Annotated in this window: 56 protein-coding genes (1 of these 56 cut by a window edge); 32 read left to right on the top strand and 24 right to left on the bottom strand. The window is 52.3% G+C overall.

Features of this window, described 5'->3' with window-relative positions; genetic code table 11:
- The 3 genes in view from PsAD26_RS11860 to PsAD26_RS11870 are tightly spaced (at most 51 nt apart) and all read left to right on the top strand, a layout consistent with a single transcriptional unit that may run on beyond the window.
- A protein-coding gene (locus tag PsAD26_RS11860; RefSeq protein ID WP_063296063.1) for a peroxidase-related enzyme crosses the window boundary here: on the top strand, window positions 1-333 show its 3' portion. Its footprint begins 213 nt before the window's first position; only the last 333 of its 546 coding nucleotides appear in the window; its start codon lies beyond the left edge, outside the window; the stop codon is at window positions 331-333.
- 51 nt (window positions 334-384) lie between these two features.
- Entirely contained in the window at window positions 385-849 is a 465-nt protein-coding gene (locus PsAD26_RS11865) for a nuclear transport factor 2 family protein (protein WP_063287618.1), read from the top strand.
- A 14-nt stretch (window positions 850-863) separates the two neighbouring features.
- Complete coding sequence (locus PsAD26_RS11870) at window positions 864-1481, top strand: pyridoxamine 5'-phosphate oxidase family protein (RefSeq protein ID WP_063310590.1); 618 nt, start codon at window positions 864-866, stop codon at window positions 1479-1481.
- Between the two features lie 95 nt (window positions 1482-1576).
- Here PsAD26_RS11870 and PsAD26_RS11875 read toward each other — a convergent pair whose 3' ends face one another.
- Window positions 1577-2518 carry a LysR substrate-binding domain-containing protein gene (locus PsAD26_RS11875; protein WP_063310591.1) on the bottom strand — a complete coding sequence of 314 codons (942 nt, stop codon included), beginning with the start codon at window positions 2516-2518 and terminating at the stop codon, window positions 1577-1579.
- A 143-nt stretch (window positions 2519-2661) separates the two neighbouring features.
- On the opposite strand from PsAD26_RS11875, the gene PsAD26_RS11880 reads away from it, so the two are divergent.
- The 7 genes from PsAD26_RS11880 (at window position 2662) to PsAD26_RS11910 (ending at window position 8959) form a co-directional block, all read left to right on the top strand.
- A complete protein-coding gene (locus PsAD26_RS11880; protein WP_063310592.1) occupies window positions 2662-3177 on the top strand; it encodes a TRAP transporter small permease subunit in 516 nt (171 codons plus the stop codon).
- Window position 3178: 1 nt separating this feature from the next.
- Window positions 3179-4477, top strand: coding sequence for a TRAP transporter large permease (locus PsAD26_RS11885; protein WP_057461316.1), 1299 nt, complete (start codon window positions 3179-3181; stop codon window positions 4475-4477).
- Window positions 4478-4572: 95 nt separating this feature from the next.
- Window positions 4573-5577 (top strand): TRAP transporter substrate-binding protein DctP, encoded by a 1005-nt coding sequence (gene dctP / locus PsAD26_RS11890; RefSeq protein WP_063310593.1) that lies wholly within the window; start codon window positions 4573-4575, stop codon window positions 5575-5577.
- Between the two features lie 146 nt (window positions 5578-5723).
- Window positions 5724-6053, top strand: a complete 330-nt coding sequence (locus tag PsAD26_RS11895) for a (2Fe-2S)-binding protein (protein WP_063310594.1) — start codon at window positions 5724-5726, stop codon at window positions 6051-6053.
- The gene (locus PsAD26_RS30340; protein ID WP_063310595.1) at window positions 6046-7461 is read left to right on the top strand and encodes an NAD(P)/FAD-dependent oxidoreductase; all 1416 of its coding nucleotides are present in this window, start codon (window positions 6046-6048) and stop codon (window positions 7459-7461) included. Before PsAD26_RS11895 ends, PsAD26_RS30340 begins: the two co-directional genes overlap by 8 nt.
- Window positions 7458-8573, top strand: coding sequence for an FAD-binding oxidoreductase (locus tag PsAD26_RS11905; protein WP_063310596.1), 1116 nt, complete (start codon window positions 7458-7460; stop codon window positions 8571-8573). The genes PsAD26_RS30340 and PsAD26_RS11905 overlap by 4 nt, the downstream gene beginning before the upstream one ends.
- Window positions 8574-8608: 35 nt before the next feature.
- A complete protein-coding gene (locus PsAD26_RS11910; RefSeq protein ID WP_063287611.1) occupies window positions 8609-8959 on the top strand; it encodes a RidA family protein in 351 nt (116 codons plus the stop codon).
- A 44-nt stretch (window positions 8960-9003) separates the two neighbouring features.
- On the opposite strand, the gene PsAD26_RS11915 is transcribed toward PsAD26_RS11910, so the two are convergent.
- Window positions 9004-9612, bottom strand: coding sequence for a TetR/AcrR family transcriptional regulator (locus PsAD26_RS11915; protein WP_063310597.1), 609 nt, complete (start codon window positions 9610-9612; stop codon window positions 9004-9006).
- A gap of 415 nt (window positions 9613-10027) precedes the next feature.
- Between PsAD26_RS11915 and PsAD26_RS11920 the strand changes: the two genes are divergently transcribed.
- On the top strand, window positions 10028-10672 hold the full coding sequence (locus tag PsAD26_RS11920) for a DJ-1/PfpI family protein (protein WP_063310598.1): 645 nt from the start codon (window positions 10028-10030) through the stop codon (window positions 10670-10672).
- A 48-nt stretch (window positions 10673-10720) separates the two neighbouring features.
- Here PsAD26_RS11920 and PsAD26_RS11925 read toward each other — a convergent pair whose 3' ends face one another.
- The 3 genes from PsAD26_RS11925 to PsAD26_RS11935 all read right to left on the bottom strand — a co-directional run bounded on the left by PsAD26_RS11925 (window position 10721) and on the right by PsAD26_RS11935 (window position 14964).
- Window positions 10721-12712 (bottom strand): tyramine oxidase, encoded by a 1992-nt coding sequence (locus tag PsAD26_RS11925; RefSeq protein ID WP_063310599.1) that lies wholly within the window; start codon window positions 12710-12712, stop codon window positions 10721-10723.
- Window positions 12713-12828: 116 nt separating this feature from the next.
- Complete coding sequence (locus PsAD26_RS11930; RefSeq protein ID WP_063310600.1) at window positions 12829-13797, bottom strand: helix-turn-helix domain-containing protein; 969 nt, start codon at window positions 13795-13797, stop codon at window positions 12829-12831.
- A 273-nt stretch (window positions 13798-14070) separates the two neighbouring features.
- A complete protein-coding gene (locus PsAD26_RS11935; RefSeq protein WP_063310601.1) occupies window positions 14071-14964 on the bottom strand; it encodes a LysR substrate-binding domain-containing protein in 894 nt (297 codons plus the stop codon).
- Between the two features lie 155 nt (window positions 14965-15119).
- Here PsAD26_RS11935 and PsAD26_RS11940 point away from each other — a divergent pair, with 155 nt between their 5' ends.
- The gene (locus PsAD26_RS11940; RefSeq protein ID WP_063310602.1) at window positions 15120-16097 is read left to right on the top strand and encodes a TDT family transporter; all 978 of its coding nucleotides are present in this window, start codon (window positions 15120-15122) and stop codon (window positions 16095-16097) included.
- On the opposite strand, the gene PsAD26_RS11945 is transcribed toward PsAD26_RS11940, so the two are convergent.
- On the bottom strand, window positions 16094-16969 hold the full coding sequence (locus PsAD26_RS11945) for a MurR/RpiR family transcriptional regulator (protein ID WP_206600005.1): 876 nt from the start codon (window positions 16967-16969) through the stop codon (window positions 16094-16096). The genes PsAD26_RS11940 and PsAD26_RS11945 overlap by 4 nt on opposite strands.
- 162 nt (window positions 16970-17131) lie before the next feature.
- On the opposite strand from PsAD26_RS11945, the gene PsAD26_RS11950 reads away from it, so the two are divergent.
- From PsAD26_RS11950 to PsAD26_RS11980, 7 genes are all read left to right on the top strand, one after another.
- Entirely contained in the window at window positions 17132-17962 is an 831-nt protein-coding gene (locus PsAD26_RS11950; RefSeq protein WP_063310701.1) for an N-formylglutamate amidohydrolase, read from the top strand.
- A complete protein-coding gene (locus PsAD26_RS11955; RefSeq protein ID WP_063287600.1) occupies window positions 17962-18471 on the top strand; it encodes a TRAP transporter small permease subunit in 510 nt (169 codons plus the stop codon). The genes PsAD26_RS11950 and PsAD26_RS11955 overlap by 1 nt, the downstream gene beginning before the upstream one ends.
- Window positions 18468-19793, top strand: coding sequence for a TRAP transporter large permease subunit (locus tag PsAD26_RS11960; RefSeq protein WP_057461333.1), 1326 nt, complete (start codon window positions 18468-18470; stop codon window positions 19791-19793). Before PsAD26_RS11955 ends, PsAD26_RS11960 begins: the two co-directional genes overlap by 4 nt.
- 139 nt (window positions 19794-19932) lie before the next feature.
- Window positions 19933-20988: a TRAP transporter substrate-binding protein gene (locus PsAD26_RS11965; RefSeq protein ID WP_057461334.1), complete on the top strand. Its 1056-nt coding sequence runs from the start codon at window positions 19933-19935 to the stop codon at window positions 20986-20988.
- 132 nt (window positions 20989-21120) lie between these two features.
- Window positions 21121-22518, top strand: a complete 1398-nt coding sequence (locus tag PsAD26_RS11970) for a glutamine synthetase family protein (RefSeq protein WP_063310604.1) — start codon at window positions 21121-21123, stop codon at window positions 22516-22518.
- A gap of 35 nt (window positions 22519-22553) precedes the next feature.
- On the top strand, window positions 22554-23936 hold the full coding sequence (locus PsAD26_RS11975) for an aldehyde dehydrogenase family protein (RefSeq protein ID WP_063310702.1): 1383 nt from the start codon (window positions 22554-22556) through the stop codon (window positions 23934-23936).
- A gap of 5 nt (window positions 23937-23941) precedes the next feature.
- Window positions 23942-25105 (top strand): iron-containing alcohol dehydrogenase, encoded by a 1164-nt coding sequence (locus PsAD26_RS11980; RefSeq protein ID WP_063310605.1) that lies wholly within the window; start codon window positions 23942-23944, stop codon window positions 25103-25105.
- Between the two features lie 72 nt (window positions 25106-25177).
- Here PsAD26_RS11980 and PsAD26_RS11985 read toward each other — a convergent pair whose 3' ends face one another.
- The 8 genes from PsAD26_RS11985 to PsAD26_RS12020 form a co-directional block, all read right to left on the bottom strand.
- Window positions 25178-26983 carry a M24B family metallopeptidase gene (locus tag PsAD26_RS11985; protein ID WP_063310606.1) on the bottom strand — a complete coding sequence of 602 codons (1806 nt, stop codon included), beginning with the start codon at window positions 26981-26983 and terminating at the stop codon, window positions 25178-25180.
- Window positions 26984-27009: 26 nt separating this feature from the next.
- Window positions 27010-28011, bottom strand: coding sequence for an oligopeptide/dipeptide ABC transporter ATP-binding protein (locus PsAD26_RS11990; RefSeq protein WP_063302933.1), 1002 nt, complete (start codon window positions 28009-28011; stop codon window positions 27010-27012).
- A complete protein-coding gene (locus PsAD26_RS11995) occupies window positions 28008-29003 on the bottom strand; it encodes an ABC transporter ATP-binding protein (protein ID WP_063310607.1) in 996 nt (331 codons plus the stop codon). Before PsAD26_RS11995 ends, PsAD26_RS11990 begins: the two co-directional genes overlap by 4 nt.
- Entirely contained in the window at window positions 29003-29878 is an 876-nt protein-coding gene (locus PsAD26_RS12000; RefSeq protein ID WP_063310608.1) for an ABC transporter permease, read from the bottom strand. Before PsAD26_RS12000 ends, PsAD26_RS11995 begins: the two co-directional genes overlap by 1 nt.
- Entirely contained in the window at window positions 29875-30816 is a 942-nt protein-coding gene (locus PsAD26_RS12005) for an ABC transporter permease (protein WP_063310609.1), read from the bottom strand. The genes PsAD26_RS12000 and PsAD26_RS12005 overlap by 4 nt, the downstream gene beginning before the upstream one ends.
- Window positions 30817-31003: 187 nt before the next feature.
- Complete coding sequence (locus PsAD26_RS12010) at window positions 31004-32581, bottom strand: ABC transporter substrate-binding protein (protein WP_063310610.1); 1578 nt, start codon at window positions 32579-32581, stop codon at window positions 31004-31006.
- A gap of 413 nt (window positions 32582-32994) precedes the next feature.
- Window positions 32995-33630: a maleylacetoacetate isomerase gene (gene maiA / locus PsAD26_RS12015; RefSeq protein WP_063310611.1), complete on the bottom strand. Its 636-nt coding sequence runs from the start codon at window positions 33628-33630 to the stop codon at window positions 32995-32997.
- An 87-nt stretch (window positions 33631-33717) separates the two neighbouring features.
- Window positions 33718-34257, bottom strand: coding sequence for a MarR family transcriptional regulator (locus PsAD26_RS12020; protein WP_208985649.1), 540 nt, complete (start codon window positions 34255-34257; stop codon window positions 33718-33720).
- A gap of 281 nt (window positions 34258-34538) precedes the next feature.
- On the opposite strand from PsAD26_RS12020, the gene fahA reads away from it, so the two are divergent.
- The 11 genes from fahA (at window position 34539) to map (ending at window position 45052) form a co-directional block, all read left to right on the top strand.
- Window positions 34539-35807 carry a fumarylacetoacetase gene (fahA, locus tag PsAD26_RS12025; RefSeq protein WP_063310613.1) on the top strand — a complete coding sequence of 423 codons (1269 nt, stop codon included), beginning with the start codon at window positions 34539-34541 and terminating at the stop codon, window positions 35805-35807.
- Window positions 35808-35822: 15 nt separating this feature from the next.
- Window positions 35823-36773, top strand: a complete 951-nt coding sequence (locus PsAD26_RS12030) for an MBL fold metallo-hydrolase (protein ID WP_063297136.1) — start codon at window positions 35823-35825, stop codon at window positions 36771-36773.
- Between the two features lie 426 nt (window positions 36774-37199).
- The gene (locus PsAD26_RS12040) at window positions 37200-38822 is read left to right on the top strand and encodes an FAD-dependent oxidoreductase (RefSeq protein ID WP_063310615.1); all 1623 of its coding nucleotides are present in this window, start codon (window positions 37200-37202) and stop codon (window positions 38820-38822) included.
- Window positions 38819-39028, top strand: coding sequence for a DUF2783 domain-containing protein (locus tag PsAD26_RS12045; RefSeq protein WP_063310616.1), 210 nt, complete (start codon window positions 38819-38821; stop codon window positions 39026-39028). The genes PsAD26_RS12040 and PsAD26_RS12045 overlap by 4 nt, the downstream gene beginning before the upstream one ends.
- A 19-nt stretch (window positions 39029-39047) precedes the next feature.
- Window positions 39048-39590, top strand: coding sequence for a VOC family protein (locus tag PsAD26_RS12050; protein ID WP_057461348.1), 543 nt, complete (start codon window positions 39048-39050; stop codon window positions 39588-39590).
- Between the two features lie 88 nt (window positions 39591-39678).
- Complete coding sequence (locus tag PsAD26_RS12055) at window positions 39679-40728, top strand: TRAP transporter substrate-binding protein (protein WP_063310617.1); 1050 nt, start codon at window positions 39679-39681, stop codon at window positions 40726-40728.
- The gene (locus PsAD26_RS12060) at window positions 40725-41237 is read left to right on the top strand and encodes a TRAP transporter small permease (RefSeq protein ID WP_208985650.1); all 513 of its coding nucleotides are present in this window, start codon (window positions 40725-40727) and stop codon (window positions 41235-41237) included. The genes PsAD26_RS12055 and PsAD26_RS12060 overlap by 4 nt, the downstream gene beginning before the upstream one ends.
- Window positions 41238-41241: 4 nt before the next feature.
- Window positions 41242-42558 (top strand): TRAP transporter large permease, encoded by a 1317-nt coding sequence (locus PsAD26_RS12065; protein WP_063310619.1) that lies wholly within the window; start codon window positions 41242-41244, stop codon window positions 42556-42558.
- 156 nt (window positions 42559-42714) lie between these two features.
- Entirely contained in the window at window positions 42715-43965 is a 1251-nt protein-coding gene (locus PsAD26_RS12070) for an NAD(P)-binding domain-containing protein (RefSeq protein ID WP_063310620.1), read from the top strand.
- 104 nt (window positions 43966-44069) lie between these two features.
- Window positions 44070-44276: a ParD-like family protein gene (locus PsAD26_RS12075; RefSeq protein ID WP_063310621.1), complete on the top strand. Its 207-nt coding sequence runs from the start codon at window positions 44070-44072 to the stop codon at window positions 44274-44276.
- A complete protein-coding gene (map, locus tag PsAD26_RS12080) occupies window positions 44273-45052 on the top strand; it encodes a type I methionyl aminopeptidase (protein WP_063310622.1) in 780 nt (259 codons plus the stop codon). The genes PsAD26_RS12075 and map overlap by 4 nt, the downstream gene beginning before the upstream one ends.
- Before the next feature lie 60 nt (window positions 45053-45112).
- On the opposite strand, the gene PsAD26_RS12085 is transcribed toward map, so the two are convergent.
- From PsAD26_RS12085 to dctP (PsAD26_RS12105), 5 genes are all read right to left on the bottom strand, one after another.
- Window positions 45113-45865 (bottom strand): glycosyltransferase, encoded by a 753-nt coding sequence (locus tag PsAD26_RS12085; protein ID WP_153041489.1) that lies wholly within the window; start codon window positions 45863-45865, stop codon window positions 45113-45115.
- 283 nt (window positions 45866-46148) lie between these two features.
- Window positions 46149-47003: an isocitrate lyase/PEP mutase family protein gene (locus PsAD26_RS12090; protein ID WP_063310623.1), complete on the bottom strand. Its 855-nt coding sequence runs from the start codon at window positions 47001-47003 to the stop codon at window positions 46149-46151.
- A gap of 17 nt (window positions 47004-47020) precedes the next feature.
- Complete coding sequence (locus PsAD26_RS12095; RefSeq protein WP_063298874.1) at window positions 47021-48292, bottom strand: TRAP transporter large permease subunit; 1272 nt, start codon at window positions 48290-48292, stop codon at window positions 47021-47023.
- 9 nt (window positions 48293-48301) lie between these two features.
- A complete protein-coding gene (locus tag PsAD26_RS12100; protein ID WP_208985651.1) occupies window positions 48302-48865 on the bottom strand; it encodes a TRAP transporter small permease in 564 nt (187 codons plus the stop codon).
- A gap of 121 nt (window positions 48866-48986) precedes the next feature.
- Window positions 48987-49976 carry a TRAP transporter substrate-binding protein DctP gene (gene dctP, locus PsAD26_RS12105; RefSeq protein ID WP_063297125.1) on the bottom strand — a complete coding sequence of 330 codons (990 nt, stop codon included), beginning with the start codon at window positions 49974-49976 and terminating at the stop codon, window positions 48987-48989.
- A 567-nt stretch (window positions 49977-50543) separates the two neighbouring features.
- Between dctP (PsAD26_RS12105) and PsAD26_RS12110 the strand changes: the two genes are divergently transcribed.
- Both PsAD26_RS12110 and PsAD26_RS12115 read left to right on the top strand, forming a co-directional pair.
- On the top strand, window positions 50544-51689 hold the full coding sequence (locus PsAD26_RS12110; RefSeq protein ID WP_063310624.1) for an NAD-dependent epimerase/dehydratase family protein: 1146 nt from the start codon (window positions 50544-50546) through the stop codon (window positions 51687-51689).
- 18 nt (window positions 51690-51707) lie between these two features.
- Complete coding sequence (locus tag PsAD26_RS12115) at window positions 51708-52769, top strand: glycosyltransferase family 1 protein (protein WP_063310625.1); 1062 nt, start codon at window positions 51708-51710, stop codon at window positions 52767-52769.
- Here the strand turns inward: PsAD26_RS12115 and cyoD are convergent.
- From cyoD to PsAD26_RS12140, 5 genes are all read right to left on the bottom strand, one after another.
- Window positions 52738-53037, bottom strand: a complete 300-nt coding sequence (gene cyoD / locus PsAD26_RS12120) for a cytochrome o ubiquinol oxidase subunit IV (protein ID WP_063297122.1) — start codon at window positions 53035-53037, stop codon at window positions 52738-52740. The two genes, PsAD26_RS12115 and cyoD, sit on opposite strands and share 32 nt — an antisense overlap.
- Window positions 53038-53046: 9 nt before the next feature.
- Window positions 53047-53655: a cytochrome o ubiquinol oxidase subunit III gene (cyoC, locus tag PsAD26_RS12125; RefSeq protein ID WP_063310626.1), complete on the bottom strand. Its 609-nt coding sequence runs from the start codon at window positions 53653-53655 to the stop codon at window positions 53047-53049.
- Window positions 53652-55649 carry a cytochrome o ubiquinol oxidase subunit I gene (gene cyoB, locus PsAD26_RS12130; RefSeq protein ID WP_063310627.1) on the bottom strand — a complete coding sequence of 666 codons (1998 nt, stop codon included), beginning with the start codon at window positions 55647-55649 and terminating at the stop codon, window positions 53652-53654. Before cyoB ends, cyoC begins: the two co-directional genes overlap by 4 nt.
- Entirely contained in the window at window positions 55643-56569 is a 927-nt protein-coding gene (cyoA, locus tag PsAD26_RS12135; protein ID WP_208985652.1) for a ubiquinol oxidase subunit II, read from the bottom strand. The genes cyoB and cyoA overlap by 7 nt, the downstream gene beginning before the upstream one ends.
- Before the next feature lie 169 nt (window positions 56570-56738).
- Window positions 56739-57164 carry a nuclear transport factor 2 family protein gene (locus PsAD26_RS12140; protein WP_063310628.1) on the bottom strand — a complete coding sequence of 142 codons (426 nt, stop codon included), beginning with the start codon at window positions 57162-57164 and terminating at the stop codon, window positions 56739-56741.
- Window positions 57165-57440 lie beyond the last annotated feature (276 nt).

Raw genomic sequence — 57440 nt, forward strand, 5'->3', positions numbered from 1 at the left:
GTTGGCGAGCAGAATGGCTGTAACTACTGCCTCTCCGCGCATACTTACCTTGCATCCAACCTTGCCAAGCTCTCTGCTGATGAAATTGCCAAGAACCGCCGCGGCAGTTCTGAAGATGCGAAAGCAGCCGTTGCTGTCGAGTTTGCTGTCGCAATCGTCAAAAACCGCGGAAAGGTTTCTGATGCGCAGGTGCAGGCTGTACGCGACGCTGGTTATTCCGATGCTGAGCTCGTTGAGATTGTTGGCCATGTCGCTCTGAACACGCTGACCAACTACATGAACGAAGTTTTGGGAACCGAAGTGGACTTCCCTGCTGTTAAAGAACTTGCCTGACACCATGGGCGGGTGGAGCCCAATCCACCTGCCACCCTTCCGGAGATCGTCATGACCAGACCACCACTCCCTCCATTCACACGGGAAACAGCCAGCATCAAAATCCGTGCGGCGGAAGATGGCTGGAACTCTAGAGATCCGCAAAAGGTAGCTCTGGCCTATACGCCAGACTGCCAATGGCGGAACAGAGCAGAATTTGTAACTGGACGCCCTGAGATTGAGCAGCTGCTCACTCGCAAATGGACCCGAGAGCTCGATTACCGCCTTATTAAAGAGCTATGGGCCTTTGAGGGAGACCGGATCGCGGTTCGCTTTGCCTACGAGTATCATGACGACTCCGGACAGTGGTTCAGAGCCTACGGCAATGAAAACTGGGAGTTTGCAGAGGACGGCCTCATGAAGCGCCGGATTGCAAGCATCAACGAGCATCCGATCACACCAGAAGAACGCAAGTTCCATTGGCCGCTGGGTCGCCGCCCTGATGATCATGCAAGCCTGAGTGATCTGGGTCTTTAACTGGAGGAAACCCCATGTATTCCAGTGATATTGCCTTCACTCCCACAGTGAAAGCGATCCAGAGCCGCAAAGGCTCGCGACGCGGCTATGCCAGCATGGAAGAGGGCGGTGGTTGGAAGAACGAAGTAACAGAAGAACTGGCGCGGTACATCGCCGATCAGCGCAGTTTCTTTCTGGCAACGTCCAATGCTGATGGCCAACCCTATATTCAGCATCGCGGGGGCCCAACCGGGTTCCTTAAGGTGTTGGACAATCGCCACCTCGGGTTTGCGGATTTTCGCGGCAACCGTCAGTACATCAGTCAGGGAAATCTGGAGGATAATTCCAAAGCCTTCATATTTCTAATCGATTACGTGCAAAAGACGCGGATCAAGATCTGGGGCACAGCTAAGGTCATCGAGGATGACCCAGGCTTGATTGAACAGCTGATGGACTACGATCAACCCTATCGTGCAGCACCAGAGCAGGCAATTATCTTCAGTGTTGATGCATGGGATGCCAACTGCCCGCAGCACATTCCAGTGCGCATCGACGCAGATTGGATCAAATCCGCTCTGGAAGAAAAAGAACAGAAGATCGCTGAACTGCAAGAGCAAATCCATAAGCTGCAAAGCGCAGTACAAGCGAACTGATTATATCGAATAGCGGGTGAGCAAACTCTCTCGTTACTGCGTATTCCCGAAACTTATCTGGCCCTAATATCGGAAATACGCACTACCTCTCACAACTATTGTGCCCCCCCATAAAAATCACCCCATTGCTTCCTTTCAATCTCAGTGACCGCACTCAGTAGCTTTTCGCTGAACGCATCTGCCAGGACAGACGCTGGCCGCTGTGATGGCAGCAAGATTGAGATTGCCAGCACCACCTTGGGTGCAAACGGGCGGAAAACGAGAGAGCTGTGTTCCCGTGCAGTGTTCAGATACCCATCCGCTGTCATTGGGTCACAAATGCAATAGCACAAGCCATCTTCCACCAGCTTCAGTGCAGGGAGGAAGTTGCGTAACTCGAAGCGTTGATTGAACACCGCTTTCTGCTCATCAAATGCCATCCGCGTGGAAACGCAATTTGGATGCATCTCTGGCAGTGTCGCCAATGGCTTGCCCGAAAGGTCTTTCGCTTCAATAATCTCCTTGCGTGCCAATGGATCATCGCTGCGCAAAGCACAAATGCAATTGAGCAGGAAATCATGCGTGATCAGCGCACTGTTGGGAGCGGGAGTTTCTGCCAGTCCCACATCATATTGCTGAGAGGCGACCCACTCTTCAATCACGTTAGACCCGCGCATCATCAGCGAAACCTTCACCTCCGGCTTGTCATGCACAAACTCTGAGATCAGTTGCGGAATAAGCACCTGAGAGGAGGCCGGCATGAACGCCACGTTGAGCCGACCCTGCTGCAAGGAGCCAATCTCGCGCATGGTCCGTGTCGAACGGGCGAGGCGGTCCAGAATTGCTTCTGCTTCCCCCAAAAAGAACTGCGCTTCCGGTTTTCGGAGGAGTTTACCGCGCTGACGTTCAAACAGTTCGATCCCCAGTTCCTGTTCCAGATTGGAAATCAGAGAACTTACTGCAGGTTGCGTCCGACCAAGGATACGTGCCGCCTCAGAGATTGAGCCCGTTCGCATAACTTCACGAAATGCCTGCAACTGTCGAAAACTCAGGTTCATGTAACCGCCTGTTATTGTGAGGCAATTATATGCCCTATAATTTTTTTCTATACCTTAATAGATTAAATCACTTTGATTTTATAGGTCAATATCGAAATCTTCCCAGAACAGCGCTGCGGACATCTACTTAGGGAGGATTGCTGATGGATCGCTTAATGAGCCTGCTGCTGACGGGGCTGATATGCCTTGTTGCACTGGGCCAATTTGTACAGGTGATCACGCGATACCTGCTTGAAATTCCAGTTCTGGGGCTGGAAGAAAGTCTGCTTTATCCAACAATGTGGCTCTACATGGTGGGCGCGGTCAACGCATCCCGTGAAAACAGCCATATCCGCGCCAACGTTCTGGAAATCTTCCTTAAAACACCGAAGCAAGTGGCCGTGCTCGCCCTCATTGGGGAAGCATTGAGCCTCGCGATTGGTTGTTGGCTCACTTACTGGGCATGGGATTTCACCAAATATTCTATGCGTGTGTGGCGTGAAAGCCCGACCCTCTACATCCCGACTTTTTACGTGGACATATCACTGATCACCGGCCTTGTCCTGATGATGGTGTTCACCGCAATCCAGCTGGGCCGACACATCCATCAGGTTTTGACAGGGACGTTCCCTGAGCCGCTCCCAACCTCCACAGAATCCCCAAAAGAGGAGCTGGCCTGATATGGTTGAGATCGCACTTCTTTCCGTTGCAGTTCTCGTAATTTTGCTCACTCTTGGCGTACCGCTGCCTTACTGCTTTGGCGCGGGTCTGATGACCATGTACTTCGCTGGTGACGTCATCATGAAGGGCAACATGCTTTGGGGCTTCCAGCAGCTCGGCAATCCGGTTCTGCTTGCTATTCCGCTGTTTGTTCTGGCGGGCACGATTATGAGCGTCAGCGGTATCGCTGCCAGTTTGCTCAACTTCGTCAACATCTTCATCGGCCATTTACGTGGCGGTCTGGGCGTTGTGGCAACCGTCAGCTGTGCATTGATCGGTGCAATTTCCGGCTCTGGCCTGACTGGCGTGGCCGCCATTGGTCCACTCCTCATTCCTGAGATGGAAAAGCAGGGCTACCCGCGTGCCTATGCAACTGCGCTCATCGCCAACGCATCCTTGCTTGGCCTGCTGATCCCACCAAGCGTGACCATGATCGTCTACGGCTGGGTGACTGACACGTCCATCCTCGCCTGCTTCCTCGCAACGCTTGGCCCAGGCCTGCTGATCATGTCCAGTTTCTCCGTTGTAAACCTGCGCCTGGCGCGCAAGTTTGACCTGAAACTGGAAGACCGCCCACGCGGCAAAGCATTTGTGCAGGAAGCCAGCCACCGCGGGTTCAAGGCAACCCCAGCGCTTCTCATGCCAGTTATCATTCTTGGCGGCATCTACGGCGGCATCATGACCCCGACAGAAGCTGCGGCTGTTGCAGTGATTTACGCGATCCCTGTCGGTTTCCTTATCTACCGCGGACTGGATGCCAAAACATTCCTCGGGGCAGGTAAAGAGGCCGCAACCTCCGTTGGCGCGATCATGCTGATGATCCTGTTCTCCATGATCCTCTCCCAGATGTTCGTGCTGGAAAGTGTGCCGCAGGAACTGGTGGAAGCGATCTTCTCCATCACCGAGAACAAGGTACTGCTGCTAATCCTCATCAACATCCTGCTCTTCCTTGTGGGCATGGTGGTGAATGACGTGACCGCGATCATCCTGATTGCGCCGCTGCTGCTGCCGCTCATGGAAGCCATCGGCATCAGCCCGATCCAGTTTGCGGCGATCATGGGCGTCAACACAGCTATGGGCGGCGTAACCCCTCCATACGCTTCGATCCTCTATCTGGGCGCACGCATCGGCAAGGTGCCAGTCACGCAAGTGATCCGCCCGGCCATGATCCTGATCCTGTTTGGCTATCTGCCAGTGGTGTTCCTGACCTCCTTCTGGGCAGACCTGTCTCTCTTCATTCCCCGGCTCTTTGGTTACTGACCCCATCACCAGACAAGAGCCCAAAGCGAGCTGTGGGAGCAGCTCCGATAACAGCAACCTCAGTTGCGATTGAAAACAAAACACAGAGGTGAACTATGATTTTGAAGGCATTGAAAACGACCCTTGCGCTGGCAACCATCATTGGTGGTGTAAGTGCAGCATCCGTCGCACACGCCAAAACGCTGAAGATCAGCCACATCCGTCCGCAAGGCGCAACTGTTGATCTGGAAGTGAAAGACCTTGCTGAAGAGTTGAAGAAAGCAACCAATGGCGACCTGAAGATGAAGATCTTCGCAGCAAGCGCACTGGGTGACTACACCACCGTACAGGAGCGAATTTCTGTTGGTGCGATCGACATGGCCGTGCAGCCAGCAGCAACCGCTGTTGAGCGTAAAATGCAAATCAGTGCCTTCCCATATGTGGCTGAAAACTGGGAGCAGGCGCAAAAAATCTACGGTCCGGGTGGCGCAATCCATGACGCGATGAAAGAGCTTTACGCCAAGCAGGACATCACCATGCTGGCAGCTTATCCGGTGTACTTCGGCGGTATCGCGCTGAACCGTGATGCGGTGGTTCCAGGTGATCCAAACGCTGACAAAGGCATCAAAGTTCGTGTGCCTGGTATCAAAAGCTTCCAGCTGACAGCAGATGCTCTGGGTTACATCAGCTCCCCAATCCCATTCTCCGAAGCCTTCACCGCTGTTCAGACCGGTGTTGTTGATGGCGTCGTGGGCTCCGGTGCTGAAGGCTACTACGCGTCATTCCGTGATGTTGCGAAGACCTACATCCCAGTCAACACGCACTTCGAAGTCTGGTACCTGATCATTAACTCCGAACGTTTTGAAGGCCTTGATGAAAGCTCCCGCAAAGCTCTCGTAGAAGCAGCAAAAGAGTTTGAAGCAAAGCGTTGGGCTAAAGCAGAGTCCGATCAGGGTGCGTTTGAGCAGAAACTGGCAGACTACGGCGCAACCATCGTCAATCTCTCTGATGATGAGTTGGCAGCAGCGGCCAAGAAAGTACGCGCAGACGTATGGCCACAGATCCTGAACGACGTTGGTGCGGACTGGGGTCAGTCCATTCTTGAAAAAATCAAGAACTAACAGTCTACACCGATAGGTCTCCAAAGGATCAGGCAGCTTTGTTCCCTAACCGGATCCCAATCCCGGTTTCACCTGAACTGCCTGATCCGCCCGGTTTCATTGGGAAACCCACTTGTTTTAAAGCTTGCCACTAAAGGTCAGGTCCAATGTTCCGCTCACTGCGCAAACCCGAGACCCAAAGCGTCTCCATCAACATCAACGGGCAGATGGTTCAGGTTGCTGAAGGCTCCAGCCTTTGGGCAGCCATGGCGTTGCACGGTGAAACACAAACTCGCCTTGCTTCAGTCTCGGGCCAACAACGCTCCGCCTATTGCGCCATGGGCGTGTGCTTTGAGTGTCTCGTTGAGGTCAATGGTGTGCCAAACCAGCAAGCCTGTCTGACAACAGTAGAAGAGGGCATGCACGTCTGTAGCCAACACCTGACCGAACAATCCATTGCTGCACTTCATCAAAAAGAGAGTGCTGATCATGAGTGACATTTTCGATATTGCTATTATCGGTGCAGGCCCGGGCGGCATGTCCGCTGCGCTAGAGGCCGCACAGCAGGGAGCTTCGGTCGCTGTGCTTGATCGCAAAGCGACCCCCGGCGGTCAGATCTACCGGGATGTGACGCAGAGCCCGCTATTGGACCCTTCCGTGCTCGGCAGTGAATACACCGAGGGCGCAGAGCTGGTTCAAGCCTTTCTTGAGGCAGGCATTGACTACCATCAGAATGCGGATGTCTGGCATATCGGAGACAACGGCGAAGTCCTGTACTCGCAAGACAATCAGACCCGCCGACTTGTTGCGCGTGAACTCATTATCAGCCCGGGTGCAATGGAGCGTCCGTTTCCTATTGAAGGCTGGCACTTGCCGGGGGTGATGACAGCAGGCAGCGCACAGGTGATGCTCAAATCCGACGGCATGGTCAAAGATGGCGCTATCTTTGCTGGTACCGGTCCATTGCTTTACCTGATCGTAGCGCAGTATCTTCGGCTTGGCGTACCCGTCAACGCTGTGGTGGACACAACGCCCGCTGGCGGGGTTGGACGCGCGATGCAGCACGTTGGTGGTGCGCTCCGCAAACCAGCTTATCTTATCAAAGGCCTGAAGCTCCTCAATGAAATTCGCTGTGCTGGCGTTCCCGTCTTTCGCCATGCCTCCAACTTGAGCATACTCGGAGGAAGCAAGGCCGTTGGCCTGCAGTTTCAACAGGATGGCCGAACCCACTCCATCAATGCTGATCATGTATTCCTGCATCAAGGCGTCATACCTAACCTCAACATGACGCGGGCGCTCGGTATGGAGCACCATTGGGCAGAGCAGCAACTGTGCTGGACACCAGTACTGGATGACTGGGGTCAGAGCTCAATCCCGCACATTGCTGTGATTGGTGATGCAGCAGGCATTCAGGGTGCTGAAGCAGCTCGCCACGCAGGTCGCCTTGCTGCGCTCAAAGCTATGAATAAACTTGGCAAACTCAGCGAGGCAAGTCTGCAGCAACAAAGTTCTGATCATCTAAGAGCCATGAAGTCCTTCAAAGCCTTCCGCAGTTTTCTTGATGCGTATTATGCACCAACACCAGAGCATCGCATCCCCACTGCGTCCAACACGCTGGTATGCCGCTGTGAAGAGCAAACAATGGGTCAGCTGCGTGCTGGTTTTGAGCAAGGTGCGAAAGACCCGAACGCGCTTAAAGCATTGACCCGCTGCGGAATGGGCCCGTGTCAGGGCCGCCAATGCGGGCATACCGTCAGTGAATTGCTTGCTGACTGGCAGAACAAGTCTGTTTCTGACATCGGCTATTATCGCCTGCGCTCTCCGCAAAAGTTACTCAGTGTTGATGAGTTAAGTCAGTTCCAAAACATCAAACCAGCAAAAAAACCGGCTGAGGTGTCCGCATGAATTTTGATGCAATCATCATTGGCGGCGGCATTCACGGCAGCGCAACGGCTTACTATCTGTCCAAGGCTGGTATGAAGACGCTGGTGCTGGAAAAGGACTATGTTGGCCGTCATGCCTCCGGTGTCAACGCAGGTGGTGTGCGGTTGTTAGGCCGAGATTTTGCTGAGGTGCCGCTCTCCAAAGAAGCCATGTCCCGCTGGCAAACACTGGATGATGAGCTTGAGAGCGATACTGGCTTTCGCAGGCGTAGCCTGATCAACATTGCCATTGATGACGCAGACATGAGCACGATCAAGACCCGGATCACTAAGCTCACCGGATTGGGTTACGATCACGAAATACAGGTCGACCAGCAGGAACTGCGCGAGCGATTGCCTCATGTGGCGCATAACTGCGTGGGCGGCGTAGTGTCTGAACAAGACGGCTATGCTATCCCTTACAAGGCAACCAGTGCCTTTCGCCGAGCAGCTGAACGATTTGGTGCAACATTTCACGAAGGTGAAGCACTCGTAAACCTGCGCCAGATTGGTGATGCTTGGCAGGTGCGAACCGACAAAGCCAGCTATGACACAGGCCTTGTGATCAACTGCTCTGGAGCATGGGCGGACAAAACGGCCATGATGATGGGCGACAACACCCCACTCTCTCACAGCGCACCTATGTTGATGATCACCGCTCGTATGCCGCATTTTGCTGATCCTGTCGTAGGCGCCATCTCACGTCAGCTGTCGTTCAAGCAGTTCGAAAATGGCACTGTGCTCATCGGTGGCGGCGCCAAAGGTTTTGCGGATCGTGATAATAATCGGACAACGCTGGACTACAAAAAGCTGGCTCTTGCGGCTGAAACCACCAAGACTTTTTTCCCGATCATGAAGACAGCGGTTATCAACCGTATGTGGGCAGGACTGGAAGCTTACATGCCCGATAACCTACCGGTGATTGGGGCGGGGGTGAATGCCCGCAATGCCTACCATGCCTTCGGGTTTTCCGCCCATGGGTTCCAGCTCGGACCAGTCGTTGGTGATGTACTCGCGCAGTTGATCACCACAGGAAAAACCAGTTTTGACCTGAACCCGTTCCGCATCGACCGCTTTGAACGCAAGGTTCTTTAGCTCCCAAGATTTCCAAGACAACAGGAAAGTAAACCATGACAATTGAACGCGTGGATTCTAACCACCGCATGAGTAAGATCGTGAAGCACAACGGCACAATTTATCTGTGCGGACAGACGGCTGCTGATGATCCAAGCTGGGACATCACCGAACAGACAAAACGCTGTCTGGCCAAAGTTGATGCCCTGCTGGAACAAGCTGGCAGCGATCGCAACAAGATCCTGTCCACCACCATCTATGTGCGCGATATGAAAGACTTCGCTGCGATGAACGCCGTGTGGGATGCCTGGGTTGCAGAGGGTGAAAAACCAGCACGTGCCTGCGTTGAAGCACGTATGGCTCGTCCAGATATTCTGGTTGAGTTTACTGTGGTTGCAGCTCAATAAAACACAGAGAGCCTGTGGTAATCACGGGCTCTTACCAAGCCCTGCTATTTCTGTACGAGCCCTTCCACCATCACCTCCCAGGAAGCAAGGAAGCGCCGTTCCACTTCGTTGTTGGTGCCTTCCAAACGGCTGAGGATCAAGGTGCCCTCAAACAGCTCGACAATTGCTTCCACAATATGCGTTGCATTTGCCTGCCGGATAACGCCATTTTCCATTCCCTCAATAATCTGCTCACTAATACGCGTGCGAAGCAGACCAAAGAACTTCTTTAAAACCACACGCGCCACATGGTGCTTGTAAAACTCCACCCAAATCGCGGTCAGCTCAGAATGTGTACCAAGATAGATGAGGGTGGTGACACAAATGGACTGAATCCGTTCCAGAACATCTGTATCTGATGCAGTTTCTTCTTTAATTTGCTGAACGATCTCGTCGTCACACATTTGCAGATATTCCGCCAGAATCTCATCCTTACTGGCGAAAATGGATCCGATAGTTTGCTGTGAAAGCCCGGTTTCCTTGGTAATCTCTTTGAATGTGGTGTTGAAGTAACCGTTGCGTGCGAAACAACACAACGCCCCATTGAGAATGATCAAACGATCATCCTGCAGAGCAGGAGCGGCATCCTCTCTCCGTTGCTGGGGGTCGTCCATAAACGCTCTCCACACGCTGGTTTGCAGACTCTTTTAGAGCTGAAAGTCGGCATCCTTCAGGAACTCAGCGGAAAAGCTAGCATGCAATCACGGAGTTGAGGTCGCACGATGTTGAGCAAGGTTGATACGCTTTTCTCCCCTTCACTAAGCTCAAAGCTTCTATTGATTTGAGTTTGACGAATTCGCGTAAGTTTACAAACTTGTAACTTTCATGTCCGGCAGCCGAAATTACAGCTCAGGTTAAAGATAGGTTGTTTACGTTTTTAGGGTCTCTTTTCCGGATTTCCTTCCACCAATCAGCAAGCAACTCAGCACAAACTGACTTAATCACGGATCAAAACTGAGTTGATCGCCCAACAGTTTGCTCAGCGCAGCATGGCATCTTTCACACCAATTATTTTGGAAGGGTGTCCTTATGAAGCTCAAGATTCTACTGATTACCGGTGACTTTGGTGAGGACTACGAAGTCATTGTTCCGTTCATGCTGCTGAAAGCCATCGGTTATGAAGTTCATGTTGCCTGTCCTAAAAAACGGGAGGGTGAAACGGTCGCCTCATCCATTCACGATATCAATAAGGACTATCAAACAGTCACTGAATGGGAAGGACACCGGATCAACATCAACGTGTCTCTTGAGCATCTGAACCCAGCCGATTACATTGCCCTTGTACTGCCCGGAGGTCGCTCTTGCGAATACTTACGCACGTATCCGATTGTCCGTGATGTAACATCTCATTTCATCAAGGAAAACAAGCCGATCGCTTCCATTTGCCGTGGGGTGCAGATCCTGCTTGCCACGGGGCTTTTGAAGGGCAAAACCATGACGGGGAACTTCGTGTGCCAGACAGAGGTTCAGATGGCTGGCAACACCTACGAGAAGCTGGGGTACGAAGGCGTCGTGGTCGACGGAAACATCGTCTACGGCGTGGAATGGCATGGCCTTTGGACGTGGATGCAAGCCTTCATGGAAAAGCTCGAAGTAGCAATAGATATACCCCCTAAGGGTGGGCATGTGAAACCTGTTCCGGGAGAAGGGTATGCATTGAAGAACCTGAAGTAAGTTCGGTTAGAGCACCCAAAATTAGATGCTCTAACCAAGGGCTCAGCTTTAGCTGGACTCATCAGGCAACCGGATTGTGAGTGCCGGATTGCGAGGAAAGAAGTTCATCGGCTGAATATGGATGGTCTTCCATTCTGTTGACATGACTGGCCAATCTTCCAAACGTGGTACATGGTGGAAGCCTGCGGTGAACCACGTGACCACATCTTTGTTCATGAGTTCGCGGTCCTGCTTGACCCATTCTGCCAGACCATCAGACCCGTCAGACCCCATGGCAAGCGCGCCACCTGCATAACGCTCATTTGGATCATAAGCAGTATTCCAGACGCTATACTCAATGTAGCGGTTACGCACGAATGGAGCATCGTTTTCAAAGTCAAATGGGGCATAGGACACGCTACCGTGGTGGAGCATGTATGCTGGTTTGTGGCCAAGGTAGCCGTCGACATTTCCGTTCATCACCATAAAGGCTTTCGGCTTCATGGAGCTGAGGCGGAAGCGGCCTTCCATCTCACTTTTGACCGGTGTGTTCTTAACCGTCCAGAGTGAACGACGTGGAACGTTGACCGGAGGCTCGCCGCCAACAATCTCCTGCACCATCATGGTGTTGTCTGGTCCGTCCACGTCAAAGTCCAGACGGAAGTTAAAGTAGTGGTCATGGAACGGTGCCACCAGATGCGGCGCGATAAGCGAACCATACTTGGTGTCTTCAGCAGCAGTTGGATCCTGCAAGGTTTTGGAAGCGACACCCTTCACGGCATCCAGACCGGATGCACCGACTTTCAGGTAAATCGTGCCATCCTGCTTGAAGCGGTAATCGATCAGGTAGTCGTAGTTGCCAACCTCAGAGGCCGTGCGGATGACCAGTTCAGTTTCTGGCCGACCTTCTGCAGGCACAAACTCGGTTTCTGATTGAGCAAAGACCTCAAAGTGACGCCATGCCGGGTTCCCAATATCACGCTCAAAAATGCAAATCGCGTCAGGAATTTCCAGTGGCTGGCCCATATCATCATGGATCAATGCCGGAAGGAAAGTCGCGTAATCCGGGCAATCTACATTCTTGCGCAGGGGAGTCAGGAATAGGCCAAATCCATATTCGCCGCTGTCCATATAGGTCCGCCAATACCAACCTGCAGATGGGTCCATATACGGTACGAACACTTCAGACAGAGAAGCTTGATAGAGCACTGAACGCCAGTTCGCACCATCATTGGCTTTGACCTGCGACAGCACAAGGCCCGGGCGTTTATCGACGCGATACCGCATCTTCCAGATGTCCCAGGTGATCTCACTGCCATCAATGCTGAAGTTTGGACCACCTTCCTGACGCAGGCGCGCCGGATTGGTTTTAGCCCTTAATGCTGTACGTTTGGCAACTTCGTCCTCATTATAGCCCCAGTCATCTTCTGGCAGTGGCACGGCGCCTTCATCAAGAACTTCCAGCACCTCGCGCTCAGAAAGTTCTACCACAGCCACCAGCCCCTCAACCGGCTTGGCATAGAAGTTGGAGCTTGTCGGATTCACATAACAAGGCACCTTCATCAGGCGCTTGCCTTGCTCTGCATCTGTGAAGAAGTTTCCAGCGGTCAATGGAAGGCAAAATACGTCATCTGGCGTTAAACCGCGTTTGGCAAGACCAGCAACCATACGCTCATCTCCAAGCGCAATCTCCATGGCTGACATAAAATCTGCCAACATGATCATGGGCTGACCTTCAAGCTCAGAAGTGCTTTCCACTGCTCCCTTGGTGATGTTCACTACGGCTTGGTAGAACTTGTCATTTTCCTGAAAATGCACAGTCGCTCTGCGATCAAGGCTCCCATCTGTCGCATTGCTCATGACCGCTTTTTTGTGTGGCTCCAACAGCTCAATCAGCGGATATAGCGTTTTATCACTGGCAGCATTGGCTTCAATCAGGGTTGCCCGAACCGCATTGAGTTCATCTCCTGTCAGGCCATCGAGTGGATGAGGATCTGCAGCATACGCGGCAGACGTGAGCATTGAGGCGGCCACAAGCCCCCCCAGCATCTTTAAAGTCATTGGTTCCCTCCCATCGGAAGGGGAGATGAACCCACCTGTGTCTTCTCCCCCTAAATCCGTCCAATCAAAGCTTAGGCGAGCCCGGATCGCCGTGTCTGCGCATCCTGTGCAATTTACTAGGCATATCGGTTCACAGTCGGCTCGTTCTGCCTGATCTGCTCCGCAAAGGTACGCGGCGACATGCCCACCTGCGCCCGAAATGCCCGGTTGAATGTCGATAGATCGCGGAATCCAAACTCGAACGCCAGTTGTGAGATTCTGAAGGCTTGCCGGGTATGCAGACGGCGCGATAATTCGCGTTTAAACCGACCGACACGTACCTTGGCAATCTGTTCGTTGCAGCTCAACCCATGTTCTCTGAACAGCCGATAAATGCTACTGCGTGACATACTGGAAAGCTTTGAAAGCTCGTCGATATTGAAACTCTCTTCCAACGCGTTGTCATGAATAAGCGACAACAACAGCTGCAACTTGTCGTAGCCCTCTTGCAGGGCGCCAGTATCTTCTTCAAGAAAAGTCGCACTCACCACATCGTTGAACGCCCCAGAGAGCAAATGTTGCTTCTGGCTTCCCGGTTGCGCTTCAAGCAGCAAATTCAAATGGGCGTTGATCAGTTGGCCAGACCCAGAAAATGCCGGGATCTTGCGGCCACAGGCATAGGTGGAGTTGAAGTGACGATGCAGTAAATGGCGGGGGATGTGGATGGAAATCTGGTCAGACCCCGAGGTACGGTTTGCCCTGAAACTGGAAGATTTGACGGAGTCGATCAACGTCATATCTCCAGGCTTGGAAAGCAGCGCGGTTTGTCCGTTCTGTTCCAACTCAGCTTCACCGCGAAGTTGCAGGATCAGGAAATAATAGGCCTCACCGTCCTTACTGATATCAGCAGGCCCGCGGGTGATCTCTTTTGCATTGTGAGTGACACGGGCACAATCAACATCGCCAAGCTGGAGTATGGAGGCATTTCCCGTGACACTTCCAGCTTCTGTGTTTGTGACGAAGTGACCACAGATTTCAGTCAGCCGTGTGTTCCATTCATCCAGCTCAAATCGGCAGGATTGATTTGAAGGTATCTGAATACACACTGGCGCCTCCCCTAACCAAAGGGAATGCTAGAAAGAATCTAAACAGCAATCAAGCCAGATATATGCATTTTCCTATAAATGACCTATTTCATATTCACACCAACTCAGTTTCAACGGTCAGTTCAGCTAAGTGAACTTTGTATATACTATTGTAAAACAGGGTTTTCTTAGGATGTAAGGCAGTCAAACCACAAGAATGGGCACAGTAGTCAAAATACATTCAAACACTGCTTATTTGCATTTCCATGGAACTGATATTATGCAAGTTCGCCATTATTCTCGGCCCAAAGTCCAGCTGTGGGCGAACTCCCGAAAAGATTTGAAGACGGGGCTCTGGTATTTCTCCGTGTTATAAACCAGCGAAAATTGCCGGATCATCTTGTGCTTCAAGGGCACAATCGACAAGCGTCCATCCTGAACGGCAGCACTGACCGAGCGGCGAGAAAGTACCGTCAGACCGAGCCCGGCAATGACTGAGTTGACGATGGCTGTGGTGCTGTTGAGCTCGAACGCTTCTGTCCACTCCTTCAGGTTCGCTGCTACTTCCGTCAGAAAATATTCTCGCGTACCGGATCCCGGCTCTCGCAAAACCCAGTTTTTTCCTTCCAGTGCTTCCAAATCAAGTGACCCATCCGCAGCAGGACACTGAGGTGGCGCGCAGACAACCACCATTTCGTCCGTCATCCACGGCTCAACCTTGAGACGTTTGTCACTAACCTTTGCCTCGATGAACCCCAGATCCAGCTCAAAATCGAGCAGCATCCTGCAGGTTTTGGTGGAATTGGAGAGGCTCATAGACTGGTGCAGATACCCCGTGTTCTCGCGGAAATCTCCGAGCAGGGTGGGCAGCAGGTGGTTACCAATTGTGTAGCTGGACCCAATACGCAAATTACCGTTGGTTGCATCGTCCCCTTCAAAGAGCTGCGTGATCGCTTCAGACCTGTCCAACAATTCGTCCGCCAGGGGGAGTAAACGCCGGCCTTGCTCGTTTAGGATGAGTTGCTTGTTGGCGCGATCAAACATCTTACGCCCCAACTGGCGTTCCAACTCAGCAAGAGCCATGGAAACAGCCGATTTGGTGAGAAACAGTTTTTCCGCCGCAGCCGTGATAGAGCCTTCCTGTGTAATAGAAACAAACACTTTTAACTGACGAAACGTTACATTCATTTCTCTTCGAGGCCTATATGTGGGACAGTATTGTATGAGGTTCAAAATTATTGAACCACCTATTCAATATATTCAGATTTTCAGGACATATCAAATCAGCTAGGAACTGGAGTTGCATACTTTGTCTTCTCACCCTCAGGTTACTGGCATTTCCGATGAATACTCTTCGAAACAAACTGGCTCACGTTCCGACCCCTCTCGGTGGCCTCGCGCTAGGGATAGCAAGTCTGGGCTGGTCGATGGAAAATGCCGGTGATTTTGGAGGAGTGCTGCAACTCACAGGCGCATTGATTTCCAGCGTATTGCTAGTGCTTTTGCTTGGTAAAATCTTTTTTGCGCACACTGCGATTTTTGAAGATCTGAGGCATCCCGTTGTTGGAAGTGTGCTCCCGACAACCGCTATGGCGCTGATGATCGTTTCCTATGCAATCGCCCAATACAACTTCGCCATCGGGCAAATGCTCTGGTTGTTGGGGATTGCCCTGCATTTCACGTTCTTATCTGTGTTCATTTTTCATCGCGCAAAAGGCTTCAATCTACAACATATGGTCCCAAGCTGGTTTGTGCCGCCAGTTGGAATCATTGTGGCCGCTGTTGCTTTTCCCGGTGGTGTGTTTGAAGGCTTTGCAAACGCTTTGCTCTGGTTTGGACTGGTTGCCTACGCGCTGATGCTTCCAATGATGCTATATCGTTTGATTTTTCACGCCGAAGTGCCGGATGCAGCGAAACCAACCATCGCAATCCTCGCTGCACCTGCCAGCCTCTCGCTTGCTGGTTACCTCACACTGACGAGCAATCCATCTCCAATTATGGTCGCCGTGCTCGGCGGAATTGCTGTCGCGATGACGGCGCTGATTTACATCTCATTCCTGCGCTTGTTCCGCTTACCGTTTTCTCCGGGCTTTTCCGCCTTCACATTTCCACTCGTAATTGGCGCAACGGCGCTCTTTAAAACGGTAACATGGATGGAAAGTCTGGGTGCGAATGCCAGTCTTGTCGCGCAGATCAGAGCCTTGGCACACATTGAGCTTTATGTGGCGACCGCAGTTGTTTTCTATGTGAGCTTCAAATACCTGACATTCTTCGCACCAGCCCTATTGCCAGCGCGCGCAACGGGACAGCAGACCAACTAGCTGGATTTACTGAACATCTTCGTTTTATCGAACAAGTTCTCCAATGTGTTCATCCGCTCCTTGGTCACCTTCCATGTGGAGGTGGTCATGGCCTCGATCATGGCTTCCAGAATGAACATGATGACAACGCTGCTGTCCCAAGCCGACGGGGCTTCAATGCGAGCGTTGAAAACATACTCTGCATTAACGGCAGCAGGTGACGTCCACTGATCAGTAAAGACGATCACAACCGCCCCGCGTTCACGTGCTAAATCGACAAATCGCAGGATATCGTGTTCGTATCGGCGGATATCAAACACGACCACCACGTCACCCTGCTTCATATTCAGGAGATAATGCGGCCACGTGTTTGAATTGGAGGCGATGGCAATAACATCGTCGCGGATCACCTGCAAATGGGTGAAAAAATAGTCCGACAAAGCACGTGTAATACGGCCACCTACAATGTGGACAGCGCGCTCACGATCAGTCAGCAAACGCACTGCCTGATCGAAATCCTGCGTGTCGAGCTGCTGTAAGGTTTGTTTCAGGTTGTCGATGACAGCGTCAGCAAACCTGTTCAGAATATGTGCATCGGGTGCATTTCTGGTCCAACGCTCTTGTTTGGAGATTGGGTTGGAAATTGTTTCTTCCACCTCCAATCGCAAAGCGGACTGTAATTCCGTAAACCCAGCAAAACCAATCTTTTGCGCCATTCTGACGACTGTTGGACCAGACACATTTGCAGATTTTGCAAGCTCGGAAACGCTGCCTAATCCGCTGACTGGATAATTTGCAAGCAAAGAGACGGCCAGCTGACGCTCCGCACGAGTTAACCCATTAAAATGTCCGCGTAATTTTTCTGCGACAGTCTGTTCATTTGGGTCTCTCACGTCTCTCACCTGCCTCATGTATGTATATTTGCCTAGTTTTTAGGCTTTATGAAACGTTCCTTTCAGACTAGTCTCCATGGAAACGTTTCTTTCAGAAACTCTTTTACGAATAAAAAGACTGAAAGTACAAGGAAAAACAAGATGCAATCGGGGGGACTGTTCTTGTCTGAAGTCAAAATTGACCAGATAGAATCTGTTGGCAACGACACTGTTGAAACGATCAATACAGGAGGAACGGCTCCAGTTGTGTTGATCTGCGAACATGCATCCAAGTTTATTCCTGCATACCTAAATGGCCTCGGTCTAAGTGAAGAAGCTGCAAGCAGCCATGCAGCTTGGGATCCAGGAGCTTTGGCGATTGCCAAACTTCTCTCCACCAAGCTGAACGCACCTTTGGTCGCTCAACGAATTTCGCGCCTCGTTTATGATTGTAACCGCCCACCGGAAGCACCCAGTGCCATGCCGGAAAAAAGCGAGATCTACGAGGTGCCGGGCAATGTTTCGTTGAATGATGAACAGCGGCAAGACCGGGCCAACAAATTTTATCGCCCCTTCCAGTCTGAAGTAAAACAGGTGATCGACGCCAAATATACGGCGGGTCAGCTTCCGGTGATGGTCACGATCCACTCGTTCACACCAGTTTACAACGGCAAGAAAAGAGCCGTCGAGGTAGGTGTGCTGCATGACAGCGATACCCGCTTTGCCGATGCACTGCTGGAAGCACTGTGCCCATCGGATCTCTACGTCATCCAAAGAAACGAACCATATGGGCCGGAAGACGGGGTTACGCATACCCTCGTTGATCAGGCACAATCCCGCGGCCTGCTAAACGTTATGATTGAAGTTCGCAACGACTTAATCGCGGAGCGAGCAGACCAGAAGAAAATTGCAGACTTGTTAGGAGAGGCAATTCTGCAAGTCCTGCCACAGTTTAGCGCTGAAACAACTGTGAGCGGGCAGGGAGCAACAACAAAAGCAAGGGCAGTAGATTAATGCCAAGGGGAATAGTTGTTTTCGTCAGGTATGTGGACTGGATCAACAAATATGTTGGTCGCTTCGCCATGTACCTCATCTTCGTGATGCTGGGGGTGCTGTTGTACTCCTCAATCGCGAAGACCTTTTTCGCACCGCCACTCTGGACGCTGGAAACAGCTCAGTTCACCATGGCAGCCTACTACCTTCTGGGTGGCGCCTATTCCATGCAGACACAGTCTCACGTGCGCATGGACCTGTTTTACGGAAGCTGGTCTCCACGGCGTAAAGCCACCATGGATGTCATGACCATCCTGCTTCTGATCCTGTACCTCATCTTCCTCCTTTACGGCGGTCTTTCCTCGTTGGAATACGCAGTCAAATACGGTGAGGAAAGCTACTCGGCTTGGGCACCACCTATGGCGCCAATCAAAGCCATTATGTGTTTTGGAATATTCTTGATGCTGCTTCAGGCAATCGCGACGTTCTTTAAAGACTTGGCCGCCGCCCTTGGGAGGCCTGCGCCATGAGTTATGAACTGATCGCAATTTTGATGTTCTCCAGCATGATGCTGATGCTCCTGACCGGGCAACGTGTTTTTGCTGCTATTGGTTCCGTTGCTGTTATCGCCGCCCTTCTGCTGTGGGGTGATGGTGGCTCCGAAATCGCCTTCTCCGCCAGCATGAAGCTGATGAAGTGGTACCCGCTCCTCACGCTGCCACTGTTCATTTTCATGGGCTATATGCTCTCTGAATCAGGCATTGCCGAAGATCTTTATAAGATGTTCCATGTCTGGACAGGTGGCCTTCATGGTGGATTGGCCATCGGCACAGTCGGCCTCATGGTGATGATTTCAGCCATGAACGGTCTGTCTGTGGCCGGTATGGCCATCGGCGCAACAATCGCTCTGCCTGAACTGCTTCGTCGTGGCTATGACAAAGTCATGGTAACCGGCGTTATTCAGGCCGGTTCTTCACTGGGCATTCTCGTACCGCCAAGTGTGGTGCTGGTTCTTTACGGCATGATCGCCCGTCAGCCGGTTGGTAAACTCTGGCTCGCAGGTGCGATTCCAGGCCTGCTGCTGGCAGGACTGTTCATTCTTTACATCGTAGTTCGTTGCCGCCTTCAGCCAGAACTGGGCCCAACCCTTTCTGAAGAAGAGCGCAAAGAGATCACTTGGTCTGAAAAAATCCGCCTTTTGCAAGCCGGCGTGATCCCGCTGTTCATCTTCTTTGCGATGACTGGCCTGTTTCTAATGGGGGTGACCAGCCTCGTGGAAAGTTCCGCCGTTGGAGCAACAGCTGCAACACTGGCAGCTGCATTCAAGCGACGCCTCACATTCCGCTTGCTGCACATCACCACTGAAAAGACGCTTCAGATCAGCTGTATGTTCATGTGGATCATTCTTGCAGCTCTTGCGTTTGGTGCTGTGTTTGACGGATTGGGCGCTGTGCGTGCGATTGAAGGCTTCTTCGTGGGTGACCTTGGTCTTGGCCCATGGGAAATCCTTCTGCTGATGCAGCTTTCCTACATCGTCATGGGCATGTTCCTGGATGACACTGCAATGCTGGTTATTGTGGCTCCACTCTACGTGCCATTGGTCAAAGTGCTTGGGTTTGATCTGGTCTGGTACGGCGTGCTGTACACCATCACTTGTCAGATCGCCTATATGACACCGCCATTTGGCTACAACCTGTTCCTGATGCGTGCCATGGCGCCGCCGGAGATCTCGCTGACAGACATCTACAAATCCATCATTCCATTCGTGGCAATCATGGTGTTTGGATTGGCTCTGGTCACGATCTTCCCGCAAATCGCGCTTTGGCTGCCCAACCTTTACTACGCGAGGTGACATGACAAGGCATCATAAACGTACCCATTGAAGTAATTAGCGAATTCCGGATGGAGACAGATAAAAATCACACCCCTCGCTATAAAAAGTCCACCGGTTCTGAGGGATCCAGAAATTCATATTCCAAGGGGAATTGAGTATGACGAATAGACGTGATTTTCTTAAGAAAGCTGGTTTAACAACCGTCGCCGCTGCTGGTGCATCTACCCTTGCAGCTCCGGCTGTTCATGCTGCAGGTCGTCCTATCAAATGGCGCCTTCAGACATATGCTGGTGCAGCACTTGCTCAGCACGTGATCAAGCCATCCATTGACGCCTTCAATAAGGCGGCAAATGGTGAGATGGAGATCGAGCTGTACTACGCAGACCAGCTGGTACCAACTGGTGAACTTTTCCGTGCCATGCAGCGCGGCACCATTGATGCTGTTCAGTCAGATGATGACTCCATTGCAGCACCAGTAGATGTATCTGTTTTCGGTGGCTATTTCCCATTCGCTTCCCGTTACAGCCTGGATGTTCCAGCCCTGTTTAACCACTGGGGTCTGAAAGAGATCTGGGAAGAAGCTTATGACGAAGTAGAAGGCGTTAAGTGGCTTTCCGCTGGTGCATGGGATCCTTGTCACTTTGCGACAAAAGACCCGATTCGCAGCCTTGCTGACCTGAAAGGCAAGCGCGTCTTCACCTTCCCAACCGCTGGTAAATTCCTGACACGCTTCGGCGTTGTTCCGGTCACCCTGCCATGGGAAGACATTGAAGTTGCAATGCAGACTGGCGAACTGGACGGTATTGCGTGGTCCGGTATCACTGAGGATTACACTGTTGGTTGGGCTGACGTGACCAACTACTTCCTCACCAACAACATCTCCGGTGCATGGGCTGGCTCTTACTTTGCCAACGAAGAGCGCTGGAATGAGCTGCCAGATCACCTGAAGACCCTCTTTAACCTGTGCATGGATAGTTCTCACTACTATCGCCAGCACTGGTACTGGGCAGGCGAAGCCAAGCTGCGCACGCAAGGCGAGAAGATGGAGCTGACCTCCATTCCTGATGAAGAGTGGGCAACTGTTGAAGACGAAGCTCTCAAGTTCTGGGATGAAATTGCAGCCAAGTCTGAGCGTAACGCCCGCGTTGTTAAAATCCTGAAGGAATACAACGCAGCGATGGCAAAAGCCGGTCGTCCTTACCGTTACGGCTAAGCTGTTTTTTTAAAGATTGGTCAGCCCGGTTTTTGGGCTGGCCACACCACACAGTAACGAAGCAGTGTCGGTGATGCCATGCAGGAGAGGCACGGGCATCCGCCGCTTTAACAGGGTCCTCGGGGAACAGGTATGTTGCGAGAAGAAACCAAAAAGACACGTAGAACCGGAAAACTGACCCTCGACGAGTTGCGCGAGCTGGTCGACACCGGTGAGATAGACACCGTTATCGCAGCGCAAGTGGACATGCAGGGCCGCTTGATGGGCAAGCGTTTTCAGGGCGAGTTCTTCGTGAACAGCGCCTGGGAAGAGACCCACAGCTGTAATTATCTGCTTGCAACCGATATGGAGATGGCCACTCCGGATGGCTACAAGGCCACAAGCTGGGAAGCGGGCTATGGCGACTACGTCATGAAGCCAGACCTTGCCACCTTGCGCGTTATTCCATGGCTGGAAGGCACCGCACTGGTACTGTGCGATGTGCTGGACCACCACACCCACAAAGAAGTTCCACATTCTCCGCGCGCCATTTTGAAAAGCCAAGTCGACCGCCTCGAAGGCATGGGCATGACCGCTAACATGGCAACTGAGCTGGAGTTCTTCCTGTTCAAAGAGAGTTTTGAAGAAGCCCACGCAAAAGGTTACCGCAATATTTCGCCGGTTTCTGCGTACAACGAGGACTATCACATCTTCCAGACCACCAAGGAAGAGAACGTGATGCGTGCCATCCGTAATGGCCTTAACGGCGCGGACATTCCGGTCGAGTGTTCCAAAGGTGAAGCCGATGCGGGTCAGGAAGAGATCAACGTCCGTTATTCCGATGCGTTGAAGATGGCAGATCGCCATTCCATCATCAAGAACGGCTGTAAAGAGATCGCATGGCAGAACGGCCAGAGCATCAGCTTTATGGCGAAGTGGCACTATGATGCTTCTGGCAGTTCCTCCCACGTGCACCAGTCTCTCTGGGGCAAGGATGGCGAGTCTCTGTTTTACGATCCATCCGGCGACTACGGCATGTCTAAGATGATGCGCCATTACCTCGCTGGTTTGCTGAAGTATGCGAGTGCGATCACCTATTTCCTCGCGCCAAACATCAATTCTTACAAACGCTTTGCCGCTGGCACCTTTGCGCCAACCAAAGCCATCTGGAGCATGGACAACCGCACGGCTGGCTACCGAGTATGCGGCGATGGCACCAAGGCTGTGCGTGTTGAATGCCGTGTTGGCGGTGCAGACCTGAACCCATATCTGGCAATGGCGGCGCTGCTGGCTGCCGGCATTGATGGCATCGAAAACGAGCTTGAGCTGGAGCCGGAATTCAGAGGCGATGCTTATGGAGGTGAGGGCGCTCGCGAGATCCCGACGACCTTGCGCGATGCTGCTACCGAGATGAAGTCTTCTGAAATGCTTCGTGCTGCATTTGGGGGCGATGTGATTGATCACTACGCACATGCCGCCAAGATCGAGCAGGATGAATATGACCGCCGTGTAACCGACTGGGAAGTTGCACGCGGGTTTGAACGGGCCTGATAAAACCAGCCCACGCTGTGAATGATGAGTTGACCATGACAAAAACACTAAAATGTATTTCGCCGGTTGATGGTTCTGTATTTGCAGAACGTCCGGTGGCAAGCCAGAAAGAAGCAGAAGCCGTCATTGCCAGTGCCAAGACTGCGCAGAAAGAGTGGGCAGCGCGTCCACTCGAAGAGCGCATCAAACTGGTTATGGCTGGTGTCGCAAAGATTGGTGAACAGAACGACGAAATCGTTCCGGAACTTGCAAAAATGATGGGTCGTCCGGTCCGTTACGGTGGCGAGTTCGGCGGCTTTAACGAGCGCGCTTCTCACATGGCAAAGATCGCGGAAGAAAGCCTGAAACCGATCATTGCCGAAGAGAACGACAACTTTGAACGCCGCATCGAGAAGGAACCGCACGGCGTCATCCTCGTGATCGCACCTTGGAACTATCCATACATGACTGCGATCAACACCGTTGCTCCGGCCCTGATTGCTGGCAACGCGGTGATCCTAAAGCACGCCACCCAAACGCTTCTGGTTGGTGAGCGTATGGCCAGTACCTTTGCAGAAGCAGGTGTTCCGGCAGAGGTATTCCAGAACCTCTTTCTTGATCATGACACCACATCGCACCTGATCGCAGGCCGCAATTTCGGCTTCGTCAACTTTACAGGTTCTGTTGGTGGTGGTCGCGCTATGGAGATCGCTGCAGCTGGCACCTTCACAGGTCTTGGACTTGAGCTGGGCGGTAAAGATCCGGGCTACGTGATGGATGATGCGGATGTTGAGGCAGCGGCTGAAACACTCATTGATGGTGCTATGTTCAACTCCGGCCAGTGCTGCTGCGGTATCGAGCGCATCTACGTGCATTCTTCCAAATACGATGCTTTCGTGAGGAAGGCTGTCGAGATCGTTTCCGGTTACAAACTCGGCAACCCGCTGGATGAGACAACCACCATCGGCCCGATGGCGAACGTTCGTTTTGCAGATCTGGTACGCAAACAGGTGGCAGATGCTGTTGAGCAAGGCGCAAAGCCTATGATCGACGCGGGCCTCTTCCCGGAAGATGATGGTGGCGCTTACCTCGCACCTCAAATCCTCGTGGATGTAAACCACGATATGGAAGTTATGCGCGAAGAGAGCTTCGGCCCTGTGGTCGGCATCATGAAAGTGGAGAGCGACGAAGAAGCAATCCGCCTGATGAACGACAGTCACTACGGCCTGACGGCGTCTCTCTGGACACAGGATCCCGCACGGGCAGCAAAGCTCGGCGCTCAGATTGAGACCGGTACCGTGTTCATGAACCGTGCGGACTATCTGGACCCGGCTCTGTGCTGGACAGGCTGCAAAGATACTGGTCGCGGAGGCGCTCTGTCGGAAATCGGCTACCAGAACCTGACCCGTCCAAAATCGTATCATCTTAAAAAGGCATAAGAAAAATGACTCTGACAGCAAACTGGAGCTACCCGACCGCCATCCGCTTTGGTGCCGGGCGCATTAAGGAATTGGCCGACGCATGCGCTGCTGCTGGCATCAAAAAGCCATTGCTGGTGACCGACAAGGGCCTTGCTAGCCTGCCAGTTACCGCAAGTACCCTGGACGTGATGGAAGAGGCAGGCCTTGGCCGCGCCATGTTCTTTGAGGTTGATCCAAACCCGACTGAGATCAATCTGGAAGCAGGTGTTGCAGCCTTCAACGCAGGTGATCATGACGGTGTGATTGCATTCGGTGGAGGCTCAGGCCTCGATCTTGGCAAGCTGATTGCGTTCATGGCAGGTCAAACGCGCCCTGTTTGGGATTTCGAAGATATTGGTGATTGGTGGACACGGGCTGACGCGGATGCGATCTACCCGAACATTGCTGTTCCAACCACTGCTGGCACTGGCTCTGAAGTTGGTCGTGCAAGCGTGATCACCAATTCTGAGAGCCACGTAAAGAAGATCATTTTCCATCCAAAGATTCTCCCAAGCGTTGTGATCTGTGATCCAGAGCTGACTGTTGGCATGCCGAAGATGATCACCGTTGGGACTGGCATCGATGCATTCGTGCATTGTCTGGAAGCCTACAGCTCTCCGCATTACCACCCAATGTCTCAGGGCATCGCGCTGGAAGGCATGCGCCTTGTGAAGGAAAACCTGCCGAAAGTCGTTGCAAATCCGAATGATATTGAAGCTCGTGGTCACATGATGAGTGCGGCAGCAATGGGCGCAGTAGCCTTCCAAAAAGGCCTTGGCGGTATTCACGCGCTGGCTCATCCGGTTGGGGCGGTTTACAACACGCATCATGGTCTGACCAATGCTGTGATCATGCCAACTGTGCTCAAGTTCAACCGTGCAGCGATTGAAGAGCGCATTGAGAAACTGGCGGCTTACCTTTATATTCCCGGCGGTTTCGACGGTTTCTTCGATTTTGTTATGAAGATGCGCTCGGATATGGGTGTGCCAAATACCCTTGCCGAACTGGGTGTAGGCACTGACAAGATTGATGTGCTTGCAGAAGAAGCAGTGAAAGATCCAAGTGCTGGCGGCAATCCGGTCGAGTTTACGCTGGAAGCTGCAAAAGCGCTGCTTATTGAAGCGATTGGAGAACAGGTATCGGCCTGATTTCTCTCTAAATTACAAACGACTAGCCCTGCAAAGCTTCAAGCTCTGCGGGGCTTTTTTTGTCAGCCGCAATTACTCCGGCAGTCCACAACAACTTATCAGATAGTCATAGGCGTCCGGGCTCAATTCTGGGCCAAGAACCCGTTTCAAATCAACATTGTAGTCGCCAAGCCATTTGATTTCGGTGCGGGTGAGATCAACCATGTTGAGCATCTGCGGTTCAATGGGGATGTAGGAGAGGTTCTTGAAAACGAGGAAACCATCGTCTTCCTCTACGATCTCAAAAAGGTTCTCAATCCGGATACCGTATTGATTTGCAACGTAATATCCCGGTTCAATGGACATTACCATGCCAGCAACGAGGTCCACCGGATTGTAAGGCTTGCCGATGCGTTGCGGCTGTTCGTGAACGGAAAGGAAGTGCCCAATCCCATGACCGGTACCGTGATCATAATCGAGCCCCAGATCCCAAAGCGGCCTACGGGCAAACCCGTCGATGTGATGACCTTGTGTACCTTTCGGGAAACGCAGCGAAGCCAACGCTACAAAGCCTTTGAAAACAGCGGTGTAGGCGGCTTTAAACTCTTCCGATGTTTCCGAGAACGCAAAGGTGCGTGTCGCGTCGGTGGTGCCATCCTGATACTGGCCGCCAGAATCCAGCAGATATGTGTGGTCAGGAAGGATCGCGGAATTGGAGGCACCCGTAGCTGCATAATGGCACATAGCGGCATTACCTGAAGCTGCAGAGATGCTTCTAAAGCTCGGATAAACAAAGTCTTTCTGACGTTTGCGCTCGGTCAGGATACGTTCTTCCGCTTCCAGCTCGTGCACCGGATCGCCTGCCTTGGCTCTTTGCGGAACCTCCCGTTTTAACCAGGCAGAAAACTCGGTCCATGCGATGCCATCACGCACATGACAATCGCGCAATCCTTTGAGTTCATTGGCGTTTTTCTTAGCCTTAGTGAGTGTCACGGCTCCTTGTTCCATGACGGGAATACCACCAGAGGCCTGAACAGCAAGACGGGTTGCGACGGGAGAGAACATCGGATCGATCAGAACCTGCGTTCCTTCTCCGGTCATTTTTTCCAGCGAGCTGATGAAGCTGGCAGGGTCTGCGGTTTCCACTTTCTCCAGCTCATACTCATCCAAGCTATTGGAAAGCTTACGCGAATCCACGAACCAAATCGCAGAGCCATCATCTTTCAGCAGCAGGAAGGAATGCGGGATAGGGTTGAATTCTACGTCATCACCGCGAACATTTAGAAGCCAGGCAATGTTGTCGGGCTGGGTTTCCACCAGCACCTTCGCGCCTTTGTGCTTCAGATGCGCTGCAATTTCAGTCCGTTTCTCGAGGCTGGTTTTACCTGCTTTATCAAGGGAGTACGGCGTAACTGGAGAGAGCGGTTTTTCTGGTTGGTCCGACCAGACTGCATCAATGATATTGCTAGCTGTTGCCACCAGTGTGGCACCTGTGTCTTTAGCTCCGCCAGCAAAACGATCCCACCAAGCTGAGGGGATAAGCATCGGGTCGACGCCAACTTGCTGCCCTGCCTTTATATTGGTGGAAATCCAATTTTCCAGTGGTTCATCAAAGATATGCTGGTAGGAAAAGAACTCGCCGCTGCATTGGTTGCGCACCTGAACGGTGTAGCGGCCATCAACAAACATAACCGCTTGATCTACTGTGACAATCGCCAGACCTGCGGAGCCAGTGAAGCCAGTTGCCCATGCCAGACGCTCGTCATGCGGGGCGCAATATTCCCCCTGATGCTCATCAAAACGCGGGATGATAACTGCATCCAATCCGCTGCGCTTCAGCTCGTCTCGTATGAGGTTCAAGCGGTCTGTGGTTCTTTCAAATTTCTGATTTTCCAACATTTTTTGCTCGATCGTGTGATGGGGTTTTATGCTGATAGAAGAGCTTCGGCATGATGACAAGCCACTTTACCGAGCTCGTCTAATGCCCTCAATCTGGGAGTTTCACTTTGGCATCGCCCTGAGGCATGGGGACATCTTGCATGGAATGCGCAGCCCTTTGGCACGTTGAGCGGGCTAGGCAGTTCGCCTGATATTGAAGGCCGAGTATGGCGTTTGTCTGGATCAAGAGAAGGGGCTGCTGCCAGAAGAGCCTTGGAGTAGGGGTGTTTGGGGGCGTTGAAGAGCTGTTCTGAATCGCCAATCTCAACAATTGTACCCAAATAAATCACGGCGACCCTGTGGGATACATGGCGGACAAGTCTGAGGTCATGGGCAACGAACAGGATGGTCAGATCCAGCTTATCTTGCAGTTCCAGCAGCAAGTTCACCACCTGCGCCTGAACTGATACATCCAGAGCCGACACCAGTTCGTCCGCAACCAGCACCTCTGGTTCAACCGACAAAGCGCGTGCAATTGCAATGCGTTGGCGTTGTCCGCCAGAAAACTCATAGGGCAGCTTATCCGCAGCATCTTGCGGCAGGCGCACCAAGTCCAACAACTCGGCTATGCGATCATTGATCTGCTCAGGTGGCCGCATGTTGTGAACACGCAGCGCCTCGCTCAAGACCTGTCGCACTGTCATGCGGGGATTGAGGGAGGAATACGGGTCCTGAAACATCATCTGGACCTTGCGGTTATACTCTCGCAAGGCAGCGGCATCCTTGGCTGCAACCTCTTGCCCGTCATAATGTATTTTGCCCGCATCTGCCTCATAAAGGCGGGCCAGACAGCGGGCTAAAGTGGACTTCCCGCAGCCAGATTCGCCAACAATGCCAAGCGTTTCACCCCGTTTTACTTCAAGGCTCACCCCGTTGAGTGCTTTGACAATGCGTTTTTGTTTGCGTTGAATTGCGTCGAAGAGGGTTCTTTTGAGCGGAAAGTGTAAATGAAGGTCTTCAACTTCCAAAACCGGAGCTTCATTGGTCATGCCAGCACCTCCTCACGAATGTCTGCTGTGAAATGGCAGGCAGATGAAATTCCATCTCCCAACACGGAGAGTGGTGGTTTGGTACCAAGGCACACATCCTCCGCTTTGTGGCAGCGCGGCGCGAAGGCACATCCTTTGGGCAGAGCATCCAGCGCCGGTGGTGTGCCGGGAACAGAGTACAGCGGTGTGCGGGGTGGCATGTTTTCCGGTACCGATTTCAGCAGGCCTAGTGTGTAAGGGTGCTGAGGTCGTTTCAGGACATCGCGAACTGAACCGCTTTCTACCAGGCGACCAGCGTACATCACCGCCACACGATCACAGGTTTGTGCAACGACCCCCAGATCATGGGTCACCAGCACAATCGCCATATTGAGATCCTTTGCCAACGACAACAGCAGCTGCAAGATCTGATCCTGAATGGTGACATCAAGCGCGGTGGTCGGTTCATCAGCCAGCAACAGCTCCGGATTGGACGCCAGTGCGATGGCGATCATCACACGCTGGCGCATGCCGCCGGAGAACTGGTGCGGAAAGTCCTTGAGCCGTGATGACGCGCTGGGAATACCCACCATATCCAGCAGTTCGATGGCGCGTGCCTTGCGGGCGCGGCGATCCAGATCGGTGTGGGCTTTCAGGTTTTCCTCAATTTGCAACCCAACAGTGAGCAGCGGGTTGAGTGAGGTCATGGGTTCCTGAAAGATCATGGAGATCTGGCTACCACGAACGCACTGCAACTGTTTGTCTGTTTGAGTGAGCAGATCCTCCCCCTTCCAGTAAACATTACCTTCCACCGTGCCATAGTCGCGAGCAAGGCCGATGATGGAGCGCAAACTGATGGATTTACCAGAGCCACTTTCGCCCACCAGTCCAAGCACCTCACCAGCACGCACATCAAACGAAATGCCATCAACAGCGCGCAGAACGCGGCCTTTGCTGTGGAAGGTGGTGGTGAGATCGCGAACCTGTAATAGGCTCTCATTTGGGTTGGTCATTATGATGCCCCCCGTGGTCTGAGAACATCAGCAAGGCTGTCTCCCACAAGAGAGAATCCAAGCCCAGTCACAACAATCGCAATCCCCGGCATCAGGCTCATCCACCAGGCGGTGGTGATGAAGTTACGCCCTTCTGCGATTAATACACCCCATTCTGCCTGCGGTGGCTGTGCGCCAAGGCCGAGATAACCAAGAGAAGACCCAAGTAGGATGGCGAGCGCCATGTCGGTCATCCAATAGGTGATCAGCGGCGTTGTGGCGTTGGGCAACAAATGACGGAAGATGATGCGAGTGGAGGAATATCCCATCACCCGTCCGGCAGAGGCATAATCGCTGGTCATCTGCATCATGATTTCTGCACGGGTGAGGCGGGCATAATAGACCCACTGCACCAGCGTCACTGCCACGTACATGTTGGTCAGTCCCGGTCCCAAAACCGCAACAACAGCAATAACCAGCACCAGAAACGGGAAGGTGATGGTGACATCAACCAAGCGGCCAAAGAGCACATCGGCGATGCCGCCGTGATAAGCAACCAGCGAGCCAACGACAACGCCAATCACCATGGCGAAGAAGGTGGCAAAAAACGCAATTTGCATATCAACCTGATACGCCCAGATCACGCGGGAAAGGGTGTCGCGGCCCAGATTGTCCGTGCCAAACGGATGCGCCCAACTTGGTGACTTCTGGATCGCATTAAAGTCAAAGGCATTGGGATCATACGGTGCAAATGCCCATGGGAATACGGCAAGCAGGATGGAAGAGGACAGGATGAAGAAGCCCAGCAGGAACCCTGGGCGGAGCAGAGCTTTGACCCGTGGGTGGAGCTTTTTCTTCTGCGGCGTGGTGGCTTGAAGAGTATCGAGCTGGGTCATGACAGGCGCAACCTCGGATCAAGCCATGCCTGCACCATGTCGGTGAACAGAAACACGAGAGAAACCATAACAGCAAAGGTGAGTGTGAGGCCCTGTATCAACGGATAGTCACGGGCAAAGATCGCTTCCAGCATCAACCGGCCAAGGCCGGGCACCGCGAATACCGTCTCCGTCACCAGCGTCCCACTCATCAGGTTTCCAATGGAAAGGCCAAGCAGTGTGACAGTGGAAATCATTGCGTTGCGCAGAACATGGCGGCCCAGAATGACACTGCGCGACAACCCCTTGGAGCGGGCGAACTGCACATAGTCCGCATCCAGCACTTCAATCACCGCAGAACGCAAGTTCCGCATGATGATGGCAGAAGTGTAAAGCGCAACCGTCAGGGCGGGCAGCATCAAGTGGTGCAGGTGTTGCAAAAACGTGGTTCCGTAACCACCAACCGGAAACAGCCGCAGGGACGCTGCAAGGAAGGTGAGCAGCAACAGACCAATGTAAAACACCGGGGTTGAAAGCCCCACCTGAAAGCCGCTGCGAATGGCAATATCCAGACCACCATTTTTATTCAGCGCAGCAACAAAGGCCAGCGGGCCAGCAATGAGAATGGAAAGGCAAACGGCATAGAGGGTGAGGAACGCCGTGACTGGAATACGTTCAATAATAACTTCCAGTACGGGCGTTTTGAGAAGAATGGATGTGCCCATATCTCCACTCAAAGTGTTCTTTACAAAATAGAAGAACTGCATGACCAGCGGTTCATTTAACCCGAGTTTTTGGCGGATGAGTTCCAGCTGAGCTTCGGTGGCTTTGGCATCGGCCATGGCAATGGCCGGATCCCCTGGCAACATACGCACCAGCAGAAAGATAACGACCATCACAAGAAGAAAGGTCGGAATAATCTGCAGCAGCCGTGACACCAGATAGGAAAGTGACGACATTCCTGATTCCTAATAGGGCGAGAGTATTGAGAGCCGAAGCGACAGAGTTATGGGATTGACGCTTCAGCTTTCCGGATTGCATGGGGCAGGTGGTCTGGTCCTGCCGTTTTCTGATCAGACCACCTGTTCTGTTTACTTCACGCCCGGTTTGCCTGTTGATGCAGACCGGGCGCACTCAGTGGAGAAGTTATTTTGCAATCCACGCCGAGGAGAACTCGTTGTTCCCCAACGGTGTCTGGAGATAACCGTTCACGTTGGCAGACAGAGCAACAGCAAATGGCGTTTCATAGAGGAACAGAAGCGGGGCCGCATCTGCATAGATTTCCTGCATGCGCTTGTATTGCTCGCTGCGCTTTTCAGGATCGATCTCGGTGTTGGAGGCTTCAAACAGGGAGTTGAATTCTGCGTTGTTCCAACCAGTGCCAACAGCTTTACGGGTTGGGTAATAGCCCAGCCAGCCAGCAACCTGTGCCGGATCGTTCACATCATTCACCCAGCCGTAGGTATGAATGTCGAACTCGCCGGAACGGTTCTTCGCGCCGCGGGTCGGGTTATCAACCTGCTCCACTTTCACGTTGACGCCGATTGCACCCCACATTTGCTGGATGGCAGCAAACAGAGTTGCATCATCAGAAGAGCCTGCAAGTGTGGTCAGTGTAATTTCTGCACCTTCAAGACCTGATGCAGCTGCCAGTTCTTTCGCCTTGGCAACATCATAAGGGTATAGCGGGCCACCATCATGTGCCAGCTGCGTTGTCGATGCCATCAATGGGGATGTCATGGACTTGCCAGTGCCATGCGTGATCAGCTGAACCAGAGCATCCTTGTTGATGGCGTAGTTCAGCGCCTGACGCGCCTCTTTGGTCGCCATTGGGTTTGGAGAGCCATCTGCCCGGGTTTCACGAGAGTTGATCGGGCTGTAGATGATACGGGTGGATGGATACAGCTCCATATTGATTGCAGGATCTGCCTTCAGCTCTGCTACACGAGAGAATGGCACAAACTCAGCACCGTTCACTTCACCTGCCTGCAACTTCAGAATACGTGTGGCATCATCCGGAATCACGACGAAGCTTACTTCATCCAGATACGGCAATGGCTTACCATCTTCGCCCTGACGCCAGTAATTCGGGTTGGCGGAGAAGGTCATGGTGCTGCCGCGTGTGCGGTCTTTCAGCGTGAATGGACCGGAAACCGGTGTGCCCGGAGCGAAAAGAGCTGTTGCCTTTTCCTGATCATTGGCTCCTGGTGCTACCTCAAATGCAGCCTTGGACACGATCGCGGTGTTGAAGGTCGCCAGAATTGAGATAATGGTCGGGTCAGGGTTTTTCATGGCGAGCATAACGCCATTGTCGGTCTCTGTGATACTCTCAACTGACCCAAGAAGACCAGACCATGGGCCGAAATCAGGATTGGTGGCGCGCTCCAGCGAGAACTTTACATCAGCTGGCGTAATTGCAGAACCATCGGAAAACTTGATGCCGTCGCGTAGGGTGATGGAGATGGTTTTACCATCTGCAGAAACCTCATAACCGGACGCCAGACCCGGTACGATGGTCTTGCCATCTGCCTTGGTGCGAAGCAGGGTATCGTAGAGGTTTGTGACCATCCAGATATCTGGGTTCCGATCTGCGTAAACTGGATCAACCAGATTGGAATCATCATAGCGAGCGAAGGTGAGCGTGCCACCACGTTCTACGGCCTGAGCCGAATTGATGGCGAGCATCGACACGCCTGCAAGCGCGGCAATCAACAAAGTCTTCATGATAGTCCCCTCAATTGATACACGCCTGGCCTGCTTATTATTTTATGATGCATGGCGGCGCGCAGGTGGTGGCTTCTCCCAATAATTCCATTAGCCACCGGTGATATATCAGTATTATCTCTGATATATCTCTGTTTGCAAGAGGCAAAACTCAGTAAAGAAGAATTTTCACGACAGCAAAGCGAGACAGGGAGATAGTTTAGGAGTGAAATATTGCTAAAATTACAGTTTCACTGAGAGAAACTTGCGCACGTTATTCCTAGGAAACTTGACGTGTTTCCAACAATCTCGGAGCCAAACAATTGATTTATTCTGGAATACGGCTTTCCAGACAAAGAAACGCGGCGCAGGAATAATTTTCCAACACCGCGTTAAAAATGAACACCATTCATTGAACTGAAGGATATTTTCCCTCACGCATCCTGTTTAGGTGCTGCCTTCTGAAAGGCTTCAATCTGCTCAGTTTGCTTGATAATGGCATTGATGCGGGAGAGGTGAGATCGATCCACACCCCAGCGATCCGCATTGTAAACTTGCGGGACAAGGCAGATATCCGCCAGTGTCACCTGGTCCCCATGACAGAATGTGCCGCTCTGCCCATCTGCGAGCATCTGCTCAAAGGCATCGAGGCCCTTGGCGATGAACTCGCGCATCCAGTCAACTTTGACCTGATCATCTCCGCCAGCCAGCTCTACAATGCGCTGAACCACACCCAGATTACAAACCGGGTGAATATCCATGGCGATGGCATGAGACAGTGCTCGCACACGGGCACGCTCGCGAGCTGAGGATGGCATCAGGGCAGGGGCTGGGTGCAACTCATCCAGATATTCGATGATGGCGAGTGACTGGATCAGCATATCGCCGTCCAAATCCAGCGACGGCACAAAACCCTGTGGGTTGCGGCTCAGGTTTTCATCAGCCTTCTGCTCGCCTTTGAGCAGATTGACCGTAACCATATCGTAGGAGAGCCCTTTCAGGTTCAATGCGATGCGGACCCGGTAGCTCGCGGAAGAACGCCAGTAATCATATAATCTAATGTTGCTCATCGTATTGGCGCCCCCTCCCAGAGCTCAATTCATGATCTTACGCGTATCCTTGTCCGAAAATCGGTTCTGATCTTTCGGAGATACGCTTCAGGCCCCGTTGGCAGCCTCGGCACTCATTTCCCCAATAAGTCCCTCTGCATTTTTTTGAACCTTTTCCATCAATGTCAGAAGAACCGCCTGTTCTTCTGCGGAAAGGTTCTCAGTCAGTGCCGCTTCTACATCCCGCACCAGCGGAATGACATCGTTGAACACGGCAAGACCTTTTTCGGTCAGACGCAGGACGGATTTACGGCGGTCCTCTCCGTCAATATCGCGGCGCAGGAACTCCTTTTTGCGGAGAGCCTGCACAGCGCGACTGACATTCACCTTGTCCATACTGGAGCGTTCAACAATCTCAGAGGCAGACAGCGCCTGATTGCGACCCAGAATTGCCATGGTGCGCCATTCGGAGACGCTGAGGCCGTACCGTTCCCGGTAAACACTTGAGACAGCTGTACTAACGGCAGTGCCAAAAACACGGACCTTATAGGGAAAGAACGACCCAAGCTGGAAGTCTTCCTTGTCCATCGTGTTGTTCGCAGTCACCATCATCACGTCTCGTTGGTTTAAAATGAAACTATTGCGCACTCATACTTGCACAATCATCCTGATAGTATCAATTGCAACTATATGTCAAGAGCATGATCAGCGCCTCTGATATATACCCAAAAGTAGAATAATTAGCTATTTTTAGCTATTTTTAGCCATTTTGCAGCATTTTAGCCCGTTTTCTTACGCTTAGGGAATTTGTTTTGGCGGAAAATGTTATTGACAAAGTTACAAGTGAAACTATTCTGAGATTAGATAAATTACAGATTGCCTGAGTCTGGGAGGACCAGCAGGTGATCTTCAATTGCCAAGGATGTGTTATGACGAGTTGGATCGAGAGTGCGAACGCACCGCACTGCCATTTCCCAATCCAAAATCTTCCCTACGGCGTGTTTGCCAAAAACGGTGAAGAGCCACGTTGTGGTGTTGCGATCGGTGACATGGTTGTTGACATGGCTATGCTGGAATCTGCCGGCCTTCTCAAAGCGGGCGCCGCCACTACAGTTTTCGATAAGCCAACTCTGAATGCCTTCATGGGCCTTGGCAAAACATCCTGGGACAGCGTTCGCGAGCAGCTCACATCGCTGTTTGCGAAAGGCGGCAATGACGCTCTTTCCGGCAATGATACGTTGAAAGCAAAAGCGCTGGTGCCAATGAGCGCTGCGCAGATGTACCTGCCTTTTGCAGTTTCTGAATACACCGATTTTTACGCCGGCAAGCAACATGCCATGAACATTGGCACTATTCTTCGCGGCGCTGAGAATGCACTACCACCCAACTGGTTGCATATCCCAATCGGATACAATGGCCGCGCCTCAACGGTCATTGTATCCGGTACAGATATCAAGCGCCCTCTGGGTCAAACCAAAGCGCCAACGGCTCAGGTGCCTTCTTTCAAAGCCTGTGCACGCCTCGATATCGAGTTGGAAATGGGTGCGGTTGTTGGTACGCCAAGCACTATGGGTCAGCCGATCACCGTGCAGGAAGCCGATGATATGATCTTCGGTTATGTGCTGCTCAACGACTGGTCCGCACGCGACATTCAAGGCTGGGAATATCAGCCGCTTGGTCCGTTTCAGGCGAAAGCATTTGCAACCTCCATCAGCCCGTGGGTTGTGACGAAGGCAGCACTGGAATCCTTCCGAACCAGCACACCAGAGCGTGAAAAAGAGCTTCTGCCTTATCTCAATGAGCCGGGTCCGATGATCTACGACATTGAGCTGCAGGCCTACATGCAGCCAGAAGGCACTGACAAAGCGACTTTGCTCTGCCACACCAATTACAACCGCATGTACTACTCTGCGGCACAGCAGTTGACCCACCATGCCATTGGCGGCTGTAAAATGAACACGGGCGACCTGCTCGGCTCCGGCACCATTTCAGGTGCGGACAAGGCTGAGTTTGGTTCCCTGATGGAACTCACATGGGGTGGCAAAGAGCCGATCACTCTGGACAGCGGTGAAAGCCGCACGTTCATCGAGGATGGTGACACCCTGACGCTGACAGGCTGGGCACAGGGCGATGGCTTCCGCATCGGCTTCGGCGAATGTACCGGCAAAATTCTGCCAGCTCCAGATTTCAAAGCATAATTTAGGATAGTGACGATGGCTAAAGCATTTGCATCCAGTGGCGACATGGAAGCCAAAAAGATCTCCTTCACCGAAGTTGGACGCGATCTGTACGCGTTCACCGCTGAAGGTGATCCAAACACCGGCGTTATCATTGGTGATGACAGCGTCATGGTGGTTGATGCGCAGGCAACCCCTGTCATGGCCCAGCTCGTGGTCGATAAAATCCGCGAAGTCACTGACAAGCCGATCAAATACGTAACCTTGTCTCACTACCACGCAGTGCGCGTGCTGGGTGCTTCCGGTTACGGCGCTTCAGAAATCATTGCCTCTGAAAAGTGTGAGGGCATGATCTATGAGCGCGGTCAGGAAGACTGGGACTCCGAGTTCGGTCGCTTCCCACGCCTGTTTGATGCAGCGGACTCCATTCCGGGTCTTACGTGGCCGACTATGACCTTCAAAGACCGGATGACCATCAACATGGGCAGCCGCAAGGTTGAGCTGATGCATCTGGGCCGTGCCCACACCGCTGGCGACATCGTTGCATGGGTTCCCGATGAAGGCGTGATGTTCACCGGTGACATTGTTGAGTACCACTCCGCTTGTTACTGCGGCGACGGTCACTTCAAAGATTGGGGCAATACGCTCGACGCAATCAAGGCCTACAATCCAGATGCAATTGCACCGGGCCGCGGTGATGCGCTTGTGGGCAAGGAAATGGTCAATAAAGCCATTGAGAACACCCGCGACTTTGTTGAAAGCACCTACAAGCCAGCAGCACGCGTTGCCGTTCGTGGTGGCTCCTTGAAAGAAGCATGGGATGCTGTGCGCGCAGAATGCGATCCAAAATTCGCTGACTACGCAATCTACGAGCATTGTCTGCCGTTCAACGTCGCACGCGCTTTTGACGAAGCGCGCGGCATCGAAACACCACGTATCTGGACCGCTGAACGCGATCAGGAAATGTGGGCAGCATTGCAGGGCTAATATGAATGAGCTGAGGTGAGGATGTCCTTTGTTGGCGGCTTGCAAGCTGCACAAAATTCTCCTCACCACCTTTCTCCATTGAAGAGATAAAGGTCGCAACGCTCAAACCAAATCGAGGTGGAAGACCTAAAGAGAGATGACAGGAAACTACAGAATTTGGGTCACTCGCATCAGAGCGAGTGCATCCAAGAAATAGAAAATACTGGCTCACGGCAACAGCTTGAGTTCTTGTCTCTCTCAGCATTTTGGCAGTGTTTATCCTGAACACCAATTTTGCTGGTCCCTTCCACCTTCAATACCGCAGGCGAAAGCCACCCCATATGCGTCAGGGCGCCGGATGGACCCCAAGTTCCAACCGGCTCTCCAAAGTTGATTGATGTTTTGCCGGATGCTGGCTGAGGCATCACACTTGCTGGGAGGCAGCGTATGACGAAAAAAAAGATTTTCGAAGTTCCGCTTTATCCATATGTCCGGTCGCCGGATCAGGATGCGGAAAAGGCAGTGCGCCATAAAGTTGTTGTGGTGGGAGCAGGCCCGATTGGTCTGGCCGCAGCAATTGAACTGGCCATGCAGGATGTTGAAGTTGTTGTTGTCGACGACAACGACAAGGTGAGCTGGGGTTCCCGTGCGGTTTGCTATGCAAAGCGTCCGCTGGAAATCCTCGACCGCATTGGCTGTGGTGATCAGTTTGTCGACAAAGGCGTTCAGTGGAACGTGGGCAAGGTCTTCTTTGACGAGCGTCAGGTTTATCAGTTTGACCTGTTGCCGGAAGACGGTCACAAGCGTCCGGCTTTCATCAACCTGCAACAGTATTACTTTGAAGAGTATCTGGTTGACCGGGTCAAAGAGCTGCAAGCACAGGGCAAGCCTATCGAGATCCGGGGCAACAACAAGGTTGTCTCCGTAGATCAGGGCAGTGACTTTGCAACTGTTGAGCTGGAAACACCAGAAGGCAACTACTCTGTTGAAGCCGACTGGGTGATCGCGTGTGATGGCGCAGCCTCTCCAATCCGCGCCATGATGGGTATGGATTTTGTAGGCCGCATCTTTGAAGACAACTTCCTGATTGCTGACGTGGTTATGGAAGCTAACTTCCCGACAGAGCGCTGGTTCTGGTTCGATCCGCCATTCAACCGTGGTCAGTCCGCTCTTCTTCATAAGCAGCCAGACAATGTGTGGCGCATCGACCTGCAGCTTGGCTGGGATGTCGACAAGGAAGAAGAAAAGAAGCCCGGAAATGTCATTCCACGCCTGAAAGCCATGCTGGGCGAGGATGTAAACTTCGAGCTTGAGTGGGTTTCCATCTACACCTTCCAGTGCCGCCGTATGGAACAGTTCCGCAAAGGCCGTGTGATCTTTGCTGGTGACAGTGCCCATCAGGTGTCTCCATTTGGAGCCCGTGGTGCGAACTCCGGCTTGCAGGACACAGACAACCTGATCTGGAAGCTGAAGCTGGTGATGGACGGTACGGCGCCGATGAGCCTGCTGGACACCTATGATGAAGAGCGTGTGTTTGCTGCTGAAGAGAACATTTTGAACTCTTCCCGCTCCACTGACTTCATCACGCCGAAATCTGCGATCAGCCGTGTGTTCCGCAATGCTGTGCTGGACCTTTCCGAGGCTGCTGAATTTGCACGCCCGCTGGTAAACTCCGGTCGCCTGTCCGTTCCAGCTACCTATGACGGTTCTTCGCTCAACAGCGATGACTGCGCTGGTATGCCAGTGCGCTCCCGTCCGGGCTCTCCGGCAGCAGATGCGCCAACTGCGGATGGTTGGTTGCTGGATCAGTTGGGCAACAAATTCCAGTTGCTGGCAATCAACACGGATGTGCCGGACACTGTCGACGTTGGCGGCGTGACCGTTTCAGCGCTGCGTGTCAACGCGACGGATGAAATTGCTGATCGTTATCTGGGAGACAAGTCTTCCGCTGTTTATCTGATGCGCCCGGACCAGCACGTTGCTGCCCGTTGGGAGACCTATGACGGAGCAAACGTTGCTCAGGCCCTGAACCGCGCTATCGGCATTTTTGAGCAGGAGGCCGCACAATGAGCCATCTGAATACAAAAGCAAACATCGCCAAACCGGACGAGTTTTATCACGATCTTCTGGTTCTGCATGAAGGACGTTCTGAAGAGGAAAGCGAGGCGCTCAACGCCAAGCTGGTTCTCATTCTTGCCAACCACATCGGGGATGCAAGTGTTCTTCGTGAAGCAATGGACCTGGCTGCCAAAACACAGGGAGGAGGCGAGGTTTAGTCACCTCGCTTAGAGTCTTATGAAAATTGAGCAAATTCACCACGTTGCCTACCGTTGTAAAGACGCAAAAGAGACCGTTGAGTGGTACACTAAAAACCTCAACATGGACTTCGTACTGGCGATTGCAGAGGACAAGGTTCCTTCTACACACGAGCCTGATCCTTACATGCACCTGTTCCTTGATGCAGGCAACGGCAACGTGCTGGCATTCTTTGAACTGCCAACCAAGCCGGAAATGGGCCGCGACGAGAACACGCCAATCTGGGTGCAGCACATTGCCTTCAAAGTGAAGGACCGTGAAACTCTGATCGAGTTTAAAGAGCACCTTGAAGGCAACGGCATTGATGTGCTGGGCGTGACAGATCACTCCATCTTCCATTCCATCTACTTCTTCGATCCAAACGGACACCGCGTCGAGCTGGCATGTCCGGATCCGGCAGAAGAAGAGAAGCTCAAGCGTCTCGATGCTGTGAAGTGGGACATGCTGGAAGAGTGGAGCCGCACCAAGAAGGCGCCAAAACACGCTGACTGGCTGCACGCAAAAGAACTCGGCAAAGCCTAGGACTAGGACTGCCTGAAGAATGGGGACTGGGAGGTTCCCGTTCTTCACCCAACAAAATGATTTTATTGGTATCTTTAGGGAGGGAGCCATGGAATTCTTGAAGACGAAAGTTGCCCGCCGCACGCTGCTTGGCATGGCAACAGCTGCCATGTTGGCGCCAACTGCATTTGCAACCGCTGCTTACGCAGAAACCAAGCTGGTTCTTTCCAGCTGGCTGCCACCACGCCACCCGATTGTAGTCAACGCAATCAAGCCGTGGGCAAAGGAAGTTAAGAAGGTTACTGATGGCCGCGTTTCTGTGCGCGTTCTGGCAAAACCTGCTGGCGCTCCACCTGCGCACTTTGACATGGCTGCTGACGGCGTTGTCGACATCACATACGGTCTGCACTCCTTCACCAAAGACAACCGCTTCCAGCGCTCCCGTATCGGCCAGTTCTCCTTCCTTGGAGATGACGCTGTTTCCGGTTCCAAAGCATTTTGGGATGTTTACGCAAACGATCTGGATGCACAGGCTGAGCATAAGGGCACCAAGGTTCTTGGTCTCTTCGTTCATGGCCCGGGCGTGTTCCATAACAACGTGCGCAAGCTGAACACACCAGCGGACATTGAAGGCCTGAAGATCCGTGTGCCGGGCGGCTACATTGCTGATCTGGCAAGTGATCTTGGCGCGTCTCCGTTGTTCATGCCATCCGGTGAAGTGTACGAGACCCTGTCTCGCGGCATCATTGACGGTGTTACCTTCACCTATGAAGCCCTGACCGCATTCAAACTGCTGGACCACGTTAAATACTCCATGCGCGTTCCTGGCGGCATTTACAACACCACATGGTTCCTCGTGATGAACGAAGACAAGTGGAAGGGCATCTCCGCTGAAGATCAGGCCGCTATCATGGCAATTTCCGGCGATGCTTTTGCTGAGCGTGTTGGTAAAGCCTGGAACGGTGCTGACGAGAAGGCAATCGAGCGCATCAACAAAGCTGGCATCGAAATTTATGATGCATCTCCTGAAATGGTTGCGGCCATTAAGGAAAAAGCTGCTGGCTACGAGACCGAATGGGCAAAGGCTGTTGCAGAAGATGGCTTTGACGGCACTGCTGCTCTGACAAAGTTCCGTAAATCTACAGGCGTAGAAAAGTGATCGGGTCTAACAACTCTTCAGGGGGCGCATCGCGGGTGCGCTCCCTCGCCAAGCTCATCGAGCTCGGCCTTGGAATATGTTGCGCGTTACTCCTCGCGGGTCTGACTGGCCTTACAGTCGTTGATGTGGTTGGCCGTTATTGGTTCAACGCTCCTGTTCGCGGTGCTTTCGAAATCACCCAGTTGATGCTTGGCGCTTTGGTTTTCACAGCTCTGCCGCTGACAACCTCTCGGAAAGAACATGTTGAAGTAGACATGATCTACGGCATGGTTCCACCAGTCATGCAGTCTCTGATGAAGGGCGTTGCCTGGTCTGTCTCCACTGTCACGCTCCTGATCCTCTCCTGGCGACTGGCTGCACACGCAGAACGCCTCATGGAAGATGGAGCCGTCACCAATGCTCTGGACATACCACTGGCACCCCTTGCCTGGATCGCTGCTGTCTCTGCGCTGCTGAGCGCCGGTTACACATTCGTATTCTTCAAAAAAGCATTCCGCAGAGGTTTTTAAAGTCATGTTTGAGTCCCTTGTCGGCTTTGCAGCTCTGCTCGTCCTCATTTTCCTGCGCGTACCAATCGCGTTTGCTATGATCTTTGTCGGGGCGGCTGGTTTTGCGTGGTTGCGCGGTTGGTCTGCCACATGGTCTGTTGTCAGCTCCGTTGGGTTTGAAACCAGCCTGTCTTATTCGCTTTCTGTGGTTCCTCTGTTCATCCTGATGGGTAACCTGCTCACCATCTCAGGTGTAAGCCACGGCCTCTATGCTGCTGCAAACCGCTTGCTCGGCGGCGCGCGCGGAGGCCTTGCCATGGCATCAGTTGTGGCGTGTGGTGGTTTCTCGGCTGTTTGCGGATCGTCTCTGGCGACTGCGGCAACCATGTCCAAAGTGGCAATGCCGTCCATGCGCAAATACGGTTATGCAGACAGTCTGGCCTCTGGTTCAATTGCCGCTGGCGGCACGCTTGGCATCCTCATTCCGCCATCCGTGGTAATGATCATCTACGGCCTGTTGACAGAATCCGACATCGGTAAACTGTTTGTTGCTGGTGTTATTCCAGGCATTCTGGGGCTCCTGCTTTACGTCGGAGCCATCTACGTCGCCACGTTAATCAACCCCTCTCTCGCTCCCAAGGCAGAAGGTGTTGAACCATTCACTCGCAAAGAAAAACTTGGCGTCTTTGCTGTGCTTGGCCTGTTCGCTGTGATCATGGTTGGTATCTATGGCGGGTTCTTCACGCCGACTGAAGCTGCTGGTATCGGCGCAGGCACGTCCTTTCTAATCGCACTGCTCATGGGCGGTATGACCATTAAAAACCTCTACCACGCCATGCTGGAGAGCGCCCGCACCACAGCTATGATCTTCATGATCATCATTGGCGCAGAAGTGTTCTCCAACTTCGTGAACTTTGCAGGTTTGCCAGACACACTGGCTGAATGGGTGCTGGATCTTGAAGTCAACGCCTACATGGTAATCCTCGGCATCGTGCTCATTTACATCGTGCTGGGCTGTGTGCTGGAAAGCCTCTCCATGATCCTGTTGACCGTGCCGGTTTTCTATCCGCTCATTCTGGAACTGGACTTTGGCACCGAAGTGCTGAACGATCCTGAAGCCGTGCTCATTTGGTTTGCAGTGATTGTGGTGGTTGTCACGGAGATAAGTCTGATCTCGCCACCTGTCGGGCTCAATGTTTTCGTGCTGCGTAACGTGCTGCAGGATGTGAAACTCTCCACGATCTTCAAGGGCGTGTTCCCGTTCTGGGTGTCTGACCTTGTACGCCTGGCACTGCTAATTGCATTCCCCTGGTTCTCGTTGTGGCTCGTTGGAGCCATGTGACCAAGATAGATCACAAATGATCGTAAAGGGAGGGCACCAGCTCTCCCTTTTTGCATTAGAACCTCCTCACTCGTCTTGCATCCTAACAAACGCACGAACCGGCAATTAACCCGCAACGCTCATAGTAGCCGCAACAAAAATAAGGCTGAGGGTTTCATGGCTCCTAACATCGCCATTATCGGGGCTGGCCCAACCGGGCTCACTGCTGCGATTGAGCTCAAGCGTCGCGGCATCATTCCAACTATATTTGAAGCACGCAACTGTCTGGGTGGACAGTGGGCTTATGAGGTACTTACCGACGAGCCGGTTGATGTGCGCGACCCGCAAAGCCAGAGCGTCTATTCAGCTATGTACCCCAAGCTTTGGGCCAACCTGCCCAAACGCGCCATGCAAATCAGCGACTACAAACTGCCAGAGGATCTGCAGTTGTTTCCGGGCCGTGTTGATGTTTTGGACTACATCGACGCCACCGCCAGAGAAGCAGGGATCCAACCGCTCATAGAATTCAACACGCCGGTCAAGCACATTGCCAAAGCAGGCGATGGCTGGCGCGTGAGCACTGAAGGCACGGAAAAGATCTTCACCCACGTGATTGTTGCAACCGGTAAGGACAGTTACCCCAACATTCCCGAGATCGTTGGATTGGATCGTTTTGAAGGACCTGTCACCCATTCCCAGTCGTACCGCCTGCCTAATCTTTATGACGGCAAACGTGTTGTCTTGATTGGAGCCTGTGTCTCTTCAGAGGATATTTCGCTGGATCTGAGTCCGCATGCTGAGCAGGTGTATATCTGCGGTACGTTCCCCCCCGATGGACACAAATGCTATGTCCGCGACGGACTTTACGGGCAGGGGCTCAACATCAGCCAGCATGCACGGCCAGAGCATATTGAAGGTCGTAAGGTCTACCTGCAAAACGGGGAAGTCCTGCACGACGTGGATGATATCATCCTGTGCACAGGGTACATTTATAACTTCCCCTTCTTGAAAGGTTCGTTGGATGACATTGAACTGAGCGGTTGTTCCATGGGGCCGCTGTACCTGAACATGTTCTACCCAGCAGACCCCACCCTTATCTTCCTCGGCCTGCCGCGGTTTACAGTCCATTTCGCCAACATTCATCTGCAAAGCATTTACTGCGCAAAGATCTTAAATGGTGAGTTGGATCTACCACCTTCCGATGAGATCAAACAGGAAGTCGCCAATGGTGGTTGTGTCCTGCAAAAGAACCCTGCCAATTTGGAAGAGTACCACAACAGCGTGTTCGAGAGCTTCACCAGACTGAGCGATATGACCGGAGAGCCTGACCTGGACTGGAGGACTTTTTTAAACACGCTCAACGATCATAAACGCCAGTACCAACAAAACTACCGTCTTCATCCCTTCACCTACGATCTGAAGGAATAGAGAAGATGAGATTGCTCTGACTTACTACGATCATTGCCATTCACCTCTTGCCTTTATGCGATTCGTATACGATATGTATATCAATCATATAAAGGGCCATTTCCATGGGCATTGTAAAAATCTCTGATGACCTACATGAGGAAATCAGAAAAGCGAGCACAGTCATGTCTCGCTCCATCAACGCACAAGCAGAGTTCTGGATCAAAATGGGCATGCTTGCAGAGTTGAACCCAACCCTGAGTTACACAGAACTGGTTCAACAACAGCTCAAAGCTTGCAAGGTCACTCCCCCAGAGGTGATCGAGACATGAGTGCCATCATCATCAAGAACGCCGATGAAGTCGCACTGATGCGCCAGTCCGGCAAACTTCTCGCACAAGTGTTCAAAATGCTGGAAGACGTTGTGAAGCCCGGTGTTTCGACGCTTGAGATCAATGATCGGGTAGAAGATTATATCGTCAACGAACTACAGGCCCGCCCAGCCAGCAAAGGCCAGTACGGCTATAAGTTTGCGCTCAACTCCTCTATCAACGAAGTCGTTTGCCACGGCATCCCCGACAAGGCACGCAAGCTGACAGCCTCGGATATCATCAATGTAGACATTACATTGGAGAAGGATGGCTTCATCGCGGATTCCAGCACCACCTTTGTGATGCCGGGTGCCCCTCGCAAAACACAAAAATTGGTCAAGACCACTTACAAGGCCATGTGGGCCGGCATCAAAGAAGTGCGCCCCGGTGCAAGACTGGGTGATGTAGGTGCTGCTATCCAACAGGTTGCCGAAAATTCAGGTTATTCCATTGTGCGTGACTATTGCGGCCATGGCATTGGGCGGGACATGCACGAAGGCCCTTCCGTGATGCACTTCGGCAAACGCGGCACTGGCGTTCTACTGAAAGCAGGCATGACCTTCACCATCGAGCCTATGGTCAACGCAGGCACAGAGCTAACCGTCACCAAAGAAGATGGCTGGACCGTCGAAACCCTCGACCGCAAACCCTCCGCCCAATGGGAACACACCGTATTGGTGACAAGCACCGGCTTTGAAGTGCTGACACTGCGGGAAGCGGAGAGGGTACCGGGGTAGCAGGACTCACTCAGCTTCCTCCTACAAAATTCGCAGCAAATCAAAACGTCCACGCAAGCGTTAATTGCCTGCGAGGACGTGACGAAGGGATCGTGAGTTGCCAACCAATGCTAGCTCAGGCTCTGCTTTAACCCGCTGAGTGGCATGCAATGTGCTGCGTTTGTATTGTTGCCAGTCTTCGGCGTAATCACAATCCAGATACTCTTCAAAATAAGGGCCGCCATAGGTGTAGTGAACGAGGGCAGCTTCTGGATTGTAAGGGTAATCTTCAACCAGATGGTTCCAGACAAGCGGCAAAGAGCCGATCAGATTGTCATCTCCTAACCACTTAAACTGGTGTAGCTCAAGGCCGGAGCGCGTGTTTACGTATTCTGGCGTCAAAGCTTTGCACTTGGCATTATTGAACATCATAACGCTTGACCAGTTCTTCTTCTCGTATTTGGACTGGACGTTATTGAGGAACTTCGTGTCACTGACTGGCGTGTAATCATGCTTGCAACACATCATTGCATAGTCGTCATCGCGCATATTCCAGAGCTCTGCGATATCTTTTCGCACGATCATGTCGCAATCCATAAAGATCGACCAGCCTTCATAATTGGATAAATACGGCGCCAGAAAGCGGCTAAATGAGAACTCGGTGGACTGAAGCGGATGTTTGTCGCGTTTGAAGATACTGCGCACGTTATTCAGAGCGATGGGTGTAATGGAGAGTGGAAGGGATGAGTTCTCGATAATGCTTTGAACAAGCACATGATAGGCAATCGTTTCATTGGAATCATAACCAATGAATATTCGAACACTCTCTGGCATTTCAAGCACCACCACTTTGCTGAGAAAATAAATTTCACAAACTTGATGGTGCAATTTGAATGTAAAATGTCAGACTAATAAATCCGCGAGTTCTTGCTGTGTTTTAATGCGTTGTCACATTCCGTAGGTTATTGATTTATTGTAATATTTCTAAACTACCAGATGATTGTAAAACGACCACCTTTCATTCTGCCTTCGTTAAATTCCTTAGCTTAGTTAATTATTCGCAATGCATTGCAAAAGTCAGGTTGCATGTTTTTACGCAGCCGCTCTAACTAAAAAATCAATGCCGATATCGCTCCTCAGCCTCATAGTACGCATCGAAGCCTACAGCCTTTTGCAGATCTTCAAAGCTCATGGCAGGGTCAGGGAAGATCCCATGATTCATCTGGGCAAGAGCATCCTGTTGAGCCTTAATCATGCTCATCAGGCCGGTGAAAGGGTAGGTTGAGATGGCGAAACCAAGCTTCTGAAGCTCAGCTGGTTGAAGGAACGGCGTTAGTCCTCCCTCCAGCATGTTTGCCATTTTCGGCCCATCAACTTCGTCGCAATAGCGTTTCATTTCGTCAACGGTCCGAGGAGCTTCCACAAAGGTCATATCAACGCCAATTTCCCGGAAGGTTCTGGCGCGCTCTATGGCTTCGTCCAAACCATGCTCGGCACGTGCATCGGTGCGGGCGAGGATCAGGATGTCTGCGCCTTCGTTCTTGGCATCGACAGCAGCACGAATGCGCATGAAGGCCTCGTCCCGGTCCACCACATGCTTGCCTTTTGTGTGACCGCAGCGTTTGGGCGCCAACTGATCCTCAATCATCACGCAAGCCATGCCTGCATTGGCATAGCCCTTGACTGTGCGCTTGACGTTGAGAGCGTTGCCATAGCCCGTATCACCATCCCCAATCACAGGAATGCCGGTTGCCGAAGCAATGTTACGGGCCTGATCAACCATTTCCGCATAGGAGATGAGGCCAGCATCTGGTTGCCCGAGCCGAGCTGCAGAAACCCCGAACCCGCTCATAAAGGCGAGGGGGAAGCCAGCTTGCTCGATAAGGCGCGCAGAGAGAGCATCCCAGCAACAAGGCGTGACATTCAGTTTGCCGCTCTCGAGAAGAGCTTTGAGCACCTGAGCTTTTGACATTTTTATACGCCCATCTTCTATGTGTTGTAAGGGATATACAGGGCAAGCCCTTGCCAAAAGTAAAGCAGGGCAGCAGTTGCCAGCATCATCAATGCAAACGGCCACGCACCTTTGGCGACCTCTGACAGTTTCGCTCTGCCAACAGCCTGAATAATAAACAGATTCATTCCCACTGGTGGTGTAATCAACGCGGTCTCAATAAGCACCACGAAAAAGATGCCAAACCAGATCGGATCAATGGACATGCCCGCCAGCGCAGGAAACAGGACTGGCACCATAATCAGCAGCATGCTGAGGGATTCCAGAAAGAAACCGACGATCAGAAGCACAAGACCAACGGCCAGAATAAACAGGCCGGGCTCGGAGATGTTGGTGGTGAGCAGTGTGGAAATATCCTGCGGCAAGCGATAAAGCGTGATGGCATAAGAAAAGACCTTTGCCCCTGCAATGATGAGGAACACCATCGTTGTGGTCTTCATCGACTTGTAAGTGGCCTCCTTCATCTTCTCCCAGTTCATCCGCCCCATGGCAAATGTGATGAGAAGCGCCATAACAAAGCCAATGCCTGCACTTTCAGAGGGTGTGGCGATGCCCATGTAGATGGACCCGATGATTGATCCAGCCAATAGCATTGTCGGCAGCGCCATGAAAGTCGCGCGCCTGCGTTCCGCCCAGCTCGCTTTCTCAATGCGCTCATACTTGCTGTTAAAGCGCGAATAGAGCATGCCGTAGATGATGAACACGCTGGCCAGGAACAAGCCGGGACCAATACCCGCCAGAAACAGTTTCGGGATCGAACTCTCAGTGACGATGCCATACAGGATCAATGGGATTGAAGGGGGAATGAGAATTCCCAATGTGCCACCAGCGGCCAACATACCCAGCACAAACGGGCGCTCGTAACCGCGAGAGGTCATCTCGGGGATCGCAACTGTCGCAATGGTGGCCGCGGTCGCCACAGAAGAGCCCGAAACGGCAGAAAACAAACCGCAAGACAGAATGGTCGCCACGCCAAGTCCGCCCGGCCAATGGCCAACCCAGCTTTGAACAGCCGCAAACAGATCCTTGCCCACACCACCTTTCAGCAGCACGTTTGACATGAGCAGAAACATAGGCACGGCCAGAAGTTCAAAACTGTCCATTGAGCCATAAAGGCGCTGGGGGACGGCATTCAGTGGCAGCGGGAAATACCAGAGCAAGAAGACACCCAGCGAACCTAGCGCAAACGCAACCGGCACACGGAGAATAAGAAGCAGCAGCAAGGCCGCGAGAATGAGAAACGCAGTCATGCTTAGCCCCTAGATCTCATGTTGCAAGGTATCGTCAGCTGGCACACCGTCGCGCCAGATTTTCACGGCCTCAGCAATGGACTGAAGGCCCAACAAGGCAAAGCCAACCCATACGGAGGCATGAGTGAACCACTTCGGCAAAGCCAGATAAGTATCTGTGGTGTGGCCACGCAATGTGGACTTGAGCCAGAGACCGTAACCATACCAAACCGCAGTGATGCAAAAGAGCAGGATCACCAGAATAGAGAAGGTCTCAACCACCTTACGCAGCAATGTATCAGGACGTCGGAAGGCAACATCAATGACGATCATCTCGCGGTGCTTCAGTGCAAAGGCTGCGGCAAGATAAGCCCCCCAGATCTGACCGATCCGAGAGATTTCATCCACCCATACAGTCGGGCTGTTGAAGACGTACCGGGAGACGACCTCATAACAGATGAAAAAACCAATTGCGAAAAACACCCAGGCAGCCAATTTGCCGGTGAATTCGGAAATATGATCGATGAGCTTAATCACGGCTGAACACCAAATGGACTTGCCGGAGAGCAGACACACACTGTTTGGAATGATCATTTTGTGCAGTCGGCTCCCTCAAAATAAAGGGGACCCAGAACAGGATGGGCAGGAAAGGAGCCCAATGGCTCCCTTTCCAAATCAAGTTGAAGATCTGAGCAGGTGAACCTACCAGTAGATCTTACATGCCTTTTGCAGCATCAATGGCTTGCTGACCAACAGGGCCAGCAGCTTCAACAAAGCGGTCCTGAACAGAGGCAGTTGCTTCCACCCATTTGGCGCGTTCTTCATCGCTGAGGCGGATCACGTTGATCTTGTCCTTGACGCTTTCAACCAAAGCATCCTCACCAGAGTACACCTGATCACGCAGCTGTTTTTCGACCACGGCTGCCGCATCCAGAATGATTTGCTGGTTTTCAGCAGAAAGGCTCTCGAACAACTCGTTGTTGATCACCGCAACAAACTCAATCGCAAAGTCATAGGAGAGGGTCATGTTCTCCATCACTTCATAAAGTTTGCGGCTGGTTACGCCAGAGGTGCCAGTCATCCCCACATCAACTGCACCTTGCTGATAAGCGAGGAACTGTTTCGACCCGGACATCATAGTAGGTGCACCGCCGAGTGCTTCAACAGTCCAGCCCAAAACTTTGCCGTAGGTACGAACTTTTTCACCTTTGATGTCTTCAGGGGTTCTGATCGGATCACCGTTGTTGAGATAAATGTTACGGCCATAAGCCTGCCACCACAAAACGCGGGCGCCGGTTTCTTCCAGTACGGCTTTATCGAGAATCTCACGCATCGGCGAGCCGTTGGCAGCAGCTGCTCTCAGGTGGTCTTCATCACGGAAGAAGAACGGCAGGTTGACGATTTCAACGGCAGGAACGGAGCCTGCAAAACGGCCAAGAAACGCTGAACCTGCTTCAATCGCGCCAGAACCAACCGCTTCCGGAACTTCTTTGTCCTTAAACAGCTGCGCAGACGGGAACAGCTGAAGACTCAGCTCACCACCCGATTTTTCCTCAATAATTTCCTTGAAGGCATTCCAGTTCTGGCCAAGACTATGGCTTTCAGGCAGCTGTAAAGTAACGCGAATTGTTTCCGCAGCCATTGCGGTCGCGCATGACAAGGAAAGCGCGGCTGCGCCCAGCATTGAAATTAGTTTAACTCTCATTGGTGTCCCTCTCCCAAAACAAATCTTTTGAAATATGTGGTATATTAGAGAGTGTTTTTTGCGGAAGTACAGGCCGTTATTGCTGAGAAAATGTAATTATATTGTCTGGATCTCTCAATTCCTGCTGGCAAGAAAGGAGTCTCTTGTCTGCGCAACCTTTCGGCGAACTCCCAGTGACCGTTACGTTCCTGTGACCTTTCACAGGGATCACATCTGACCAATTCCTCTGAAAATCACGTTTCGACTGCCGCAAAACATTTCGGCAAATTCAAACGAAAGGAGCCCGAGTTATAAACATGACGTGCACGGCACAACTCGCACGACAGCGTTGCTCCCTGCATATTCAGCGGTCTTTGCCCTTGATTTTATGGAGATGAAGCCAGCCTGCGCACGTGCTTATCTAGCGTGTGTTTAGACTGCGCATTGTGACCACCTGAAAGAGTGTGGGCTAATCATGCAGGATTTTCGTCATGGGCAAAAGGCGAGGTCATCAGTCTGTACCAATCGGATGCTACCTCATTCAAACATGGGTGAGTCGGCGGGAAGGGCGATTTCGTGGGTAAAGTTATGGTACTGGGCGGCGACGGCTTTTGCGGCTGGCCTACAAGTCTGTTGTTCTCCAGTCTTGGTCATGACACTGTCATTGTCGATAATCTATCTCACCGCAAGATCGACGTTGAGCTTGAGGTTTCCTCTCTCACTCCCATTGAGCCAATCAGCGAACGTCTGGCAACCTGGCAGGAGCTGACGGGCAAAACCATCCGCTTCGCCAATATCACGCTTGGCACAGACTACGACCGCCTCTTGCACCTGCTCAAACACGAAAAGCCGGATGTGGTCATCCACTTTGCAGAACAGCGCGCAGCGCCTTATTCCATGAAGTCTTCGTGGCACCGGCGCTATACGGTGTCCAACAATCTCAACGCGACTAATGATGTGCTCTCTGCAATTGTTGAGGCAGAGCTGGATACTCATCTCGTTCATCTTGGTACCATGGGAGTTTATGGATACAGCACAGTAGGCTGCGAAATCCCAGAGGGTTATTTGCGGGTTCATCTGGATGTGAACGGAGATATGCGCGAGCAGGAAATCCTTTATCCCACAAGCCCCGGTTCCATCTACCACATGACCAAATCGCAGGATCAGCTGTTTTTCCAGTTCTACGCCAAGAATTATGGACTGCGGATAACTGACCTGCATCAGGGCATTGTCTGGGGCACTCAGACCGAACAGACGTCGCTGGATGAGCGGCTCATCAACCGCTTTGACTATGACGGAGACTACGGCACCGTACTCAACCGCTTCCTCATGCAAGGCGCGATTGGCTATCCGCTCACCGTGCATGGAACAGGCGGCCAAAAACGGGCCTTCATCCATATTCAGGATACCGTGCGCTGTGTTCAGCTGGCCGTTGAAAATCCACCTGAACGCGGGGAACGTGTGAAGATCCTCAATCAGATGACAGAGGTCCACAGGGTTAGGGATCTGGCAGAGATGGTCGCCAAGATGGCAAACGTCGAAATTGCTTATCTGGAAAATCCGCGGAAGGAAGCTGCGGAAAACGACTTAATGGTGGCCAATCATAAATTTCTGGAAATGGGGCTGGAGCCAATCACACTCAGTGATCGGTTGCTTGAGGAAGTGACCGATATTGCGAAGAAGTATTCTGATCGCTGCGACACAACCAAAATCCCTTGCCTTTCCCTCTGGTAGCTTTGCGGGGATAGGCCAATGAAAATTGTCATCGTCTCTGATGCGTGGCATCCGCAGATCAACGGGGTGGTTCGTGTTTTAGAAATCACGCGCCGCGAGTTATCCGCGCTGGGGCATGAGGTTATTCTCATCACGCCAGACCAGTTTCACCAAATGCCACTGCCAACTTATCCGGATATCAAACTGGCCCTGTTCCCATATCGCAAACTCTCCAGAATGCTACGCGAACTTAAGCCAGATGCGCTGCATGTGGTGACCGAAGGGCCTTTAGGTTGGGCCGCTCGCAAGTACTGCCGCCGTACTACGCATCACTTCACCAGCTCATGGCTCTCTAAGTTTCCGGAGTATGCCTCCATGCGCACGGGACTGCCTGAGGCTTGGTTTTACAAGTGGTTGATTACCTTTCACAATCAAGCCACCCACACCATGGTCACAACGCAAACCATGTTGGAAATGGCCAATCGTATCGGAATTAAGCGAGCGGTGCGTTGGCGGCGAGGAGTTGAGCTGAAGAAATTCCGACCCGTTCCTTCTGATCTGTTTGAAAGCCTTCCCAAACCAGTAATGCTCTATGTAGGGCGGATTGCGCCCGAGAAGAATCTGGAGGCATTTCTGGATTTAAACGTGCCAGGAACAAAGGTTCTGGTAGGGGATGGGCCGGATCTGGCATCCCTCACAAAGCGTTATCCAGATGCTGTCTTCATTGGGGCAAAGACCGGAGATGACCTGATCAAGGCTTATTGCGGGGCGGATGTAATGGTGTTTCCATCTAAAACCGATACATTCGGCCTCGTCAACCTGGAGGCGATGGCCTGTGGTATCCCCGTTGCAGCCTATCCGGTGACTGGCCCAAAAGACATCATCGGAGAGGCTCCCGTTGGTGCTATGGATGAAGATCTCGCAGTCGCGATCAAGCGCGCTTTATCAATGAAACCAGCGGATTGCATCGCCCATGCCAAGACCTTTTCCTGGGAGCGGGCAACGCAGGACTTTCTGAATAATCTCGTCAGTTTCTCCGCGAAACAACCTCAGAAAGCCAAGGATATCCTCACATCATCCGTTCATACAGATCAAACATGATCCAGAGCGTGCCACCGACCATCAGGAAGATAAGAACGCCTGCAAAACATATGGCCAGTACGTTCTCAATCGGTGTTCTGCTATCTATGCCGAGGAAGTAGTGCAGGTGCACACCGACCTGAACAAGCGCGCATAAAGCGATGATGCCGAAGGTTAGTTCAACCGGAAACGCCATGGTCCAGACGATGGCAAACGGAATGAGTGTGAGCGCCAACGCGAGGATAAACCCGGTGATCAGCCTCTTTGCACTGTGAGATTGCGGGTGCATCATACTCTCCTAAATAAGCCAACCGGGCATGTAGACGATTGAGAAAATGCCGATCCAGACGATGTCGAGGAAATGCCAGAACATACCGAGGCGGTGGAGGCGGGATTTGACAGGAGAGGTCAGCCCTTTGATGAGAATCTGGAAGATCATCACCATGATCCCGATCATCCCAAGGCTCACATGGGCGCCATGAGTTCCCACCAGCGTGAAGAACGCAGTGAGGAACCCGCTGGTTTGCGGTCCAGCACCGGATTCAATCATGCCAATAAATTCAATCACTTCCAGCGATATAAAACCTAAGCCAAGCACGATGGTGACAATCAACCAGAACACTGCCTGACTTTTATGCTCTCTGACGGAGGCGAGGGAGGCAAAGCCAAACGTTACGCTTGAAAACAACAGGAACATGGTTTCGGCAAAGACGTGCTTGATATCGAACACGTCAATCGGCAGAGGCCCGGTGGCGGTGTTTTGGAACATCACCACGTAAGTTGCAAACAAAAGCGAGAAGATGATCGCGTCTGTCATCAGGTAGAGCCAAAAGCCCAAGTCCCTGATATCTAACGTCTCTTCTGTCGGTCCGGGAGAACCAGTGGTTTTTGGGCTGTATGTGCTCATGACCAGAAATCCCCCGGTGTTGGTTTGTGGGCTTCCAAAGCTTTGATGCGGGCCTTCTCATGAGCCTCAATCCCGGCAGCGGGGATAATCTCATAGGTGTGATCTTGCGAACTTCGAGTTATTAAACACGCCAGCACACCAAGGAAGCCAAGTGCCACCAACCACCAGATGTACCATGTCACTGCGAAGCCGATGAGGAACCCGAGACCACCGAGGAAGACACCGATGCCTGTGTTCCGCGGCAAGTGGATGTCCTCGTATTCTCCTGCAGGGGCATAAGCCACGCCGCGTTGTTTCATATCCCAGAACGCGTCAATGTCCTGCACGTCCGGAACCTTGGCAAAGTTATACTCGGCAGGTGGTGAAGAGGTTTGCCACTCCAGAGTCCGGGCATTGTATGGATCACCCGTGATGTCCTTGTTCTTCTCACGGTCGCGAATGCTCACATAAAGCTGCATTCCCTGACAGAAAATACCAATCAACACACTCAGTGCGCCAACCGCTGCAAGGATCAGGAACGGTTGCCACTCAGCCATTTCGTAGCGTTCCATTCGGCGAGACATCCCCATGAAACCAAGCGCATAGAGAGGCATGAAGGCAAGGTAGAAGCCGATAATCCAGAACCAGAAAGAACGAACACCCCACGCTCTGTCGAGCGTGAAGCCCGTTGCCTTGGGGAACCAGTACTGGAAGCCAGCAAAGTACCCAAAGACCGCGCCGGGGATCAGCACGTTGTGGAAGTGCGCCACAAGGAAGGTTGAGTTATGCATCAAAAAGTCTGCAGGTGGAATTGCCAGCAACACGCCGGAAACACCGCCAAGAACGAAGGTGATCAGAAAACCGATGGTGAATAACATGGCAGGGTGGAAGATGATCCTCCCCTTGTACATGGTGAACACCCAGTCAAAAATCTTCACACCCGTTGGCACAGCGATAATCATGGTCGCAATACCAAAAACAGCGTTCACATTGGGACTGGAACCCATGGTGAAGAAGTGATGCAGCCAAACGGTGAAGGATAGAATGGTAATTACCGCTGTTGCATAAACCAGTGACCGATACCCAAAAAGCCTTTTTTGAGAGAAGGTTGCAGTCACTTCGGAGAAAACTCCGAACGCGGGTAGTATGAGGATATAAACTTCCGGATGACCCCATATCCAAATCAGATTGGCGTAATTCATCATGTTGCCGCCAGCATCATTGGTAAAGAAGTGAAACCCGAGAATTCGGTCCAATCCGAGCATCGCAGCAACAACTGTCAGTGCTGGAAAAGCGAAGGCCATGAGTAAACTGGTGCATAAAGTGGTCCAGGTGAACAGGGGCATCTGCATCAGGCGCATTTTGGGCGCGCGGCACTTTATGATCGTGACAACAAAATTAATCCCCGTCATGGTGCTGCCCACACCGCTGACCAGCAGCGCCCAGATCCAGTAATCAACGCCCACACCCGGACTATACTCAGCGCCGGAATACGGCGGGTAGCCGGTCCACCCAGCCGTCGAGAATTTGCCGATGACAAGGGAAACCATCACCAGCGCAGCACCGGATGCTGTCAGCCACAAACTGATGGAATTCATAAACGGGAAGGCCACATCACGGGCACCGAGCTGCTGAGGCACCACGATATTGATCAGGCCGGTCAGGAACGGCATGGCCATGAAGAAGATCATGATCGTGCCATGTGAACTGAACACCTGATCGAAGTGCTCCGGCGCAAGATAACCATCGTTATTCAACGCAATGGCTTGCTGTGAGCGCATCATCAGCGCATCCACAAAGCCGCGCACCAGCATCACTAAGGCAAGGGCGATATACATGATGCCGATGCGTTTGTGATCGAGGCTCGTCAGCCATTCATCCCAGAAATACCGCCACTTACCGAAATAAGTGACCAGCAGAAAGACAACCAGTCCGCCCAACACGGTTACGGATGCACCACTAAATGCGACGGCGCTGTAAAAGGGGAGGGAATCAAATCCTAATCTTCCTAACATGGTGTATCCCCCTCACAAGCTGGCTGGGTTGTCGCTGGTGGATGTCTGCGCAAGGTGGTCTCTGGCCGTCGGGCATACTTCTTCAAAATCTCCTCATATAGACCGGGTTTGACCCATGAGAAGTACTCCACATCGTGCCCAATGGTCGGCTGCGCCAATTGACCGTAGGTGACCGTGGAAAGTGGTTTGGGTTGAGATTTTGCGTTGGCAACCCACTCATCAAACTCTTCCTGCGTCATGGCAACCGCATCAAAAAACTGCATGGAAAACCCGTCACCGCTATACTGCGTGTTGCGACCACGAAAGCGTCCGGTCTCATTGGCCTGCAGATTCAGCTGACTGGTCATCCCCGCCATGGCATAGATTTGTCCCCCTAATGCGGGGATGAGAAAGGAGTTCATGACGGTGTCAGAGGTCAGTTGCAGGCTGATGGCCTTATCCACGGGGAAGGCAAGCTCATTGACCGAGGCAATGCCAAGCTCCGGATAGATGAAGAGCCACTTCCAATCCTGCGCCACCACTTGCACATTGATGGTGTTTTCCGGCGTCGCGATCTTTTTGTAGGGATCGAGCTTGTAGGAATACGTCCAGACCAGATAGCCAAGCGTGATGATGATGACCGCGGGAATGGACCAGACAACCACCTCGATAATGCTGGATTTGTGCCAGTCCGGCTTGTATTCACCCGTCCCGCCTTTGGCCCGGTAGCGCCAAATAAACCAGAACACCATAAAATAAACGGGAATAACCACGATCAGCATAATGAAGAAAGCGGTGTAAAGCAGATCCCGTTCGAGTATGGCGATGGGGCCTTTGGGGTCGGCAACAGGAGAGGTCTGCAAGCCACATCCAACTAATACAAGCAGGAGGCCCAGCAGAGTTATTCCCGTTATGAAAGGTTTTGAAATGAAATGTTTCATCGTAATCCCGCGCAGGAGTGGGTGACCTAACGGGGATATTTCAAGGGGGTGAGGATTACAGAATATTTAAGGTCTCTGCCCGAGGGCCTAATACCCATGAGATTTCAGGAACCAATTCTTTGAGGGGAGCACAGAGATGGTTATCAATTACTCCCCCGTCTCTTTCAATTTATCCCCCCGCCTTTGCAGGAGCTTTAAGGCCTTCCAGCATTTCTGCCATTTTTGCCTGCACCATTGTCACCGCTTTCAACGGGCGCAGCATGACTTTGAAATCGTCGATCAATCCCTCTTCATTCCAATGGATCATATCGACACCATTGATGTAGATGCCATCGACTTCTGTCTCAAATTCCAGCACAGCATTGTCACCGCAATCCAGAATACGCACGTATTTGAAGCTGTTGTTGACGCCCAACACCTGCGCTGCACCGTAAAGGTACATGACCGTGATCTGTTGTCCGCGTTGCGGTGTGTGCACCACAGGGCTATAAAACACGCAGTCCTTGGCAATCAAAGCCGACAACTTCGCCAGATCTTTGCCCCGCTCCAGCATATCCAGCCACTTTTGCAACTTCTCAGAATATGGTGTCGACATCGTCTTATCCTCCCCGGTGTCTCTTTTTGTTCTCCTAAAACACAGGCAGGAGAGTCAGAGCCTCCCCAGTCAAACCCATATTGACGTAATGGTCAACCTAGCCAGAAGAGACGAGAACAAGTGCACGCTTGTTTGAGGATTTATGAAGAGAAACTCAGATTTTTGCGTGGTTTCCTTAGGGCAGCATTAGCGAGCTAAGTGCTAGAAATATAACAGGAAGTTTTAGTTGCGTGGATTTTGAAAGGTTTATGCGTTTTTTGCGTTATCTGGCGTTTT

Source organism: Pseudovibrio sp. Ad26, assembly GCF_001623285.1.
Taxonomy (GTDB): domain Bacteria; phylum Pseudomonadota; class Alphaproteobacteria; order Rhizobiales; family Stappiaceae; genus Pseudovibrio; species Pseudovibrio ascidiaceicola.

Excerpts from the sequence above, each read along its gene's own strand:
- cyoB (WP_063310627.1), bottom strand. The coding sequence starts at position 55,649 with ATGTTAGGAAGATTAGGATTTGATTCCCTCCCCTTTTACAGCGCCGTC.
- PsAD26_RS11995 (WP_063310607.1), bottom strand. The coding sequence starts at position 29,003 with ATGACCAACCCAAATGAGAGCCTATTACAGGTTCGCGATCTCACCACC.
- PsAD26_RS11985 (WP_063310606.1), bottom strand. The coding sequence starts at position 26,983 with ATGTTGGAAAATCAGAAATTTGAAAGAACCACAGACCGCTTGAACCTC.
- PsAD26_RS11905 (WP_063310596.1), top strand. The coding sequence starts at position 7,458 with ATGAATTTTGATGCAATCATCATTGGCGGCGGCATTCACGGCAGCGCA.
- fahA (WP_063310613.1), top strand. The coding sequence starts at position 34,539 with ATGACGAGTTGGATCGAGAGTGCGAACGCACCGCACTGCCATTTCCCA.
- PsAD26_RS11955 (WP_063287600.1), top strand. The coding sequence starts at position 17,962 with ATGCCAAGGGGAATAGTTGTTTTCGTCAGGTATGTGGACTGGATCAAC.
- PsAD26_RS12085 (WP_153041489.1), bottom strand. The coding sequence starts at position 45,865 with ATGCCAGAGAGTGTTCGAATATTCATTGGTTATGATTCCAATGAAACG.
- PsAD26_RS12050 (WP_057461348.1), top strand. The coding sequence starts at position 39,048 with ATGAAAATTGAGCAAATTCACCACGTTGCCTACCGTTGTAAAGACGCA.
- PsAD26_RS11875 (WP_063310591.1), bottom strand. The coding sequence starts at position 2,518 with ATGAACCTGAGTTTTCGACAGTTGCAGGCATTTCGTGAAGTTATGCGA.
- PsAD26_RS12065 (WP_063310619.1), top strand. The coding sequence starts at position 41,242 with ATGTTTGAGTCCCTTGTCGGCTTTGCAGCTCTGCTCGTCCTCATTTTC.
- PsAD26_RS11880 (WP_063310592.1), top strand. The coding sequence starts at position 2,662 with ATGGATCGCTTAATGAGCCTGCTGCTGACGGGGCTGATATGCCTTGTT.
- PsAD26_RS12095 (WP_063298874.1), bottom strand. The coding sequence starts at position 48,292 with ATGACTGCGTTTCTCATTCTCGCGGCCTTGCTGCTGCTTCTTATTCTC.
- PsAD26_RS11915 (WP_063310597.1), bottom strand. The coding sequence starts at position 9,612 with ATGGACGACCCCCAGCAACGGAGAGAGGATGCCGCTCCTGCTCTGCAG.
- PsAD26_RS12000 (WP_063310608.1), bottom strand. The coding sequence starts at position 29,878 with ATGACCCAGCTCGATACTCTTCAAGCCACCACGCCGCAGAAGAAAAAG.
- PsAD26_RS11960 (WP_057461333.1), top strand. The coding sequence starts at position 18,468 with ATGAGTTATGAACTGATCGCAATTTTGATGTTCTCCAGCATGATGCTG.
- PsAD26_RS12040 (WP_063310615.1), top strand. The coding sequence starts at position 37,200 with ATGACGAAAAAAAAGATTTTCGAAGTTCCGCTTTATCCATATGTCCGG.
- maiA (WP_063310611.1), bottom strand. The coding sequence starts at position 33,630 with ATGAGCAACATTAGATTATATGATTACTGGCGTTCTTCCGCGAGCTAC.
- PsAD26_RS12005 (WP_063310609.1), bottom strand. The coding sequence starts at position 30,816 with ATGTCGTCACTTTCCTATCTGGTGTCACGGCTGCTGCAGATTATTCCG.
- PsAD26_RS12045 (WP_063310616.1), top strand. The coding sequence starts at position 38,819 with ATGAGCCATCTGAATACAAAAGCAAACATCGCCAAACCGGACGAGTTT.
- cyoC (WP_063310626.1), bottom strand. The coding sequence starts at position 53,655 with ATGAGCACATACAGCCCAAAAACCACTGGTTCTCCCGGACCGACAGAA.
- PsAD26_RS11935 (WP_063310601.1), bottom strand. The coding sequence starts at position 14,964 with ATGAATGTAACGTTTCGTCAGTTAAAAGTGTTTGTTTCTATTACACAG.
- PsAD26_RS11865 (WP_063287618.1), top strand. The coding sequence starts at position 385 with ATGACCAGACCACCACTCCCTCCATTCACACGGGAAACAGCCAGCATC.
- PsAD26_RS11925 (WP_063310599.1), bottom strand. The coding sequence starts at position 12,712 with ATGACTTTAAAGATGCTGGGGGGGCTTGTGGCCGCCTCAATGCTCACG.
- PsAD26_RS11940 (WP_063310602.1), top strand. The coding sequence starts at position 15,120 with ATGAATACTCTTCGAAACAAACTGGCTCACGTTCCGACCCCTCTCGGT.
- PsAD26_RS12055 (WP_063310617.1), top strand. The coding sequence starts at position 39,679 with ATGGAATTCTTGAAGACGAAAGTTGCCCGCCGCACGCTGCTTGGCATG.
- PsAD26_RS11870 (WP_063310590.1), top strand. The coding sequence starts at position 864 with ATGTATTCCAGTGATATTGCCTTCACTCCCACAGTGAAAGCGATCCAG.
- PsAD26_RS11895 (WP_063310594.1), top strand. The coding sequence starts at position 5,724 with ATGTTCCGCTCACTGCGCAAACCCGAGACCCAAAGCGTCTCCATCAAC.
- PsAD26_RS12115 (WP_063310625.1), top strand. The coding sequence starts at position 51,708 with ATGAAAATTGTCATCGTCTCTGATGCGTGGCATCCGCAGATCAACGGG.
- map (WP_063310622.1), top strand. The coding sequence starts at position 44,273 with ATGAGTGCCATCATCATCAAGAACGCCGATGAAGTCGCACTGATGCGC.
- PsAD26_RS12090 (WP_063310623.1), bottom strand. The coding sequence starts at position 47,003 with ATGTCAAAAGCTCAGGTGCTCAAAGCTCTTCTCGAGAGCGGCAAACTG.
- PsAD26_RS30340 (WP_063310595.1), top strand. The coding sequence starts at position 6,046 with ATGAGTGACATTTTCGATATTGCTATTATCGGTGCAGGCCCGGGCGGC.
- PsAD26_RS11910 (WP_063287611.1), top strand. The coding sequence starts at position 8,609 with ATGACAATTGAACGCGTGGATTCTAACCACCGCATGAGTAAGATCGTG.
- PsAD26_RS12075 (WP_063310621.1), top strand. The coding sequence starts at position 44,070 with ATGGGCATTGTAAAAATCTCTGATGACCTACATGAGGAAATCAGAAAA.
- dctP (WP_063297125.1), bottom strand. The coding sequence starts at position 49,976 with ATGAGAGTTAAACTAATTTCAATGCTGGGCGCAGCCGCGCTTTCCTTG.
- PsAD26_RS11980 (WP_063310605.1), top strand. The coding sequence starts at position 23,942 with ATGACTCTGACAGCAAACTGGAGCTACCCGACCGCCATCCGCTTTGGT.
- PsAD26_RS12110 (WP_063310624.1), top strand. The coding sequence starts at position 50,544 with ATGGTACTGGGCGGCGACGGCTTTTGCGGCTGGCCTACAAGTCTGTTG.
- cyoA (WP_208985652.1), bottom strand. The coding sequence starts at position 56,569 with ATGAAACATTTCATTTCAAAACCTTTCATAACGGGAATAACTCTGCTG.
- PsAD26_RS12070 (WP_063310620.1), top strand. The coding sequence starts at position 42,715 with ATGGCTCCTAACATCGCCATTATCGGGGCTGGCCCAACCGGGCTCACT.
- PsAD26_RS12030 (WP_063297136.1), top strand. The coding sequence starts at position 35,823 with ATGGCTAAAGCATTTGCATCCAGTGGCGACATGGAAGCCAAAAAGATC.
- PsAD26_RS11920 (WP_063310598.1), top strand. The coding sequence starts at position 10,028 with ATGAAGCTCAAGATTCTACTGATTACCGGTGACTTTGGTGAGGACTAC.
- cyoD (WP_063297122.1), bottom strand. The coding sequence starts at position 53,037 with ATGCACCCGCAATCTCACAGTGCAAAGAGGCTGATCACCGGGTTTATC.
- PsAD26_RS12140 (WP_063310628.1), bottom strand. The coding sequence starts at position 57,164 with ATGTCGACACCATATTCTGAGAAGTTGCAAAAGTGGCTGGATATGCTG.
- PsAD26_RS12010 (WP_063310610.1), bottom strand. The coding sequence starts at position 32,581 with ATGAAGACTTTGTTGATTGCCGCGCTTGCAGGCGTGTCGATGCTCGCC.
- PsAD26_RS11970 (WP_063310604.1), top strand. The coding sequence starts at position 21,121 with ATGTTGCGAGAAGAAACCAAAAAGACACGTAGAACCGGAAAACTGACC.
- PsAD26_RS11990 (WP_063302933.1), bottom strand. The coding sequence starts at position 28,011 with ATGACCAATGAAGCTCCGGTTTTGGAAGTTGAAGACCTTCATTTACAC.
- PsAD26_RS11965 (WP_057461334.1), top strand. The coding sequence starts at position 19,933 with ATGACGAATAGACGTGATTTTCTTAAGAAAGCTGGTTTAACAACCGTC.
- PsAD26_RS11885 (WP_057461316.1), top strand. The coding sequence starts at position 3,179 with ATGGTTGAGATCGCACTTCTTTCCGTTGCAGTTCTCGTAATTTTGCTC.
- PsAD26_RS12100 (WP_208985651.1), bottom strand. The coding sequence starts at position 48,865 with ATGATCATTCCAAACAGTGTGTGTCTGCTCTCCGGCAAGTCCATTTGG.
- PsAD26_RS11975 (WP_063310702.1), top strand. The coding sequence starts at position 22,554 with ATGACAAAAACACTAAAATGTATTTCGCCGGTTGATGGTTCTGTATTT.
- dctP (WP_063310593.1), top strand. The coding sequence starts at position 4,573 with ATGATTTTGAAGGCATTGAAAACGACCCTTGCGCTGGCAACCATCATT.